This window comes from Longimicrobium sp., from assembly GCA_036389795.1.
In the GTDB taxonomy this organism is placed as follows: Bacteria; Gemmatimonadota; Gemmatimonadetes; order Longimicrobiales; family Longimicrobiaceae; genus Longimicrobium.
Genome location: DASVWD010000096.1, coordinates 55,174 through 104,946, shown reverse-complemented (window position 1 = coordinate 104,946; position 49,773 = coordinate 55,174). Strand labels below are relative to the sequence as shown.

The 49,773-nt window shown below is 71.8% G+C and carries 48 protein-coding genes (1 of these 48 only partly in view); 35 read left to right on the top strand and 13 right to left on the bottom strand.

Going from position 1 to position 49,773, the window contains the following annotated elements; genetic code table 11:
* Positions 1-209: 209 nt before the first annotated feature.
* From VF746_12675 to VF746_12655, 5 genes are all read right to left on the bottom strand, one after another.
* Complete coding sequence (locus VF746_12675; protein ID HEX8693273.1) at positions 210-779, bottom strand: nuclear transport factor 2 family protein; 570 nt, start codon at positions 777-779, stop codon at positions 210-212.
* Positions 780-1,234: 455 nt separating this feature from the next.
* Complete coding sequence (locus VF746_12670) at positions 1,235-1,381, bottom strand: hypothetical protein (GenBank protein ID HEX8693272.1); 147 nt, start codon at positions 1,379-1,381, stop codon at positions 1,235-1,237.
* Between the two features lie 12 nt (positions 1,382-1,393).
* The gene (gene feoB, locus VF746_12665; protein ID HEX8693271.1) at positions 1,394-3,499 is read right to left on the bottom strand and encodes a ferrous iron transport protein B; all 2,106 of its coding nucleotides are present in this window, start codon (positions 3,497-3,499) and stop codon (positions 1,394-1,396) included.
* A gap of 72 nt (positions 3,500-3,571) precedes the next feature.
* A complete protein-coding gene (locus tag VF746_12660; protein ID HEX8693270.1) occupies positions 3,572-3,802 on the bottom strand; it encodes a FeoA family protein in 231 nt (76 codons plus the stop codon).
* Between the two features lie 2 nt (positions 3,803-3,804).
* Positions 3,805-4,089, bottom strand: coding sequence for a FeoA family protein (locus VF746_12655; protein ID HEX8693269.1), 285 nt, complete (start codon positions 4,087-4,089; stop codon positions 3,805-3,807).
* Between the two features lie 370 nt (positions 4,090-4,459).
* Here VF746_12655 and VF746_12650 point away from each other — a divergent pair, with 370 nt between their 5' ends.
* The 19 genes from VF746_12650 (at position 4,460) to VF746_12560 (ending at position 25,919) form a co-directional block, all read left to right on the top strand.
* A complete protein-coding gene (locus tag VF746_12650; protein ID HEX8693268.1) occupies positions 4,460-8,323 on the top strand; it encodes an AAA domain-containing protein in 3,864 nt (1,287 codons plus the stop codon).
* Positions 8,324-8,488: 165 nt separating this feature from the next.
* Complete coding sequence (locus VF746_12645) at positions 8,489-10,309, top strand: CIA30 family protein (protein HEX8693267.1); 1,821 nt, start codon at positions 8,489-8,491, stop codon at positions 10,307-10,309.
* A gap of 336 nt (positions 10,310-10,645) precedes the next feature.
* Positions 10,646-11,116, top strand: coding sequence for a hypothetical protein (locus VF746_12640; GenBank protein ID HEX8693266.1), 471 nt, complete (start codon positions 10,646-10,648; stop codon positions 11,114-11,116).
* Between the two features lie 317 nt (positions 11,117-11,433).
* Complete coding sequence (locus tag VF746_12635; GenBank protein ID HEX8693265.1) at positions 11,434-12,633, top strand: erythromycin esterase family protein; 1,200 nt, start codon at positions 11,434-11,436, stop codon at positions 12,631-12,633.
* Positions 12,634-13,011: 378 nt separating this feature from the next.
* Positions 13,012-13,758, top strand: a complete 747-nt coding sequence (locus tag VF746_12630) for a hypothetical protein (protein HEX8693264.1) — start codon at positions 13,012-13,014, stop codon at positions 13,756-13,758.
* 138 nt (positions 13,759-13,896) lie between these two features.
* Positions 13,897-15,147 carry a serine hydroxymethyltransferase gene (gene glyA / locus VF746_12625; protein ID HEX8693263.1) on the top strand — a complete coding sequence of 417 codons (1,251 nt, stop codon included), beginning with the start codon at positions 13,897-13,899 and terminating at the stop codon, positions 15,145-15,147.
* A gap of 94 nt (positions 15,148-15,241) precedes the next feature.
* Entirely contained in the window at positions 15,242-15,508 is a 267-nt protein-coding gene (locus tag VF746_12620) for a hypothetical protein (protein HEX8693262.1), read from the top strand.
* 104 nt (positions 15,509-15,612) lie between these two features.
* Entirely contained in the window at positions 15,613-15,855 is a 243-nt protein-coding gene (locus VF746_12615; GenBank protein HEX8693261.1) for a DUF6364 family protein, read from the top strand.
* Positions 15,852-16,259: a PIN domain-containing protein gene (locus VF746_12610; protein ID HEX8693260.1), complete on the top strand. Its 408-nt coding sequence runs from the start codon at positions 15,852-15,854 to the stop codon at positions 16,257-16,259. Before VF746_12615 ends, VF746_12610 begins: the two co-directional genes overlap by 4 nt.
* A gap of 90 nt (positions 16,260-16,349) precedes the next feature.
* Complete coding sequence (miaB, locus tag VF746_12605; protein ID HEX8693259.1) at positions 16,350-17,726, top strand: tRNA (N6-isopentenyl adenosine(37)-C2)-methylthiotransferase MiaB; 1,377 nt, start codon at positions 16,350-16,352, stop codon at positions 17,724-17,726.
* Positions 17,723-18,028: a LapA family protein gene (locus tag VF746_12600; GenBank protein HEX8693258.1), complete on the top strand. Its 306-nt coding sequence runs from the start codon at positions 17,723-17,725 to the stop codon at positions 18,026-18,028. The genes miaB and VF746_12600 overlap by 4 nt, the downstream gene beginning before the upstream one ends.
* A 117-nt stretch (positions 18,029-18,145) precedes the next feature.
* The gene (locus tag VF746_12595) at positions 18,146-18,721 is read left to right on the top strand and encodes a CAP domain-containing protein (GenBank protein ID HEX8693257.1); all 576 of its coding nucleotides are present in this window, start codon (positions 18,146-18,148) and stop codon (positions 18,719-18,721) included.
* A 91-nt stretch (positions 18,722-18,812) separates the two neighbouring features.
* Complete coding sequence (locus VF746_12590; GenBank protein ID HEX8693256.1) at positions 18,813-19,373, top strand: CAP domain-containing protein; 561 nt, start codon at positions 18,813-18,815, stop codon at positions 19,371-19,373.
* Positions 19,374-19,911: 538 nt separating this feature from the next.
* A complete protein-coding gene (locus VF746_12585; protein HEX8693255.1) occupies positions 19,912-22,278 on the top strand; it encodes a DNA internalization-related competence protein ComEC/Rec2 in 2,367 nt (788 codons plus the stop codon).
* On the top strand, positions 22,275-22,676 hold the full coding sequence (locus VF746_12580) for a hypothetical protein (protein HEX8693254.1): 402 nt from the start codon (positions 22,275-22,277) through the stop codon (positions 22,674-22,676). Before VF746_12585 ends, VF746_12580 begins: the two co-directional genes overlap by 4 nt.
* Positions 22,673-23,710: a class 1 fructose-bisphosphatase gene (fbp, locus tag VF746_12575; GenBank protein ID HEX8693253.1), complete on the top strand. Its 1,038-nt coding sequence runs from the start codon at positions 22,673-22,675 to the stop codon at positions 23,708-23,710. Before VF746_12580 ends, fbp begins: the two co-directional genes overlap by 4 nt.
* Positions 23,711-23,999: 289 nt before the next feature.
* Positions 24,000-24,227, top strand: coding sequence for a hypothetical protein (locus tag VF746_12570; GenBank protein HEX8693252.1), 228 nt, complete (start codon positions 24,000-24,002; stop codon positions 24,225-24,227).
* A 115-nt stretch (positions 24,228-24,342) separates the two neighbouring features.
* A complete protein-coding gene (locus VF746_12565; GenBank protein HEX8693251.1) occupies positions 24,343-24,891 on the top strand; it encodes a hypothetical protein in 549 nt (182 codons plus the stop codon).
* Positions 24,888-25,919: a hypothetical protein gene (locus tag VF746_12560; GenBank protein HEX8693250.1), complete on the top strand. Its 1,032-nt coding sequence runs from the start codon at positions 24,888-24,890 to the stop codon at positions 25,917-25,919. Before VF746_12565 ends, VF746_12560 begins: the two co-directional genes overlap by 4 nt.
* An 89-nt stretch (positions 25,920-26,008) precedes the next feature.
* On the opposite strand, the gene VF746_12555 is transcribed toward VF746_12560, so the two are convergent.
* Positions 26,009-26,779, bottom strand: coding sequence for a tetratricopeptide repeat protein (locus tag VF746_12555; GenBank protein ID HEX8693249.1), 771 nt, complete (start codon positions 26,777-26,779; stop codon positions 26,009-26,011).
* Positions 26,780-27,014: 235 nt separating this feature from the next.
* Here VF746_12555 and VF746_12550 point away from each other — a divergent pair, with 235 nt between their 5' ends.
* The gene (locus tag VF746_12550) at positions 27,015-27,476 is read left to right on the top strand and encodes a PEGA domain-containing protein (protein HEX8693248.1); all 462 of its coding nucleotides are present in this window, start codon (positions 27,015-27,017) and stop codon (positions 27,474-27,476) included.
* 249 nt (positions 27,477-27,725) lie between these two features.
* Positions 27,726-28,610, top strand: a complete 885-nt coding sequence (locus VF746_12545; protein ID HEX8693247.1) for a DNA-formamidopyrimidine glycosylase family protein — start codon at positions 27,726-27,728, stop codon at positions 28,608-28,610.
* 270 nt (positions 28,611-28,880) lie between these two features.
* Here the strand turns inward: VF746_12545 and ppdK are convergent, their stop codons facing one another.
* A complete protein-coding gene (ppdK, locus tag VF746_12540) occupies positions 28,881-31,592 on the bottom strand; it encodes a pyruvate, phosphate dikinase (GenBank protein ID HEX8693246.1) in 2,712 nt (903 codons plus the stop codon).
* Positions 31,593-31,962: 370 nt separating this feature from the next.
* Between ppdK and VF746_12535 the strand changes: the two genes are divergently transcribed.
* From VF746_12535 to VF746_12515, 5 genes are all read left to right on the top strand, one after another.
* Positions 31,963-32,475 carry a BsuPI-related putative proteinase inhibitor gene (locus VF746_12535; GenBank protein ID HEX8693245.1) on the top strand — a complete coding sequence of 171 codons (513 nt, stop codon included), beginning with the start codon at positions 31,963-31,965 and terminating at the stop codon, positions 32,473-32,475.
* A gap of 29 nt (positions 32,476-32,504) precedes the next feature.
* Positions 32,505-32,852 carry a hypothetical protein gene (locus VF746_12530; protein HEX8693244.1) on the top strand — a complete coding sequence of 116 codons (348 nt, stop codon included), beginning with the start codon at positions 32,505-32,507 and terminating at the stop codon, positions 32,850-32,852.
* A 215-nt stretch (positions 32,853-33,067) separates the two neighbouring features.
* Entirely contained in the window at positions 33,068-33,907 is an 840-nt protein-coding gene (locus VF746_12525; GenBank protein ID HEX8693243.1) for an SDR family NAD(P)-dependent oxidoreductase, read from the top strand.
* A gap of 157 nt (positions 33,908-34,064) precedes the next feature.
* A complete protein-coding gene (locus VF746_12520) occupies positions 34,065-35,207 on the top strand; it encodes a type I restriction endonuclease (protein HEX8693242.1) in 1,143 nt (380 codons plus the stop codon).
* Positions 35,208-35,586: 379 nt separating this feature from the next.
* Positions 35,587-37,158 carry a hypothetical protein gene (locus tag VF746_12515; protein ID HEX8693241.1) on the top strand — a complete coding sequence of 524 codons (1,572 nt, stop codon included), beginning with the start codon at positions 35,587-35,589 and terminating at the stop codon, positions 37,156-37,158.
* Between the two features lie 269 nt (positions 37,159-37,427).
* Here VF746_12515 and VF746_12510 read toward each other — a convergent pair whose 3' ends face one another.
* Together VF746_12510 and pruA are read right to left on the bottom strand one after the other, a co-directional pair.
* The gene (locus tag VF746_12510; protein ID HEX8693240.1) at positions 37,428-37,895 is read right to left on the bottom strand and encodes a hypothetical protein; all 468 of its coding nucleotides are present in this window, start codon (positions 37,893-37,895) and stop codon (positions 37,428-37,430) included.
* Between the two features lie 328 nt (positions 37,896-38,223).
* Positions 38,224-39,852, bottom strand: a complete 1,629-nt coding sequence (gene pruA, locus VF746_12505; GenBank protein HEX8693239.1) for an L-glutamate gamma-semialdehyde dehydrogenase — start codon at positions 39,850-39,852, stop codon at positions 38,224-38,226.
* Between the two features lie 191 nt (positions 39,853-40,043).
* Between pruA and VF746_12500 the strand changes: the two genes are divergently transcribed.
* The 3 genes from VF746_12500 (at position 40,044) to VF746_12490 (ending at position 42,179) form a co-directional block, all read left to right on the top strand.
* Entirely contained in the window at positions 40,044-40,346 is a 303-nt protein-coding gene (locus VF746_12500; GenBank protein HEX8693238.1) for a hypothetical protein, read from the top strand.
* Positions 40,347-40,456: 110 nt separating this feature from the next.
* A complete protein-coding gene (locus VF746_12495; GenBank protein HEX8693237.1) occupies positions 40,457-40,681 on the top strand; it encodes a NifU family protein in 225 nt (74 codons plus the stop codon).
* Positions 40,682-41,063: 382 nt separating this feature from the next.
* Positions 41,064-42,179: an Mrp/NBP35 family ATP-binding protein gene (locus VF746_12490; GenBank protein ID HEX8693236.1), complete on the top strand. Its 1,116-nt coding sequence runs from the start codon at positions 41,064-41,066 to the stop codon at positions 42,177-42,179.
* A gap of 213 nt (positions 42,180-42,392) precedes the next feature.
* Here the strand turns inward: VF746_12490 and VF746_12485 are convergent, their stop codons facing one another.
* The 4 genes from VF746_12485 to VF746_12470 form a co-directional block, all read right to left on the bottom strand.
* Entirely contained in the window at positions 42,393-43,262 is an 870-nt protein-coding gene (locus VF746_12485) for a toast rack family protein (GenBank protein HEX8693235.1), read from the bottom strand.
* Positions 43,255-44,361: a polymer-forming cytoskeletal protein gene (locus VF746_12480; GenBank protein ID HEX8693234.1), complete on the bottom strand. Its 1,107-nt coding sequence runs from the start codon at positions 44,359-44,361 to the stop codon at positions 43,255-43,257. The genes VF746_12485 and VF746_12480 overlap by 8 nt, the downstream gene beginning before the upstream one ends.
* Positions 44,351-44,977 carry a hypothetical protein gene (locus VF746_12475; protein ID HEX8693233.1) on the bottom strand — a complete coding sequence of 209 codons (627 nt, stop codon included), beginning with the start codon at positions 44,975-44,977 and terminating at the stop codon, positions 44,351-44,353. The genes VF746_12480 and VF746_12475 overlap by 11 nt, the downstream gene beginning before the upstream one ends.
* 77 nt (positions 44,978-45,054) lie before the next feature.
* Complete coding sequence (locus VF746_12470) at positions 45,055-45,645, bottom strand: sigma-70 family RNA polymerase sigma factor (protein HEX8693232.1); 591 nt, start codon at positions 45,643-45,645, stop codon at positions 45,055-45,057.
* A gap of 148 nt (positions 45,646-45,793) precedes the next feature.
* Here VF746_12470 and VF746_12465 point away from each other — a divergent pair, with 148 nt between their 5' ends.
* The 6 genes in view from VF746_12465 to VF746_12440 are tightly spaced (at most 52 nt apart) and all read left to right on the top strand, a layout consistent with a single transcriptional unit that may run on beyond the window.
* Positions 45,794-46,531: a class I SAM-dependent methyltransferase gene (locus VF746_12465; GenBank protein ID HEX8693231.1), complete on the top strand. Its 738-nt coding sequence runs from the start codon at positions 45,794-45,796 to the stop codon at positions 46,529-46,531.
* Positions 46,531-46,809 (top strand): hypothetical protein, encoded by a 279-nt coding sequence (locus VF746_12460; protein HEX8693230.1) that lies wholly within the window; start codon positions 46,531-46,533, stop codon positions 46,807-46,809. The genes VF746_12465 and VF746_12460 overlap by 1 nt, the downstream gene beginning before the upstream one ends.
* Before the next feature lie 52 nt (positions 46,810-46,861).
* Positions 46,862-48,349, top strand: coding sequence for a menaquinone biosynthesis decarboxylase (locus tag VF746_12455; protein ID HEX8693229.1), 1,488 nt, complete (start codon positions 46,862-46,864; stop codon positions 48,347-48,349).
* A gap of 2 nt (positions 48,350-48,351) precedes the next feature.
* Positions 48,352-48,651, top strand: coding sequence for a hypothetical protein (locus VF746_12450; protein HEX8693228.1), 300 nt, complete (start codon positions 48,352-48,354; stop codon positions 48,649-48,651).
* Positions 48,652-48,686: 35 nt separating this feature from the next.
* Positions 48,687-49,607, top strand: coding sequence for a UbiA-like polyprenyltransferase (locus tag VF746_12445; protein HEX8693227.1), 921 nt, complete (start codon positions 48,687-48,689; stop codon positions 49,605-49,607).
* A protein-coding gene (locus tag VF746_12440; protein ID HEX8693226.1) for a flavin prenyltransferase UbiX crosses the window boundary here: on the top strand, positions 49,604-49,773 show its beginning. The gene runs 442 nt beyond the window's last position; 170 of the gene's 612 nt are visible here — the first part of the coding sequence; it begins with the start codon at positions 49,604-49,606; its stop codon lies off the right edge, out of view. The genes VF746_12445 and VF746_12440 overlap by 4 nt, the downstream gene beginning before the upstream one ends.

Here is a 49,773-nt window from a genome sequence, read left to right as displayed (position 1 = left end):
TTCTCCTTGAGGTCGGGACGGCTCGCCGGGCGACCTCACCGGGGCGGGTGAACCCGCGGCAACAACGGCGAAAAGCCCGCCTGCGCGGGCTCCTTCGGCGCATTCCGAGGGTTCGGCACGACCGAGCGAATTTACGCCGGAGTGTGGGGAAACGCGAACGCCCGGAAGCGGGGCTCCCGGGCGTCGCAAGGCTGCCGATGTCGCTCGCGCTATTCGTCGGGGGCGGCGCGGGGGGCGCCGCCGGCGGTGTCGGCTGTGGCCGCGGCGGCGGGGGCGGCGAGGCTCTCGGGCTTGGCGTAGTGCGAGACGATGCTCCACGGCGCGGCCCACGCCTTCCGCAGCACGAACACGTCGGTGCCGATGAAGCTGCGCTCGGCGCCGGCCGCATCGCGCACCTTGTAGGCGACCTGCACCGTGGCGAAGGCCAGGTCGCCGCTCACCTTGAACTCCACCACCGAGGTGCGCACCGGCTCCACCTTCGGCAGCAGCCGCGCGAAGTAGTCGCGGATGCTGCCGCGGCCGGTGAGCATGCCCCCCTCGGCCGGGTAGAAGGTGGCGCTCCCGGCGTAGAGCTCGGTGAGCGCGCGGGGGTCGTCGCTCCCCCACGCCGACTCGAAGTCTGCCAGGAGGGCGCCCACCTGCTGCCGGGCCTCCGCCTCGAACTGCCTGCGCCCGTCGTTGGCGGAGCCGCCGAGCCCGTACATCTCGCGCTGCGCGGCGGCGGGGTGCGCGGCCAGCGCGGCGGCGGCGAGCGAGGCGGCGAGGAATGCGGTCTTCACGCGGGGTGTTCGGGACGGTTTGCGAGATGGGGGAGGCCGGGCGCCCGGCCGGGTCCGCTGCTACGGCGCTGCGGGAGCGAATGTTCCCCGGCGGGACGAACTGCGTCGCGAGAACGCCCGCCGCTCCCGGATCGTGACATGGCGGGGTGCCCCCTCCCCCGCGCGGCCCTCGGCTGCTCGTTCCTCGCAGCCAGAGGGCGCGCTCCCCTCCCCCGCTGCGCGGTAGAGGGGAAACACCTCGGCGCTTCGCGCGACGAAACCGCGTGCGGAACGAATGCGGGTGCGCGGTTGAAGCCTCGCGGGGTTTGCGAGGCTTTCCGTGGTTCCAGCCGCGGGTTTACTCGCATTCGAACCCCGGCACTCGCGGATCTGGCGCTCGCGCGACGGAGATTGAACGACGAAGGGCCGGCGCACGCGCCGGCCCTTCGTCATGATCGATTCTCGTCAACCGACGATCAATGCTCGTCGCCGCAGCCGCAGCCCGCGCCGCAGCCGGGCGCGTTCTTCGGCGCGCGGGCGAGGGCGAGCGTCTTCCACCAGCGGCTCGCCAGGTAGGCGGCGGCGCCGAGCACGATCCCCGCGACGATCAGCGTCTGCAGCATCGGGTCACCTCCTCATCCCAGGCCGAGCAGCCGCCCGCCCTGGTACACCAGCAGCGCCGACAGGTACGCCAGCGCCAGCATGTAGCCGAACTGGATCGAAGCCCAGCGCACGCCCGTCCACCCCCCGCCCGTCTCGCGCACCACCACGGCCACCGTGCTCATGCACATCATCGCGAACACGTAGAACACCATCAGCCCCACGGCCACCAGCGGCGTGTACGCCCGCATCCCGGTCTCGGGGTCGCGCTCGGCGCGCAGGCGGTCGCGCAGCGACGTGGACGACTCGTCGGCCGCGCCGATGCCGTAGATGGTGCCCATGGTGGAGACGAACACCTCGCGCGCGGCGAACGAGCTCACGATCCCCACGCCGATCTTCCAGTCGTAGCCCAGGGGGCGCACCGCGGGCTCGATGGCGTGCCCCAGCCGCCCCAGCACGCTCCCCGCGAGCTGCGCCTCCTGCGCCGCCTCCTCGCTCGTCCCCGGCGCGGCCTCCGTCTTCGGGTAGGTCGCCAGCGCCCAGAGCACGATGGAGAGCGAGAGGATGATGGTGCCCGCCTTCCTCAGGAAGAGGCTGGCGCGGTGCGAGACCGACATCGCCAGCGAGCGGACGCTGGGGAGTCGGTACGGCGGCAGCTCCATGATCATCGGGCGGGCGCGGCCCTTCAGCAGCGTCTTCTTGAACACCGCCGCCATCGCCAGCGCCGTCACCGTCCCCAGCAGGTACATCGCCAGCAGCGTCACCCCGCGCAGGTTGAAGACGCCGGCCACCGCCACCGGCGGGATGAAGGCGCCGATCAGGAGCGTGTAGACGGGGATGCGCGCCGAGCAGCTCATCAGCGGCAGCACCATGATCGTCGCCAGCCGGTCCTTGGGGTTCTCGATGGTGCGCGTGGACATCACTCCCGGCACCGCGCAGGCGTAGCCGGAGAGCAGGGGGATGAAGCTCTTCCCGTGCAGCCCCACGCTCCTCATGAAGCGGTCCATGATGAACGCGGCGCGCGCCATGTAGCCGCTGTCCTCCAGGACGCCGATGAAGAGGAAGAGGATGGTGATCTGCGGGAGGAAGACGAGCACCGAGCCCACGCCGGCGATCACCCCGTCCACCACCAGCGAGCTGAGGTCGCCCGGGGGGAGCGCGGAGCCGGCCCAGCCGCCCAGCGCGCCGAAGAGCCCCTCCACCCAGCCGATCAGCGGCTCGGCCCAGGAGAAGATGGCCTGGAAGACGAGCGCCATCAGCCCCACGAAGATGAGCGGCCCGCCCACGCGGTGCAGCACCACGGCGTCCACGCGGTCGGTGAGCGTGCGCTTCCCCGTGGCCGTGCGGGTGACGCAGCGCTCCACCACCCCGGCGATCCAGCCGTAGCGCGCCTCGGCCTCCAGGCTGCGCGGATGGAGCCCCGCCGCCTCGACCTCCGCCCGCGCCCGCGCCACCGCCGCCGGGAGCCCGGGGATGCCGGCCAGGTGCTTCCCCGGCTCGGCCACCGCCAGCAGCCGGAGCGCCTCCATCGCCGCGGCGGACTCGCCCAGGCCCCCGGCGGCGAGCGTCTCCTCCAGCGGCCTGAGCGCGCCGGCGGCCGCCGCGGGGAGCTCGAAGCGCCGCTCCGCGCGCGGGAGCGACGGCGCCTTCGCGACCGCCTGCTTGAGCAGCTCCAGCCCCTCGCCCTTCGTCGCCACGGTGGCCACCACCGGGGCGCCCAGCTCCAGCGTCAGTTCGACCGGATCGATCTTCAGGCCCGCGGCCTGCGCGGCGTCCACCTGGTTCAGCGCGACGACCGTGGGAAGGCCCAGCTCCAGCACCTGGCTGGCCAGGAAGAGGTTGCGCTCCAGGTTCTGCGCGTCGGCCACCACCACCACCACGTCCGGCGTGTCGAGCCCCTCGGCGCGGCCCAGCAGCACGCCCAGGGCGATCTCCTCGTCGGGCGAGCTGGCGGAGAGCGAGTAGGTGCCGGGGAGGTCGAGCACGGTCACAACGCGGCCGTCGGCGCCCTGGTAGCGGCCCTCGACGCGCTCCACCGTGACGCCGGAATAGTTGCCCACGCGCTGCCGCATCCCGGTCAGCGCGTTGAACAGCGTGCTCTTCCCCGTGTTGGGGTTGCCGACCAGCGCCACATGCAGCACACCCCCGCCGCGCGCGGCCGCGGGCGAGGGTGCAGGGGGCGCAGGACGGGTTCCTGCCGTGACTGCTTCCATCTACTCCACCGTGATGTGCTCCGCCTCCGAGCGGCGCAGGGTGAGCATGAAGCCCCGGAGCTTCACTTCCAGCGGGTCGCCCAGCGGGGCCCTGCGCACCACCTCGACGGTGGTGCCGCGGATGAGCCCCAGGTCCATCAGCCGCTGCACCGCGGCGTGGTCTCCGCCGACCTCGATCACCCGGCCGCGCTCGCCGGGCGCGAGCGAGCCGAGCGTCCGCCGCTGTTCCAAGCTCAGCTCTCCAGCGGCAGCACCGTGATGGCGTGGGCGAGCCCCTGCCCCAGCGCCAGCCGGGCGCCCTTGACCTCCAGCAGCATCCCGTTGCGCGAGTCGAGCACGCGCACGCAGGTGCCCTCGAAGAGCCCCAGCCCGCGCAGCCGGTGCGCCTCGCCGTGGTCGCACTCCATGCGCAGCACGGCGGCCTGGCACCCCGAGGCGCACGCGGCCAGCGGGCACTCGGCGCAGCGCGGCGACGGTGCCTTCGGGCCTTCCTTGCGGGCGAAGAGGCGCTTCAGCATCCGGCGGTCTCGGGTGAAGCTGAGAATCAGTTTCAACGAGCGGATTCGGAAGATACCCTCTCCCTCGCGCGCACGCAAGCGTTGGAATCCACACGGCCTGCAAGGACGCGGAGGATCGGGATCTCCGCCCGCCAATGAGCCCCCGCCGCAGCGGGGGACGCCCTTACGCGCGAAACCGATCTCCCGCATGAGAGCCCGCAAAGTACCCTCTCCCGAAGTTGGGAGAGGGTGGCGACGCGGTAGCGGCGCCGGGTGAGGGCCGGCCGGGCCGCCCACCGCGCACACCTTGCCCGTCCATGGTGTATACGGTTAGCGTTCGGTACGCGCGTCCCCCCGCCGTCGTACTCCCGTACTTTCGTACTCTCGTACTTTGAGCAGCAGCACCGCGGACACAAAGTCCCTGCGCCTGACCGGGACGCAGCTCGCGCAGTACTTCCGCTTTCGGTGCGAGCGCCAGCTCCGCTACGAGCTGGTGCCGCGCGCCGCGCGCGGGATCGACGTGCCCGCGGAGAACGCCGATCCCACGCGCGGGCCGCTGGTGGGCGTGCGGCCGGGGATGGGGCTGCTCACCGCGGCCGGGCGGCGCTTCGAGCGGAAGAAGCTGGCCGCGCTCGTCCGCCACTTCGGTCCTGACGCCGTGCTCGTTGCCGGGACGACGCCGCGGGGGGACGCGCGGCCGATCCCGTACGAGCGCGTCGTCGCCGCGCTGCGCGAGCCCGGGCCGCTCCGGTTCCTCGTCCAGCCGCAGCTCGCCCTCCCCGATCCCGCCGCCTTCGCCCGGCGCCACGGCTTCGACCCCGAGCTGGTGGAGCTCGCCCCCGCGCAGCCGGACCTGGTGCGCATCGGCCGGACGCGCGGCGGGCGGCTGCGGCTGGGGGTGATCGACGTCAAGTGGAGCCGCGAGCGCGCAGTGCACCACTTCGCGCAGGTGGCGTTCTACACGCTGGTGCTGGAGGAGGTGGTCCGCGCCAAGGGGCTGGACGCCGCCGTCGACACGCGCTGGGGGTGGGTGTGGTCGCGCGGGGACCGGGCGCCGCGGCGGTTCGCGCTGGCCGCCTACCGCCACCACGTCGAGGCCTTCCTCCGCGACGAGCTGCCGCGCATCGCCGCGCTGGAGCCGGCGCGGGCCGCCTGGCACCTGGGGAGCGGGTGCGGCGCCTGCGCCTTCTTCCACCACTGCCGCGCCGAAGCCGACCGGACGGACGACCTGGCGCGCGTCCCCGGCCTCACCCCGCTCGGGCGCGAGGTGCTGCACGGGCGCGGCATCCGCTCGGTGGCCGCGCTCACCCGCGCGGGGCTCTGGCGCGACACCTACACCGGCTGCCACGCCCTGGAGAGCGCCGAGACGGCGCTCCGCCAGCGGGCCCAGGCGCTCAGCTACCGCAAGCTCTTCGAGGTCGAGAAGCAGACGCACCGCGTGGGCGGCGGCGAGCGCGTCCGCGTCCTGGTCACCGCCGAGGGCGACCCGGCGAGCGGCACCGTCTTCGCCCTCGGCCTCAGGGTCGAGCGGGCGGGCGCGCGCGCGGCAACGGACGTCTTCCTGTCGAGCGGCGGGACGCGGGCCGCGGAAGGGGAGATGCTGCGCGCCTTCCTGGCCCGCGCGGGCGCCGCCGTGGCGGAGATGCTGGGCGCTGACGAAGGGAATGGGAACGGGAGGCCGGCCGAGAAGCCGGTCCACCTCTACCTGTACGACCGCGCGGAGCTGGAGCTGCTGCGCGGGCTCCTGCAGCGCCACGTGGCCGACCCCGCCGCGCAGCCGGGGATCGCCGCGCTCGCCGGGCTCCTCTTCCCCACGCGCGGCGTCGCGGGCCTGCGCTCGGCGCCCGCCGCGCCGGGGACGGTGCTCCTCGACGCGGTGGCCGACCTCTTCGCGCTCCCCGTCCCCTACGCGTGGGACCTGGCCGCCGTCTCGGCCGCGCTCCGGCCCGCGGAGCGCGCGTGGGTGCACCAGCCGCGCGAGGACTACGGCTGGCCGCTCTCCAGCCAGGTGGCGTTCGAGCGCATCCACAACGTCTGGCGCCGCCGCCCGCACCGCGGCCAGGCGCCCGACGAGGTGCGCGGCGAGATCGAGCGCACCGTCCGCTCCAAGCTCTCCGCCCTCGACTCGGTGCTGCGCGCGCTCCGCGAGCAGGCCGCGCGTAGCCGCCTGCCGAAGCTGCGGCTCGACGCGTCGGGCCCCGCTCCGGGCGTCTCCGCCGAGCCGATCGGCGACCCGGTGCTGGAGACGCTCCGGATCTTCACCGAGCTGGAGGCGGCGGCCGAGTCGCTCGCCATCCGCGCCCTGCACGCGCTGCCGTCGAGGGACCGCGCCCGCCGCTTCGAGTGCATCCGCCACCTGGAGCCGGTGGAGCGGCCGTCGGAGAAGGAGTGGGTCTTCGAGTTCGACCCCGACTGCCGCGAGGCCAAGTTCCGCCCCGGCGACTTCGCCCTGGTGCTGACCAACGACGACGGCGAGATGCTGCTGGAGACCGACCGCAAGCCGTGGCTGCGCCGCAAGCTGATGGTGGAGCTGGTGGGCTACGACCTCTCCGGCCTTCGCCCGCGCGTGACCCTGGCCTCGGACTACGGCTTCGCGCGGCTGGAGAAGGAGGGCGTGCTCAAGTTCGGGCGCATGTGCGTGCTGGACCGCGCCGAAGCCGACTTCAACACCCGCCGCGTCGTCTCCACGCTCCGCCACCTGGCCGAGGGCCACGGCGAGGCCGCGTTCGTCCGCGCCCTTCTCGATGGACGGGTGCCGGCGGACTGGCTCCTGGCGCCGCTTGACGCGGAAGGCGCGTGGGCGGACACGCTCGGCGGGGCGGGGAAGGCGGTGCTGAACGCCGAGCAGGCGGCCGCCTGGCGAGCGGCGTTCGAGCGCGCGGTCACCGTCGTCTGGGGCCCGCCGGGGACGGGGAAGACGTACCTGCTGGCGTGGATGCTAATCGGCCTGGCGGCGGCCGCCCGGCGCGCGGGGCGGCCGCTCCGCATGCTGGTGAGCGCGGCCACGCACCGCGCCATCGCCAACGTGCTGGTCCGCTGCGCCCGCGAGCTGGCGGGAAGCGGCGCCCAGGTCCCCCTACGCGTCGTCAAGCTCCAGGGCCGCGGCAGCGAGGCCGACGCCGAGGTCGAGGCCGCCGGCGTGGAGCTGGTGGACGACCGGAAGCTGGAGGCGGTCCTGCGCGAGGCCGACGAGACCGGCGTCCCCGTGGTGGTCGGCTCCACCGTCTGGTCGCTGTGGAAGCGGATGCGCGCGGCCGGGCAGGAGGAGGCCGAGGACGACTCGGAGGTGCCGATCCACCCCCTCTTCGACGTGGTGGTGGTCGACGAGGCGTCGCAGGTGAAGGTGCCCGAGTCGCTGGTGGCCCTCTCCTCCATCCGCCGCGGCGGCCGCGTGATCCTCACCGGCGACGACCGGCAGCTCGCGCCCGTGCTGCGCGGCAGCTACGACCGCGAGAACACGCTCTTCGGCTCCTCGTTCTCGCACTACGCCCGGGCGTTCCGGCCGCTGATGCTGCGCGAGAGCCACCGCATGAACCGGCCGCTCACCGCGTATCCGCGGCGGACCTTCTATCCCGGGCTCGTCTCCACCGTCCCCGGCCGGCGCCTCCTCGTCGCTCCCGGCGGCGTGGACCTCTCCGACCCGCTGGACGCGCTGCTCTGGGAGACGTTCTTCCGCCCCGAAGACTCCGTGGTCTTCTGCACCTACGGCGGCTACCGGGCGACGGCGCGCAACCCCTTCGAGGCGCGCCTCGCCGCGCGCCTGGTCGCCCTCGCCCGCGCGGGGCTGGCCGATCCGGGCACGGGAGAGCGCTACACGGCCGAGGCGTTCCGCGACCGCGCGCTGGCGGTGATCTCGCCGCACCGGGCGCAGAACAGCGCCATCCTGGCCGAGCTGCGCGGCGCCGGGTGGGCGCACGGCGAGCTGCCGGTGGTCGACACGGTGGAGCGGATGCAGGGGAACGAGCGGGAGATGATCGTGGCCTCCTACGCCGTCGCCGACCGCGAGTACGCCGAGCGCGAGGCGGAATTCCTGCTGAGCCCCAACCGCTTCAACGTGAGCATCACCCGCGCGCGCTCCAAGCTGGTGGTGCTGATGAGCGGCGAGGTCCTGCGCACGCTCCCCCGCGACGAGCGGGTGATGACGGCCTCGCTGGCCGTCAAGGGCTACCTCCACCAGCCCTGGCGCGAGGTCCGCGAGGTCGAGCTCCCCGCGCCGGACGGCTCTCGCGTGGCGGTGCGCGTACACGTGCGGTGACTCCACCGGCCTCTTATCATCGTCGTGGATCCTCGTGGCGCGCCCGGGTCCCGTGACCCGCGGCCGCCCGAAACCCCGGACCCGCCACCCGCCGCCTCCGCGATCGCCAGCCGCGGCGCGGGCGGCGCGCCCGTTCCGATCCGGACGTTCACCCGCGGAGGAGCCATGCTCAGGAGACTCGGACCGCTCGTCGCCGTCCCTCTCGTCCTCGCCACGCCGCTCGCCGCGCAGGAGCCCGCCACGGCGTTCCGCGACGTGCGCGTCTTCGACGGCGAGCGCGTGATCGAACGGGCCACCGTGGTGGTCCGCGGCGGGCGCGTCGAGGCGGTGGGGCCGGCGGTCCGCGTCCCCGCCGGCGCGGCGGTGGTGGAGGGCGCCGGGCGCACCCTTCTCCCGGCGCTGATCGATGCGCACACCCACTCCTTCGCTCCGGCCATGCTCCAGGCGGCGCTGGCGTTCGGGGTAGGGACGCAGTTCGAGATGTTCACCGCCGCTCAGCTGGCCGCCGCGTGGCGCCGCGAGCAGCAGGCGACGGGCGCGCCGGAGCGGGCCGACGTGCTCTCGGCCGGCATCCTGGCCACCGCTCCGGGCGGCCACGGCACCCAGTTCGGAATGGCGATCCCCACCGTCGCCTCCCCGGCGCAGGCGGACTCGTTCGTGGCCGCGCGGGTGGCCGAAGGCTCGGACTACCTCAAGATCGTGGTGGACGACGGGGCCGTGTACGGGATCCGCTTCAACACCCTGGACGAAGCCACCGTGCGGGCGCTGGTGGAGGCGGCGCACCGGCGCGGAAAGATGGCGGTGGTGCACGTCGGCACGCTGGCCGATGCGCGGACGGCGGTGCGCGCCGGCGCGGACGGGCTGGTCCACGCCTGGGTGGACAGCGTGCCCGAGCCCGGGCTGGTGCGGGAGATGGCGCGGCGGCGGGTGTTCGTGGTGCCCACCCTCACCGTGCTGGAGAGCGTCACCGGCACGGCGGGCGGCGCCGCGCTGCTGCGGGACGCCCGCTTCGCGGCCGCCCTGGGGCCGGACGAGTCGGAGTCGCTCCGGCGCGCCTTCCCCACCCGGCCCGGAGCCACGGCGAGCTACGACGCCGCGCGGCGGACGGTGGCGGCGCTGCGCGCGGCCGGAGTGCGGATCCTGGCCGGGAGCGACGCCCCCAACCCCGGGACCACGCACGGAGCCAGCATCCACCGCGAGCTGGAGCTGCTGGTGCAGGCGGGGCTCACCCCGGTGGAGGCGCTGCGGGCCGCCACCTCGGTGCCGGCGGGCGCGTTCGGGCTCGGCGACCGCGGCGTCATCGCCCCCGGCATGCGCGCCGACCTGCTGCTGGTGGAGGGGAACCCCGCCGCGGACGTGACCGCCACCCGCGCCATCGCGGGCGTGTGGAAGGCCGGCCGCCGCCTGGACCGCGATGCCTTTCTCGCCGCGGTGGCGGCGCGCCGGCAGGCGGCCGCGGCGGGGCCGCCCGCGCCCGGCGGCGTGCCCGGCAGGGTGAGCGGGTTCGACGACGGCGCGCCGGCCGCCGCGTTCGGCGCGGGGTGGACCACCACGACCGACGCGATGATGGGCGGGCAGTCCACGGCCGCCCTGGAGGTGGCGCCCGGGGGCGCGGGCGGCACCTCGCACGCACTGCGGGTCCGCGGCGAGCTGCGCCAGGGCGGCGCGGCGCCGCAGCTCTGGGCGGGCGCCATCTTCTATCCCGGCGAGCGGCAGATGAGCCCGGCCAACCTCTCGGCGGCCCAGGGCTTCCGCTTCCACGCGCGCGGCGACGGGCGCACCTACCTGGTGATGGTGTTCAGCGCCGAGCGCGGGATGACACCCGTCTTCCGCCCCGTCACCGTGGGGGCGGAGTGGGCGGAGCACGTCTTCCGCTGGAGCGACTTCGAGGGAATCGACGGATCCCGGGTGCTGGCGATCGCCGTGGTCGCGGCGCCGCCGGCCGGCGCGTTCGAGCTGTGGCTGGACGAGGTGGAGCTGCGCTGACCGGTCCGGCGCAGGGTCCACGGAGCTCGGTGGGCGAGAGCCGGGCGCACGGGCTCCCGGTGCTGCGCACCCTCCCCCGCGACGAGCGGGGTGATGACCGCCTCGCTGGCCGTCGAGGGCCACCTCCACCAGTCCTGGCGCGAGGTCCGCGAGGCGGAGCTCCCCGCGCCGGACGGCTCGCGCGTGACGGTGCGCGTCCACGCGCGGTAGCCGCTTTTCCGGCGCGTTGCCGCGCGCGGACGCCGGTCCGGGTCTTCCCCCTTTCGGTCGTGGACCTCGATCCCGAACGAAGCTCCGCCAGCCGGTACGAACCTTTCCCCCCACCTGCGAGAGACGATGAAGAAATACGGGGACCTCAGAGGGAGTGAGCGCTGCATCTACCAGGCGTTCACCCAGGCGGAGTCGGCCACCCCGGAGGCAATGGGCGAGCTCGTGAACGCGGCGGGATACGACGCCGACGACGGGCGGGCGGTGCTCGTGCTGGCGAAGCAGTACGGCTTCGGGAAGGTGGAGGCCTACACGGGCGCTTTCTTCCTGGACGAGGTCCGGCACGAGCGGAACGTGGAGCTCATCGCGGTGATAACGAGGAACCGGCTCCCCAGCTCGCTCTTCCCGGACATCTGGAACGCCGGCGGCGGCAGCGCGGACCGGCTGCTCACCGACAAGCGGCTCGACAACGTCGAGTGGCACGCCATCTACGGCAGGGCGGACGGGGCGGGGAGGGTCACCTGGCACGACGAGCAGAACCTCTGGCGCAACGGCCCCGTGCGCGGCGACTACCTGCTCTGCTGGACGCGAGAGCCGTAAGCCGGCCCCACTTTGTCCCGCCGCGTCGCACCGGGCCCGGTAAACACGTTATTCTCCGGCGTGGTCCGCCGACTCCTCCGCTGGAACCTCCCTCCCCCGCAGACCGATGCCGCCGTTCCCCTTCCTCCGCCGCGCGCTCCCGCTCCTCCTGGTCCCCGCGCTGCTGCTGGGCGCCTGCGACCGGCAGCCGACCGACGCCAACCCCGAGGGGGCCGGACCACCTCCTCACCAACTCGGAGCTGCGCACGGCGGAAGACCCGGCCGCCCCCGCCGAGAACGAGAGCTGGGCCCGGTGGACGCGCGACCACGCCGAGCCGGTGCGCTCGCTCACCTCCACGCGCTACGACGACCTGCGCTTCCTGGGGCCGCTGCTGGAGGGCAGGCGCATCGTGCAGCTGGGCGAGAGCGGCCACGGCGTGCGCGAGTTCGACCAGGCCAAGGTGCGCCTCATCCGCTACCTGCACGAGCAGCTGGGCTACGACGTCATCGCCTTCGAGAGCAGCGTGTTCGAGTGCTGGCGGGCCAACCAGGGCGCGGTGCTCGCCGAGGCGCGGCAGACCATGCGCAGCTGCACCTACGCCGTGTGGTGGACGAACGAGGTGCTGGAGCTCTTCGAGTACATCCGGCAGACGCACCAGACCGATCGGCCGCTCATTTTGGCCGGGATCGACATGAAGCCGTCCACTTCGCTGGGGAACTACGAGGCCCCGCTCCTCCTGCGCGAGGTGGTGGAGAAGGCCGACGCCGAGTACGCGCTCAGGGCGCGCTCGCTCGACGTGCAGTTCCTCGACGAGTACCGGGCGATCGCCCGCAGCGTGCCGCCGTTCGGGCCGGCGTGGGCTTCGCTGGAGCGCCTGCTCCCCGCCTACGACTCGCTGCTGGCTTGGATGGACCAGCACCGAAGCGAGATCGTGGGCGCCTACGGCGGCCGCGCCGAGCGCTTCACGGTGGCGCGGCAGACGGTGTACTCGCGCATCCGCCAGATCCGGCAGCTCAACCTGCCGTCCAGCTCCATCGAGGGCAACCTGCAGCGCGAGGTGGGGATGGCCGACAACCTGGACGCGCTCCTCCAGGGGATGTACCCGGGGAAGAAGGTGATCGTCTGGGCGCACAACTACCACATCCAGCACGACCGCGCCCGCCTCCTCCCGGGCGACGGGAGCACACCGCCCGACGTGGGCGACTTCAACACCATGGGGCACTTCGTGATGCAGCGCCACCGGGCGGAGCTGTACACGGTGGGGCTCTTCATGTACCGCGGCAGCGCGGCCTGGAACGACCGCGAGATCTACACCGTCGCCCCGGCCGTCGCGGGGAGCCTGGAGTCGCTCGGCTACCGCGTGCGCATGCAGCACTTCTTCCTGGACCTCTCCGGCGCGCGGGGCCGCGGCAGCGAGTGGGTGGGGCAGATGATCCGGATGAAGGAGTGGGGAGTCTGGGACATGATCCAGGTGCCGCGGGAGCAGTACGACGGGATCCTGTTCGTCGATACCGTCAGCCCGCCGGAGTACCTCTGAAGTGCGAAGTGCGAAGTGCGTGAGTGCGTGAGTGCGTGAGTGCGTGGGTGCGGCAAGCCTCCCGCATTCACGCACTCGTGTCACTCTCCGCACTCATGTCATTCCGAGGGAGCGCCGCGCGGGCCTCGCCTCCACACCGAACCCTGGCGCGACCGAGGAATCTACTCGCCCTCGCCTGGTGGCCTGCCGCACGCGCCGATCCTCGCCCTGAGCCGCTGTTCCGCCTGGGACGAGGATCCCGGATAATCCGGGATGCCGCCCGCGCTCACGTCGACATTGCTTGCGGCGGGGGCCGCCGGGAAACAGATTATGGCTGCCCGCTGGCGCCCTCCGCCGGCTCCCGCCGACTCCCCGCCTCTTCCTTCCACGCCCTCTCCGATGAGCACACCGTTCCGCCCGCGCAACGTCCCGGAGATCCTGGACGCGTCGTTCCAGGTGCTGCGCGGCCACTACCTCCCGATCCTGACCGCGACGGGGGTGCTCCTGCTCCCCACCGCCCTGCTGGGCATCGCGGCGCCCGAGCTGGCGTGGGCCGGCAACCTGCTGCGGCTGGTCCTGGCGAACTTCGCCTCCGCGGCCACGGTGCTCATCGTCGCCGACCTGTACCTGGGGCGCGACGTCGACGGGCTGCGCGCGGTGCGCGAGGCCTTCTCGCACGGGTGGAGGCTGATCGGCGCCTCGATCCTGGCGGGGCTGATCACGATCGTTGGGTTCGTCCTCTGCATCGTCCCGGGATTCCTGGCGATGCTCCTGCTCTTCGCGGCGTCCATCGCGGTGGTGGTGGAGGGTAAGGGGCCCATCGCCGCGCTCGAGCGCTCGGTGGACCTGGCCAACGACAACATGCTGCGCATCCTGCTCACCTCGGTGATGGCGCAGGTGATCGTCACCGTGGCCGGCGAGGGGCTCAAGGTGCTCGCCCTTTTCGCGGAGCCCGTGCTCGGCCCGCGGGCGGCTGCGCTGGCGGACGTCTTCACCATCCTGCTGTCGCCCTTCCCGGCGGTGGTCTCCACCGTGCTCTACTTCGACATCCGCGTGCGCAAGGAGGGCTTCGGGATGGACGACCTCTCCGACCTGGTGCAGGCCATGTCCGCCGAGCAGCCGCGCGCGGGGGTGCCGGGCGCCTGACGGGCGCGTCGGGCGGGAGCGGGAGGAAGGGGGGTCGAGCGAGCGTACCGGTCCGTTCCGGCTCTCGACAGCGCCCGCCGGCCGGGGTAGGTTTCCGCCTTCCGCGCCAGGCACGGCAACCCCCGAGTCGAGAGATAGATGGAAGCGCTGAAGCAGGCCGATCCCGACATCCACCGGCTGCTGGTGGAGGAAGCCGAGCGGCAGGAGCACCAGCTGGAGATGATCGCCTCCGAGAACTTCGTCTCGCAGGCGGTGCTGCAGGCCATGGGCTCGGTGCTCACCAACAAGTACGCCGAAGGCTACCCCGGCAAGCGCTACTACGGCGGCTGCGAGGTGGTCGACGAGGTCGAGCGGCTGGCCCAGCAGCGGCTCCTGCAGCTCTTCGGCGCCGAGCACGTCAACGTGCAGCCGCACTCCGGCGCGCAGGCCAACATGGCCGCCTACTTCGCGCTGATGGAGCCGGGCGACACCATCCTGGGGATGAACCTCTCCGAGGGCGGCCACCTCACGCACGGCTCCCCCGTCAACTTCAGCGGCCGCCTCTTCCGCGTGGTCGCCTACGGCGTGCGCCAGGACGACCACCGCATCGACTACGGGCGCTTGCGCGACCAGGCGCTCGAGGTGCGGCCGAAGGTGATCGTGGCCGGCGCCAGCGCCTACCCGCGGCAGATCGACTTCGAGACGTTCGCCGAGATCGCGCGCGAGAGCGGGGCCAGGCTGGTGGTCGACATGGCCCACATCGCGGGCCTGGTCGCCACGGGGCACCACCCCAACCCCGTCCCCCACGCCGACATCGTCACCTCCACCACCCACAAGACGCTGCGCGGCCCCCGCGGCGGGCTGATCCTCTGCACCGAAGAGCACGCCAAGGCGGTGGACAAGCAGATCTTCCCCGGCATCCAGGGCGGCCCGCTGATGCACGTGATCGCCTCGAAGGCGGTGGCGTTCGGCGAGGCGCTCAGGCCCGAGTTCGGCGACTACTCGGCGCGGGTGATCGCCAATGCGCAGGCGCTGGCCGAGGGGCTCCTGGAGCGCGGCTTCAAGCTGGTCTCCGGCGGCACCGACAACCACCTGCTCCTGGTGGACCTGCGCAGCAAGGGCGTGACGGGGAAGATCGCCGAGAAGGCGCTGGACCGCGCCGGCATCACCGTCAACAAGAACACGGTCCCCGGCGAGACCGAGTCGCCCTTCGTCACCAGCGGCATCCGCATCGGCACCCCCGCGCTCACCACGCGCGGGCTGGGGACGGACGAGATGCGCGCCATCGCCGTCCTCATCGACCGCGTCGTCTCGAAGCCCGACGACGAGGGCGTGGCGGACCAAGTGCGCGGCGAGGTGCGGGAGATCTGCGCGCGCTTCCCGCTCTACGGCGAGTGGGCGAGAGCTTGAACGGCAGTGCCCAGTGCCAAGTGCCAAGTGCCCAGGAACTGCTTGGCACATCGGCATACTGGGCACTAGGCACTGGGCACTGGGCACTTTTCGTATGACCGAGCCCTGGCACCCCGGCGAGACGCCGGAAGAGCAGGCCGCCCGCCGCGAGGCGTACGAGCGGCTGGCGGGGGCGGCGCGGCGCGTCGGGCTGTCGCTCGACCGGCTGGGCGCGCTGCTGCGCCAGCTCCTGAAGAGCGAGCTGGAGACGCGCCGCTTCCTGGCCGAGGAGGTCTACGGCGTCCCCGACCACGCCCTCGACGACCTCCTGCGCATCCGCCTCGCCGAGCTCGACGAGCCCCCGCCCGACGAGGCGCCGTAGGCATCCGAGCCCCACGGCTACGGATGATGATGGCCCGTCTCCGAGGGTTGACTGATGTGCCTCTGCGCATAAAATTTGAAATAGGATGCGCACAGGAGGATTCCATGGCCAAGAGCACGCTGAACCTTTCTATTGACGACGCGGCGATCGAGCGCGCCCGGCGCTACAGTGAGCGCCACGACACCAGTATTTCCCGGCTCGTCAGCGACTTTCTCGCACGACTGCCGTTGGAAGAGGACGAGCAGGAACTCGCGCTTTCACCCACGGTCCGCAGGTTGTACGGGATCGCCGAAGGCGGTCCTGACGAGGACGACTATCATCGTTACCTCCTGGAGAAGTACGGGTGAAGCTCCTCGTCGACATCAACGTTGTTCTGGACGTGGTGCTGAAGCGCCATCCATGGATGGCAGACGCCGCCAGGGTGCTGACCGAGATCGACACGGGGGCCGCAACCGGCTACGTCGCCGGCCACACGCTTACGACCGCGCATTATGTCATGGCGAAGGCGCAAGGATCACAAGCTGCGACCATCGCCATTGCTGACTTGTTGCGCTTCCTCGAAGTCGTCGCGGTCGAGAAAACGGATTTCCTTCAGGCCATTGCGCTGGGTTTGAGCGATTTTGAGGACGCGGTCCAGGCTGCTTGCGCGCTCAAGGTGGGGGTAGACTACATCGTTACGCGAAACGAGAAGGACTTCGCTGGACTTCCGATTCCCGCCCGCTCCTCCGGCGAGATCCTCGCGCTGCTCTGAGTCGGTCCACTGTCCTGCCTTCCGGCGAACCGCCGCGCCCGTCCGGTGTACTCCTACGGCTTCCCGTGGAATCCAGCGCAGCACCGAGCCATGAAGAAAGCCTACATCGAGACGTACGGGTGCCAGATGAACATCAGCGATTCGGAGCTGATGGCCGGCATCCTGGCGGAGCAGGGGTACGTCGCCACCGACACCCCCGACGACGCCGACGTCATCCTGGTGAACACCTGCGCCATCCGCGACCACGCGGAGCAGCGCGTGATCGGCCGCGTCGGCCAGCTCCAGCAGGTGCGCCGCGAGCGCCCCGACGTGGTGATCGGCGTCACCGGGTGCATGGCGCAGCGCATGGGCGAGACGCTGCTGTCGAAGTCCGGCGGCGTGGACCTGGTGATGGGCCCCGACGCCTACCGCCAGCTCCCCGCGAAGCTCGCCGAGCTGCGCCCCGCCGCCGCCCCGAAGACGCATCGCGCCCTGCCCACCATCGGCGCGGGGCCGAAGGGGCTCACGGTGCTGGGCTTCGACCCGTTCGAGAACTACGAGGGCGTCGCCGCGAAGCGCACCTCCGCCGTCAGCGCCTGGGTGCCGATCCAGCGCGGGTGCAACTACCGCTGCACCTACTGCATCGTCCCCTACGTGCGCGGCGGCGAGAAGAACCGCGACCCGCAGGCGATCCTGGCCGAGGTGCGCGCCCTGGCCGAAGACGGCGTCCCCGAGGTCACCCTGCTGGGGCAGACCGTCAACAGCTACGAGCACGGCGACTGGGACTTCCCCCGCCTGCTGCGCGAGGTGGCGCGCGTGGACGGCATCCGCCGCGTGCGCTTCACCTCGCCGCACCCCAACGACTTCACCCGCGCGCTGGTGGAGGTGATGGCCGGCGAGCCCGCCGTCTGCAAGCAGCTCCACCTCCCGGTGCAGAGCGGGCACGACCGCACGCTCAAGCGGATGCTGCGCCGCTACACCGTCGCCGAGTACCTGGAGAAGCTCGCCTGGGTGCGCGAGGCGATCCCGCAGGTCGCCCTCTCCACCGACGTGATCGTGGCCTTCCCCGGCGAGACCGAGGAAGAGTACCAGGCCACGCTCGAGCTGATGCGCACCGTGCGCTACGACGACGCGTTCATGTACCGCTACAGCGAGCGCGAGGGCACCCCGGCCACCCGCCTGCCGCGCGACCAGTTCGTCCCCGAGCCGGTGGGCCAGGCGCGCCTGGAGCGGCTGATCGAGCTGCAGCGCAAGGTCCAGCTCGAGATCAACCGCGCCGAGGTGGGCCGCGTGGAAGAGGTGCTGGTGGAGAAGGAGGGGCGCCGCGGCGGCGTGCAGGGGCGCACCGGGTCCAACAAGGTGGTCAACTTCGACGGCCCCGCCTCGCTCGTCGGCACCTTCGCCACCGTGCGGCTCACGGCCACCACCGGCGCCACCTTCACGGGCGAGCGCGTGGACGTGGGCGTCCCGGCCGGGATGGCGGCATGACGGGTGCCGGACGCTGGCTCCCGCTCGCGGCGGTCACGCTGCTGGCGGGAGCCTTCGCGTACCTGAACCGGGGCGAGACGGTCTCCCTCCGGCTTGGCCTCGCCACCTTCCACCAGGCGCCGCTCACCGTCGTCTGCTTCCTGGCCTTCCTCTTCGGCATGCTCTCCATGCTGGCGCTGGGGCTCAGGCACGACCTGCGGCACCGCCGCTGGCTGCGCGAGCGCGGCCTCCTCGCCGACTCCCCGGCCGCCCCCGCCGCCGATCGCACCGCCCCCGGCCGCCGGGACCAGACCATTCCCTGACCCAGCCACTCGGCCCGGCTCCCCATCGGCTCGCGGCTCCGGGCTCCCCGCTCCGCCGGAACCACGTTACTATTCAGAAGCGGTCCTCGTTCGAACGACCTTCCGTCCGTGCCCGTGATGGGACGCCTCGCCCGCCTCCGCACCCTGGCCGCCCTGCTGCCGGCCCTGCTCCCGGCCGCCGGCTGCGCCGTGGCGATCGCCGCGCTGACCCCCGCGCCGCCCGCGGCCGCGGGCGAGCTCGGCCCCGTCGTCGGCGCCGTGCAGGAGTGGGCCAACCGCGTGCGCCGCGAGAACGGCGCCCCCGTGCTGCGGCGCGACGAGGCCCTGGAGAAGGTCGCCGCCGAGTACAGCCGCGAGCTGGCCGCGCGCGGCGAGCTCGCGCACGAGTCGCCCACCCCCGGCCGCGCCACTCCCGCCGAGCGCCTGGCCGCCGGGGGCGCCCGCTTCGGCCGCTGGGCCGAGAACCTGGCCTGGGCCACCGAAGGGCGCGACAACGTGGGGTGGCGGGTGGTCAACGGCTGGATGTTCTCCCCCGGCCACCGCGCCCACCTGCTCGACCCCGGCTTCCACTACGTGGGCACCGGCGTGGCGCAGGGCCGCGACGGCAGCTGGTACGTGGTCCAGCTCTACGCCGCCCAGCCGCTGCACCAGCGCCGGCGCGCCTCGCGCGGCGGCCTGGACGCCTCGCGCTGACCCGGCGCGGCCCGTCAGAAACCCTCCGCCGCGGCCGTTCCACCGGTTGCCTCCACCCACCGCCGCCGCCCGCGGGATCATGGGAAGCACGGTGCACGCGCGCCGAACCGGCGCCCTCGTCCTCGCCCTCGCCTGGCACCTGGCCGGGTGCGACACGCCGAAGCCCGGCTCGCAGCCGGAGCCGCGGCCCACCGCCCCGGCCGTCGAGCCCTCGGCGCGGGTGGCGCGCGCGGTGCTGGGGCAGGCGAACCAGGCGCGCCGGCAGCTGGGCCTGGCCGCGCTCAAGCCCGACCGCGTGCTCGACGACGTCGCCCGGGAGTTCAGCCGCGAGCTGGCCCGCCGCGGCGAGGTCACGCACCTCTCCACCGCCCCCTACCGCCGCACCCTGGCCGACCGCCTGCGCGCCGGCGGGGCCGTCTTCGGCGCCTCGGCCGAGAACCTGGCCCGGAGCGTCGAGGCCGAAGAGCTCCTCCCCGCGCAGGTGGTGGTGCTGTGGATGCGCACCCCGGGCGCGCGCCAGCCGCTGGCCACCCCCGAGTTCGCCTTCGCCGGCACCGGCGCCGCGCGGGCCGAAGACGGCGCCTGGTACGTGGTCCAGATCTACGCCGCCCCCCGCGGAGTCGACGGCGTCATCGGCCTCCCCCAGCCGTAGCGCACTCTCGCACTTCGCACTCAACGCACTAACGCACTGCGGTTTGGGCATGTCCCTCCGCTGCGCTCCGGGCCGGGCTGCGCGCGCCGTAGGCCTGCAAACAACGCAGGCCAACGGCGCCGGGCCACCGCCGCGACGATACCCCGTGTCGCGGCGGCGTCCCGGCCCTGTCGGGCGCGCATCCCTCATGCAACTTCGTCGCGCGCGAGGGTCGCGAGCGGCTGAAGCCGCCCGCTGGAACCACGGAAAGCCTCGCGAACCCCCGCGAGGCTTCAACCGCGGAACCCCATTCGCTCCGCGCCTGGTTTCGTCGCGCGAAGCGCCGAGGTGTTTCCCCTCCACCGCGCAGCGGGGGAGGGAGCGCGCCCTCTGGCTGCGAGGAACGAGCAGCCGAGGGTCGCGCGGGGAGGGGGCACCCCCGGCGGCCTTCGCCGCCGGCTTCCCCCTTGCGCCGGACCCGTCCCTCCCCTATCATCCCACCGTTCACTCCGTCCAATTCCCTCCCGTTCGCCCGCGTCCCGCCTCACCTCTCCCGCGGATGACCCACCTCCGGCTCCCCCTCGTCACCGCCTTCCTCGCGTTCCTGGCGGGACTCCTTTGCGGGCTTCGCGTGGAAGGGGTCGCCCCCGGCACCGCGTGGCTCGCCCTCCCGCTCCTCCTGGCACCCCTCGCCCACGCGCGGCTCGTCGGCGAGAAGCTGAAGCCGCGCGCCGTCGAGGCCCTCCTCCTCGCCGCCCTGGCGCTGGCCGGCGCCGGCCACGGCGCGGGCGGGCGGCTGGCGGCGGCCGAGGACTGCCGGGCGACGCTCGCGGACGGCACCCGGCTCGCCGTCCGCGGCGCGCTCGGGGCCAACTTCCTCCCCCCGGCCGACTCCGCGGGGCGCATCCCCCTCCTCCCGCTCCGCCTCGCGAGCGCGGTGACGGAGACAGGCCGCGTCGCCCGGTGCGACGTCGAGGTGCGCGTGCGGCTGCCGCGCGGGACGGCGGCGCTGGCGGCGGGGACCGAGCTGCGCGTCGCCGGCGAGTGGCGCCTGATGCCGTCTCCCGTCGACCCGTCCGCCTGGCCGCGCAGCCCCGCCTACACGGGCTACGTCCTCGCGAAGGAGGCGGAAGCCGCGCGCCCGCCGGACCTCGCGCGCCACCCGCTGCTGGTGATGCGCGGGCACACCGAGGCGCAGCTGCACCGCCTCTTCCCCCGCCACGGCGCGCTGGCCGACGCCCTCCTCCTGGGCCGGCGCGAGACGCTCGACCGCGAGCTGGCCGACCGCTTCGCCAGGTCCGGCCTGGTGCACCTGCTGGCGATCTCGGGCACCCACGTCGCCCTGGTGGGCGCCGTCTTCGTCCTCCTCGGCAGCGTCCTGCGCCTCTCTCGCGTCCGCACCGCGTGGCTCACCATCGCCCTGGTGGCGCTCTACCTGGCAGTGATCGGCGCGCCGCCCTCGGCGCTGCGCTCGGGGGTGATGATGGCGCTCACGCTGCTGACGCTCGTCCTGCAGCGCCCCTCCGCGCCCCTGCCGATCGTCGCCGCCGCCGCGCTCCTCCTCCTGGCGCTCGACCCGCTGGCCGCGCTCGACGTCGGCTTCCAGCTCTCCTTCGCCGGCGTGCTCGGCATCCTCCTCCTGCGCGGGCCGCTGTGGGAGCGCGTCCCCGCCCGGCTGCGGAAGGGGAAGCTCGCGCGCCCGCTCGCCGAGTCGCTGGTGACCAGCCTGGCCGCCTTCGCCGCCACCGCGCCCGTGGTCGCGCACCACTTCGGGACCGTGGCGCCCGTCTCCATCCTGGCCAACCTCCCGGCGATCCCCCTCTCCTCCCTGGCCCTGGTCGGCATCGGCGCGGCGGCGGCCACCGAGCCCGTCCTCCCGCCGCTCGCCCGGCTCTTCGCCGACGGGGCGGGCGTCGCGCTCGACCTCCTGGACCGCGTGGTCGACCTGGCCGTGGCCGTCCCCGGCGGGCACGCGGCGGTGGCGCGGCCGCGCTGGTGGCTGTGGGCCGCCGCCGCGCTCGCCGCGCTCCTGGCGCTGGACCTGGCCGCCCGGCTGCGCCCCCGCGTGCGCCGCGCGCTGGCCGCGGCCGCCGCCTGCGCCGCGCTCCTGGTCTTCCCCCTGGCGGCCGACCCGGGCGGCGGCGCGCTGGAGATCGCCTTCCTCGACGTGGGCCAGGGCGACGCCATCGCGCTGCGCACCCCCGCGGGGCACTGGGTGCTGGTGGACGCCGGCCTCGCCGACGAGCGCTTCGACGCGGGCGAGAAGCGCGTGCTCCCCTACCTGCGCGCCCACGGCGCGAAGCGCGTCGAGGCGCTGGTGCTCACGCATCCGCACTCCGACCACATCGGCGGCGCCGCCGCGGTGATGCGCGGGATCCCCGTCGGGAGGCTGATCGAGCCCGGGCTGCCGTTCGGGACGCCGGTCTACCTCCAGACCCTGGAGACTGCCGAGGCGCGCGGCGTGGAGTGGGCTGCCGCGAGGTGGGACCGGACCTTGCGGGTGGACGGCGTGGAACTTGAGTTTCTCTGGCCGGCACCGGACGCTCTTGACGCCCCCGCCGACGCGAACGACATTTCCGCCGTGATCCTGCTCCGCTACGGCGGCTTCGCCGCGCTGCTCACCGGCGACGCGCCCGCCTGGGTGGAAGAGCGCCTGGCCGCTCTACACGGCGAGCGGCTGCGCGCCCAGGTGCTCAAGGCCGGCCACCACGGCAGCGCCACCTCCAGCTCCGACGCCTTCCTGGCCGCCGTCCGCCCCGCCCTCGCCGTGATCTCGTGCGGCCGGCGCAACGAGTACGGCCACCCCTCGCCCGCGGTCGTCGCGCGGATGCGGCGGCGCGGGGTCGAAGTGGCGCGCACCGACGAGGACGGGACGGTGGTGGTGCGGGTGGAGGCCGGCGGCGCCTGGCGGAGGGTGGACCGGTGAGCGTGCTCGACCCGCTGGTGGACCGGGTGCTGGGCCCCAGGGTGCCCCCGGCGGAGGTGCCCTACCCGCTCCCGCCGGGCGTCACCGTGCGGCGCAACCGGCTGATCCCGGCCGTCGGCGGGCTCTTCATGCGCCGCGAGGGGAGGCCGCACCGGCCCGCGGCCGCGGTCACGCTCGGCAAGACCATCCTGGTCGACGCCGGGGCGCCGCTCACCGACGACCTGATCGTGCACGAGCTGGTGCACGTGGAGCAGTGGAAGAGCCCGCTCTTCCCGCTGAAGTACCTCTGGGAGTCGGTCCGGCACGGCTACTGGAACAACCGCTACGAAGTCGACGCGTACGCGCGGCAGAAGCGCTACGCCGAGGAACGTCCATCCGCACCGCAGAGGACCGAGTGACCAGCAAGGGCGTCATCACCATCGAGCGCCACATCATCGAAGCCGAGCGCGAGTTCCCCGAGGCCACCGGCGCCTTCTCCAACATCCTGTACGACATCGCCTTCGCCGCCAAGCTGATCGCCCGCGAGGTGCGCCGCGCGGGGCTCGGCGACGTGCTGGGGATGACCGGCGAGGTGAACGTGCAGGGCGAGGAGGTGCGCAAGCTCGACGAGTTCGCCAACGAGGTGATCTTCAAGGCGCTCGACCACACCGGGCACCTGTGCGGGATGGCGTCGGAGGAGGTGGAGGACTTCATCCCCATCCCCGACCGCTTTCCCACCGGCAAGTACTGCGTGCTCTACGACCCGCTCGACGGCTCGTCGAACATCGACGCCAACGTGAGCGTGGGCACCATCTTCTCCATCCACCGCAAGGTGAGCGACGACCCGCGCGGGTGCGTGGCCGACTGCCTGCAGCGGGGCTCGCGGCAGGTGGCGGCCGGCTACGTGGTCTACGGCTCGTCGACCATGCTCGTCTACACCACCGGAAACGGGGTGCACGGCTTCACGCTGGAGCCCTCCATCGGCGAGTTCCTGCTGTCGCACCCCAACATCCGCATCCCGGTGCCGGGGCAGCGCATCTACAGCGTGAACGAGGGGAACTACGGCAAGTGGAGCCCGGAGCAGCGCAGGCTGGTGGACCACCTGAAGGGAGTGGACGGGGAGATCGCCAAGCCGTTCACCTCGCGCTACATCGGCTCGCTGGTGGCCGACTTCCACCGCAACCTGCTGTACGGCGGCCTCTTCATGTACCCGGCCGACGCCAAGAGCCCGAACGGGAAGCTGCGCCTCCTCTACGAGGCCGCCCCCCTGGCGATGATCGCCGAGGGCGCGGGCGGCAAGGCCAGCAACGGCCGCAAGCGCATCCTGGACGTGGAGCCCACCGAGCTGCACCAGCGCACGCCGCTCTTCATCGGCAGCGCCGAGTACGTGGACCTGGCCGACCGCTTCCTGGCCCGCGCCCCCGCCGAAGAGCTGGAGCCCGCCGGCGTCTGACCGCCTCGACGGATTAGCGGAGACGATGCAGCCCCGGCCTCCTCGCGAGGGCCGGGGCTTTCACGCATCCGCTTCATGCGCCTCGGTCTCATCGCCACTTCTCTCCCTCGGCGTGCCATTGGGTGTAAAAAGAATTTGTACATAGGCTCGCAACCTTGATGACAATGTTGACAAAAAGATTCGGGAACTACAGTTTCTCTCCACGCCGTCGTGCAGCGAAACGAGGTACACCCGCGCGTCCAGCTTCCATGTCCAGGTGTCACTCCACCCCTCTTACGGAGCGAAGATCATGCAGAAGTGCACTCTTTCCAGCGGGCTGTTCTGTGCGGGTGCCGTCGCCCTGATGCTGGCCGTTGTTGCCGGCGTCCCGGACCTCCGCGCCCAGACCGATCACGAGAAGATCGGAGGGTGCGCGAACGGGGATCGCCAACTCTGCCAGACCACCTCCACCACCACGTGCAACGCGGACAAGACCTCGTGCACGACGACCACCACCTACTACTACTACTTCCTGTAGCCGCGCCGAGCGACCGCTTGCAACCGGCTGATGGTTGTTCGATGGCGCGGGTGTGCCCGGTCTGCAACTTTTTCGTCTCATTCCCAAGCTCGTAGAACCTCTGGAAGGTCAATCCATGTCTTCACGCGTCTTCCTCGCCACGGGGTACGTGGCTCTCGCCGTGACCGTCGCCTGGACGGCGCTCCACGGCCGGCCGGCGGCGGCGCCGGTCCTGGCGCACTCGCTTCCCGCGGTGGCTGCGGGACGCGGCGCCCCGGTCGTCGCGATCGTCCTGCACCCGCAGGATTGCGCGGGTCGGATCGAAGCGCTGGCGGCGTGGAACGAGCTCCACCGGAGCGGACTCGTGAAGGTGGTGGGGCTGGTCTCCGGAGCGGGGGGAGGGCCGGACGCACTGGAGCGGATCCGGCGGGGAGTGGGGATCGAGTTCCCGCTCCGGAGCACCTCCCGGGCGGAGGTGCATGGCGCGCTCCGCGCGCTGAACTACCGGTCCACGCCGATGGCCGTCCTGCTCGATGCCGGGAACCGCGTGCGGAGCGCCGTGCCGCTGTCCGAAGCGGACGCGCGCAGCGCCGTGGAGGTGATCGCGGCGCAGGCGCGGCTGCTGGGGGAGCCGCGCCAGGTCCGGCGCGGGCCCGTCCGCCCCTTGCCGGCACAGCGCGGATGAACCGGCGATTCGTCCGCCCGCTCGTGCTGCTCCTGGCGGCCGCCGCCGCAGGCGCGGGGTGCGACCGGCGCGACGAGCCGCTCCGGGACGGCGGCGCGTCGGAGCGGCGGATCACGGTGACCAGGTGGGACACCCTCTGGTCGGCCGGCGGGGCCCTGCAGGACTCGCTCCTCCTCCGGCCGTACCTGCTGGCGGCCGGGGATTCCGCCGTGTACGTCTTCGACGGCGGCTCCAGCCGGCTACTCGCGTTCGGGCGGTCCGACGGGGCGCTCCGCTGGATGTCGGGCCGCAGGGGCGGCGGCCCGGGAGAGTTCCAGCGGGTGCGGGACCTGAAGCTCGCCGCGAACGCCTCGCCCGTGCTGCTGGATGTCGCGAACCGCCGCATCACCTTCCTGGACGGCCGGGGCGCCCTGCGGGACGAGATCCCCCTACCGGACGTGGGCTATGCCGACCAGATGGTCCCGCTCGCGGACGGCCGCGTGGTCCTGCTCACCGACCGGCCGGACAGCGCGCTCGCGGTGGTGGATAGGGGTGGAAGAGTGGCGGAGCGCGTGCCGTTCCCCTGGCAGGAGTTCTCGAAGCTCCACCCCCTGGTGCGGCAGGGCTCCCTGGCCGCGAGCCGCCACGGGGAGTCGTGGGTGTTCGGCTTCTCGCTGGGTGACGGCTGGCTCGGCTTCCGCGGCACCCGTCCGCTGCGGGACCTGAACCCGTACGTCGAGCCGGCCGAGTTCCCGAAGGTGGAGACACGGTCGGAGGGCGGCACCGTCACCACGCGGCTGGCGTCCTACACGCCGTGTTCCGGGTGCGACATCAGCATGGATGGCGCCGACGTCTACGTTCTCTTCGGAGGGCTCACCGCCAGCCGGCGCGCGCTGCTGGACCGTTACGCCGTCGAGAGCGGGCGGTATCGGGAGACGTTCCTCCTCCCCGTCAGAGCCACGAAAGCGGCCGTCGCGGATGGTGTCGTCTACGTGCTGGTGGACGAGCCGTATCCCGCCGTGCTGGCGCTCCGGCCGCGCCGCAACTGAACGGCAGCGGGAGCGGACGGATCGGTCCGCTCCCGTTTGATGATCACCCGCAGGCCACGCAGGCGGCCCTTTCGCGGCGTCGCCACGGCTTAACCGCCCTCCGCCGACCCCTCCCGCTCCTTCAGCTCCCGCTTGGCGATGTCGATCCACTCCTTCTCCTCGCGCCGGTAGTGCGACGAGGAGACGCGGGCATGGCGGACGATGGCGTCGAACACGGCGCGAGCCTCGTCGTGGCGGCCCAGGCGCTGGAGGAGGAGGCCGTAGCGCGCGCGTCCCTCCTCGCCCGCGCCGCGCCCGGCGAGCCGCTGGTACTCGGCCAGCGCCTCGTCCAGGTCGCCGCGCTCCTCGTGGATGCGCGCCGAGAGGAGGAGCTGCTCGGGGGTGAGCGTGGTCGCCTTCCGCAGCCGGTCCATCGTCTCGCGCGCCTGCGGGAGGTCGCCGTTCTCGAAGTAGGCGATGGTCGTCTCGTAGAGCAGCTTCGGGTCGTCGGCGTAGATCCCCTGCGCGCAGCCCTGGTAGGTGCGGATCGCGTCCTCCTTCCGCCCCGCGCGCAGGTACGCCCGCGCCAGCTCCATGCGGTTGTTCACGGTGGGGCTGAGCGCCACCACGTCTTCCAGGCGGCGGATCTCGGCCGCGGGGTTGATCATCCGCGCCACGTCGCGGGCCACCGAGCGCGCCCGCCCGCCCGCGCGCGCCGAGGGGAGGTACTCCGCGAACAGGTACACCAGGCTGCCCACCAGCGGGAAGAAGAAGATCACGAAGATCCACCACGCGCGCCCGCGCCGGTACGCGTGCACGGCGAAGAACACGTTGACGGCCAGCAGGACGAGGCCGAAGGCGTCGTAGTAGTAGCCGAACATCGCGGAGGCGCGGAGGAGCCCGGTGGGCGGGGGAAGCGTGTGCCGGAGCCGTCAAAATCAGGCGAAAGCCGACCGAAGGCAAGCGTTTCGGCATCCCCGCCCTCGTTCCCGGTTCGCGGTCCGGTCCTGCGTCGAAGCGCGGTGGCGCGATTCGTGGAATCCTGTTAAGATGTTGCGTCTTCTGGACTTCCTCCCTTCGCCAATCCCCATCTGTTTCATCGCAGGAGCAGCTCTCGTGAAGAAGAATCGGTTCGCCGTCGCGGCCCTCGGCCTGGCGCTGGCCGGGTGCGCCACCATCATGCAGGGCGGCAGCCAGTACGTGGGCGTCTCCAGCTCGCCGACCGGCGCCGCGGTGTTCGTCGACGACCAGCCGGCGGGGGTGACTCCCACCACGCTGAACCTGACCCGCAGGGACCACCACGTGGTGCGCCTGGAGCTGCCCGGCTACCAGCCGTACGAGATCCAGCTCGTCCGCGGCGTGAGCGGCTGGGTGTGGGGGAACCTGGTGTTCGGCGGCCTTCCCGGCCTGGCCGTGGACGCGCTCACCGGCGGGATCTACAAACTCACGCCGAACACCGTGAACGCCACGCTGGCCACCGGCGCCACCACGCTGCGCACCGGCGACCAGCTCCACGTGCAGGTCGTCCTCGCCGCCGACCCCGCCTGGCAGAAGATCGGCCAGCTCACGCGCGAGTGACCTCCGCCTGACGAACGAAGCCCCGGCGCACCTCCCGAGCGCCGGGTAGGATGACGAAACCCTCCCTCCGTGCAGCCTGCGCAGGCAGGCTTCCCGTGGTTCCAGCGAGGGGCTTCAGCCCATCGCACCCAGCCCATCGTACGGCCGGCCGCGCGTCGGGCGAATCCCCGCGTTAGAATACCCCGCACGACCCGCGGCCTCGCGCCGTCCACGATCCCGATCCACCCCGCCACCGGACGCATCCCCGCGATGCCCGAGCTCCCCGAAGTCGCCGTCTACCTCGAAGCGCTCGACCGCCTCGTCCGCGGGCAGCCGCTGGTGAAGCTGCGGCTGGGCAACCCGTTCGTCCTGCGCACCGTAGACCCCCCGCCCGCCGAGCTCGCCGGCCGGCGCGTGACCGGGCTGCGGCGTCTCGGCAAGCGGATCGTGATCGCGCTGGAGGGCGAGCTCTTCGTCGTGATTCACCTGATGGTCGCGGGACGCTTCAAGTGGCTGCCGCCGGGCGCGAAGCTGCCGGGGAAGATCGGCCTGGCCGCGCTCGACTTCCCCGAGGGCACCCTCGTGCTCACCGAGACAGGGACCAAGCGCCGCGCGTCGATCCACCTGGTGCGGGGAGAGGAGGCGCTGCGGGCGATGGACCGCGGCGGGCTGGAGGTGATGGGCTCCACGCCCGAGCGGTTCCGCGAGGCGCTCACGCGCGAGCGGCACACCCTCAAGCGCGCGCTGACCGACCCGCGCCTCTTCAGCGGGATCGGCAACGCCTACGCGGACGAGATCCTCCACCGCGCCCGCCTTTCGCCGCTGAAGCTGACGACCAGCCTCGACGACGAGGAGCACGCGCGGCTGCACCGGGCCACCATCGACACGCTGGCCGACTGGACCGACCGCCTCCGCCGCGAAGCCGGCGCGGGCCTGCCGGAGAAGGTGACGGCGTTCCGCGAGGGGATGGCGGTGCACGGCCGCTACGGCCAGCCGTGCCCCGACTGCGGCACGCCCGTGCAGCGGATCGTGTACGCCGAGAACGAGACCAACTACTGCGCCCGCTGCCAGACCGGCGGCCGCCTCCTGGCCGACCGCGCGCTCTCGCGCCTGCTCAAGGGCGACTGGCCCCGCTCCCTGGACGAGCTGGAGTAGGCCGAGGGTCGCGAGTGCCGGGTCGCGATGGGCTCAAGCCCCTCGCTGGGAACGACGGAAAGCCTCGCAAACCCCCGCGAGGCTTCAACCGCGCAAACCCGATCGCTCGTCCGCCTCGCAACGTAAAGTTCACCCTCTCCCAGACCTGGGAGAGGGTTGCCGCTCTAAGGCGGCGGGTGAGGGCCCCGCGCGGAAGCCTGCCGAAGCGCACCGGACCCTGCGTGCCTTCCGTCGCGCGAAGCGCTGGGGTGTTGGCGGGCGTCGCCGCGATCAATCCGCCGCCACCGGCTCCCCGACCTCCGCCGCTTCTTCCGACGTGGGCGCCTCCGCCGCGCTCGCGGCCTCGCGCTCCCGGCGCAACTGCTCGTCGGCCAGCGCGGCGTGGGCGGCGGCCAGGCGCGCGATGGGGACGCGGTACGGCGAGCAGGAGACGTACTGCAGCCCCACGCGGTGGAAGAACTCGATCGAGCGTGGGTCGCCGCCGTGCTCGCCGCAGATCCCCAGCTTCAGGTCGGCGCGCGCCTGCCGCCCCAGCCGGCACGCCATCTCCACCAGCTTTCCCACCCCACCCACGTCCAGCGACTGGAACGGGTCGTCGGGGATGATGCCCTCCTCCACGTACACGGGCAGGAAGCGCCCCGCGTCGTCGCGCGAGAGCCCGAACGTCGTCTGCGTCAGGTCGTTGGTGCCGAAGGAGAAGAACTGCGCCTCCGCCGCGATCTCGTCGGCCGTGAGCGCGGCGCGCGGCAGCTCGATCATCGTCCCCACCAGGTAGGGCACGCTCGTCCCCGCCACCTCGAACACCTCCTCGGCCACGTCGTCGACGATCCGCTTCTGCCGGCGCAGCTCCTCCACGGTGCTCACCAGCGGCACCATGATCTCCGGGAAGACGCGCACCCCCTCGCGCGCCACGTTCACCGCCGCCTCGAAGATCGCCTGCGCCTGCATCCAGGTGATGTCGGGGGAGGTGATCCCCAGCCGGCAGCCGCGGTGGCCCAGCATCGGGTTGGTCTCGTGGTGCTGCTCCACCCGCATGCGCAGCTTCACCGCCGGCTGCCCCGTCTTGCGCGCCAGGTGCTTGATCTCCGAGTCGCCGTGGGGGAGGAACTCGTGCAGCGGCGGGTCCAGCAGGCGGATGGTCACCGGCAGCCCGTCCATCGCCCGGAAGATCCCCTCGAAGTCGCCGCGCTGCATCGGCAGCAGCCGCGCCGCGGCGATGGCGCGCCGGGCGCCGCTGTCGGCCAGGATCATCTCGCGCACGGCGTCGATGCGGTCGCCCTCGAAGAACATGTGCTCGGTGCGGCAGAGCCCGATCCCCTCGGCCCCGAAGCGGCGCGCCACCCCGGCGTCGTGCGGCGTGTCGGCGTTGGTGCGCACTCCCAGCCGGCGGAAGCCGTCGGCCCACTCCATCAGCCGCCGGAAGTGCTCGGTGAGCTCGGGCTCGGCCGTGGGCACCTGCCCCAGGATCACCCGCCCCGTGCTGCCGTCCAGGGTGATCCAGTCGCCCTCGCTGACGGTGACTCCGTGCACGGTGAAGCGGCGCCGCGCCTCGTCGACCTCGATCTCGCCGGCACCCGCGACGCAGCACTTCCCCATCCCGCGGGCGACGACGGCCGCGTGGCTCGTCATCCCCCCGCGGCAGGTGAGGATCCCCTGCGCCGCCACCATCCCGTGGAAGTCGTCGGGGCTGGTCTCGCGCCGCACCAGGATCACGGGGTCGCCGGCTCCGCGCTCGGCCGCCTCGTCGGGGTTGAACACCACGTGCCCCGACGCCGCGCCCGGCGAGGCGGGCAGCCCCGTGGTGAGCACGTGCACCTGGGCGTCGGGGGCAATGGTGGGGTGCAGGAGCTGGTCGAGCTGCTCCGGCTGCACCCGCAGCACCGCCTCCTCGGGGGTGATGAGCCCCTCGTCCACCATCTCCACCGCCATGCGCACCGCCGCGCGGCCCGTGCGCTTGGCCGAGCGCGTCTGCAGCAGCCACAGGGTGCCGCGCTCCACCGTGAACTCCAGGTCCTGCGCGTCGCGGTAGTGCCGCTCCAGCAGCCGCTGCGCCTCCAGCAGCTCCCCGTACGCCTTCGGCATCACCTCGCCCATGCGCGCGATCGGGAGCGGGTCGCGGATGCCGGCCACCACGTCCTCGCCCTGCGCGTTCACCAGGAACTCGCCGTAGAACGCCTTCTCGCCGGTGGACGGGTCGCGGGTGAAGCAGACGCCCGTGGCGCTGTCGTCGCCCATGTTGCCGAACACCATGGTGCAGACGTTCACCGCCGTCCCCAGGTCGTCGGAGATGCCGTTCACGCGCCGGTACGCCTTCGCGCGCGGCGTGTCCCAGCTCCGGAAGACGGCGTGGATGGCGCCCCAGAGCTGGTCCTGCGGGTCGTCGGGGAAGGCCTGACCGGTGGCGGCCTTCACCAGAGCCTTGAACTCGCCGGTGAGACGGCGCAGGTCGGCGGCGGAGAGCTCGGTGTCCTCACGGACGCCCCGTTCCCGCTTCATCTCCTCGATCAGCCGCTCGCAGCGGCCGGCGGGGACGCCCAGCACCACGTCGCCGTACATCTGCACGAAACGCCGGTAGCTGTCGAAGGCGAAGCGCTCGTTCTCCGTGCGCTCCGCCAGCGCCGCGACCGTCTCGTCGTTGAGCCCCAGGTTCAGGATGGTGTCCATCATCCCGGGCATCGAGAACTTCGCCCCCGAGCGCACCGAGACCAGCAGCGGGTCGGGCCCGCGCCCGAAGCTCTTCCCCGTGGCCTCCTCCAGTCGCTTAAGCGCCGCGCCGACCTCCTCCGCCAGCCCCGCGGGGTCGTCGCCGGAGCGCAGGTACAGGCGGCAGACCTCGGTGGTGATGGTGAAGCCGGGGGGGACGGGAACGCCGATGCGCGCCATCTCGGCCAGGCCGGCGCCCTTGCCGCCCAGGAGGTCCTTCATCTCCTGGCTGCCCTCGGTCTGGCCCGCGCCGAAGAAGTAGACGTAGCGGGTGGACATGTGTCGGTCTCGGGGTGGTCGGGAACCAGCGACAGCGTGCCGTTTCGAGGCAAGAATGGTTCCGGCCCCCGCCTCACGACATCGGGGGGATGCGGTGGAAGAAAGGTGGTGCGATGGGCGACGGGCGCGAGAGTGCTCCTGTTGATCAACCGCCACTGGCCGTCATTCTGAGGCCCGGCCACGGGGAACCGGCCCTGGCACGAAACTCCGCAGGGCCGAAGAATCTTCTCACCTTGCCACGTGGGCCGGGCGCGGCAGCGGCACGGATGCCGGTTCGGGCCGTCGTTGATCGGAAGCCGGTGCTTGCGCCGCCGCCGTCGCCCGGTAGCTTCCCCGTCGCTCGGGACCGGTGATGCGGGGGAGATCGGGGATGACCGGACGATGGATCGCGGCCGCGCTGCTCGCCGTGACGCTGGCCGCGTGCGGGGACGACGACCGGCGCGGCGCGGCGCCGGAGCGGGCGGCCGCGCCGGCCGACAGCGCCGTGGCCCCGCCGCCGCCGCTCGCGCTGCAGCTGGACGTCCCCGCGCGGGTGCGCGCGGGCGAGCCGGTCCCCGTGACGGCGACGCTGGTGAACGAGGGGCGCGGCTCCGTGCGGCTGGAGCTGGGCGGCCGCCCCGAGCGCCCGTCGCTCGACGTCGTGGTGACCCGTCCCGACGGCAGCGAGGTCTGGCGCCGCAGCCGCCACGAGGAGCTCCCGTCCGCCGCCGTCCCGTGGACGATCCGGCCCGGCGAGGTGATCGGCACCGGCACCGCCTGGGACCAGCGCGACGACGACGGCGCCCCCGTCCCCCCGGGCACCTACCACGTCCGCGGCATCCTGCCGGCGGCCCCGCGCGACCTGGCGACCGAGGCCAGGCCGCTGGTGGTCGCCCGCCCGTAGCGAACCCGTCTTTTCCAGAGGAGGAGCGCTTGGCCATCACCCCAGTGGAAGCTTCCGAGCACGTCGACTGGCCCGAGTTCGCGGTCGCCGACGACATCGCGCAGACGCTGGACGACATCGAGGAGCGGATCGACCGGGCCGTCGCCCGCGGCACCGCGCAGACGGGAGAAGACGAGGAGGGCCGCACCGTGCTGAGCGTTTCGCTCGCGGTGGACGACGACCTCCGGGAGTGGTACGCCGGCCTCCCGGAGTGGGGGCAGACGCTCCTGCGCGACACCCTCGCCCGCCGCTACGTGGCCGCCGGGTGGGAGAAGGCCGAGATCGACTGGGACGGGGACGTGATCCAGCTCCACTTCCCCCGCCCGGAGCTGGAGTGATTTCGGATCCGGATGATCGGCGAGCGCTTGCTGTCATTCCGAGGCCCGGCCACACGAAACCGGCATTCGCACGGATCGTAGCAGGGCCGAGGAATCTTCTCACCTCGTCACGTGGGCCGGGCGCGGCAGCGGCACGGATGCCCGCCCGCCTCGTTGCTCGTCGTTCATCCGGACCTGGTATGACCCCGGATCGCACGTGCTGACCGGAGGGTGACATGAGCACACTGCGTGGAAAGGTCGCCGTCGTCACCGGCGCCAGCCGGGGGATCGGCCGCGCCATCGCCGCCGTGCTGGGCGAGCGCGGCGCCACCGTCTACGTCACCGGCCGCAGCACCCGCGGCGGCCCCACGACCGAAGGCCTGCCGGGCACCATCGAGGACGCCGCCGAGGAGGTGACCGCGCGCGGCGGCGAGGGCGTCCCGGTCCGCGTCGACCACACGGTGGACGCCGAGGTCGAGGCGCTCTTCGCCCGCGTGGCTCGCGAGCGGGGGCGGCTGGACGTGCTGGTGAACAACGTCTGGGGCGGCTACGAGGAGGCGCCGACCGGCATGCGCCCGGTGCCGTTCTGGGAGTTGCCGCTGGAGAAGCACTGGCGGCTGATGTTCGTGGCCGGGCTGCGCGCGCACTTCATCGCCAGCGCCCACGCCGTGCCGCTGATGCTGCCGCAGCGCGCGGGGCTCATCGTCAACACCGTCGCGTGGTCGTACGGCGACTACATCCTGGCCCTCACCTACGACGTGGTGAAGGCGGCCGTCGTGCGCATGGCGTTCGGGATGGGGCGCGAGCTCCAGCCGCACGGGATCGCGGCCGTCGCGCTCGCCCCCGGCTTCACCCGCACCGAGCGGGTGATGGCCGCGCACGCCATGCACCCTTTCGACCTGGGCGGCACCGAGTCCCCCGAGTACGTCGGCCGCGCCGTCGCCGCGCTGGCGGAAGACGCCAACGTGCTGGCGAAGACCGGCCAGTCCCTCACCGCCGGAGACCTCGCCCGCGAGTACGGCTTCACCGACGCCGACGGCACCCAGCCGCCCGCCTGGCGCATGCCTGTTGCTTGAGCGATCGAGCGAGAAACCTTGCGTTTGCGATTGGGTGTGTTCTATGCTTTGCTCCCCGGATGATTCGATTGCGAAAAGATGTCCGGTCCGAGTACGCCACGTTAGCAGCAGTGGCAGGCGCAATCCTGAGTAGCTCCCCCACACCTTCTTTTGTCCCATGACCGACGATTTCCGACGCCAGCTCTTTGCGCATGCGCAGACTGCCATCGACCGCGCGGGGCGTGCTCTCTCTGAAGCCGCTACGCAGCAGTACCTGGTTTTGCCTTTCATCCAACTTCTAGGCTACGACCCGCTCGATCCTGATGAAGTGATTCCGGAAGCGCATGCGTCGTTTTCCGACAAGTTCAAGAACAGGGTGGATTACGCGATCTGTCAGAACCGGGAGCCGGTGATCGCGATCGAATGCAAGAAGGTCGGGACTCTTGCCGAGGCGAATCGTGGCGAACTGAAGGGTTATTTCAATGCCGTCCCGTCTGTTAAACTGGGCATTTTGACCGATGGCCTCGTTTACCAGCTCTTCACGGATACGGGGCTGGAAAACATGATGGACGACGAGCCGTTCGCAGTGATCGATCTGTCGGAAGTCTCGCGTGAACAGATCAACGACGTCGGCTTCGATGCTTTGCTGCGGCTCCGGAAAGGAACGTTCGACCCGGCGAACGTCGGCGCCGATGCCCGCCGCAAGATGTACCTGGCGAGCTATGTGGAGACTCTAGAGCGTAACTTCGAGCAGCCTGACGAGCGGCTTGTCCGAGTATTGATGGACATCAACGGTGTTGGCGGACGCCGCACAGGCCGACTGGTTGAAGAACACGCCTCCATCATCGCCGATGCGGTACAAGCGCTTTTCGACAAGAAGATCCTTGCCCGCGTCGGCTTTGCGGAGAGGCAGGATCTGGTTCGAATGCGCCCTGAAATCCCCACCGCGCCCCTACCTCCTCAACCGGAAGACGCCCCCGCGCCCGTTGCCGGGGAGGAGGGGGTAGTTACAACGGAAACGGAGCAGTTCGTCTACGATTATGTCAGGACGCGCCTTCCGTTTCTGATCGAGCGGGACGAGGCGCTGTTCGGGAAGATATCGCTGGTGAAGCCGATGGATTACAAGACCGTCTTCTCGGTCTATTACAAACAGGAGCGGAAGGGCAAGCTCTTCAACTTCCGTGAAGGGACGTCGGGACCCCGTTACCGCTTCGAGTTCGTCGCCCTCGGGGCAGGAAACGATATTGCGACGGACACGCTGTCGGATATCGACGAGAAGCTGCTGGCGTCGTTCATCGCACGAGTGAAAGAACTCGGCTGAGAGCGTCCAAAGGCTGCCGAGAATAACGCCGGCTCAAAAACAACGCCCCCGTGCCGTACGCGGCTCGGGGGCGCCGTGTTAACGCTAACCGCTCCGTTCGCCTACTCCTCCGCCATGAACGGGTACTCGAAGCTCCGCGGCGGGCGAAGGTTGCCTTGATGGCGGGGGAGATCTAGCGCATCAGGTTCAGAATGGAGCTTGCCTTGTCTTTGGCGCCGCCGGCCTGGCACATGCCCGCGGGCTGAGCGGCTTCGCTTCGGCACGGGCGAGGTGGCGCAACACGTAAGGGCGTGTTATACAGGAGGTTTGTGGACGATGGAGCGGGCCCGGCCGCTGCCCCGCCTCTGACCGGCCCGCCCTCCGCCTCCGGAGCGCTCGGATGCACACCGACACCCTGCCCAAGACGATTCGCCCGTTCGGCCACGTCAACGCCGAAGAAGACGACCTGCTGGTCGAGGCGTTCCACCACGTTCCCCACGCCGAGCTCGCGACCGACCAGGAGACCACGATCCTGGTGGGGCGCCGGGGCGCCGGGAAGACGGCGCTGGGAGTGTACCTGAAGCGCCTCCGCCCCGACCTGTACAGCGTCACCCTCGACATCGACAAGAAGAAGGCGCTGGCCCAGGTCATCCTGGCCATCGACACGGCGCTCAAGGAGAGCCGCTCCACGTCCAGCGACCTCATGGCCGACCTGTGGACGTTCGTGATCTGGACCAAGACGGCCATGCGCCTGTGCGAGCACCCGGCGTTCGCCGGCTTCGAGGGGCGCGAAGACCTCAAGGTGTGCCTGGAGCTCCTGGGGATCGACGACCGCGCCCAGATCCTGGCCCACCTGAAGGAGTTCTTCGGCCGGCCGGGCCCCGATGGGGCCCGCCCCAGCATCAACCAGGCGCTCCTGGCGGTCTCGGCCACCCTCGACTCCGAAGAGTTCCAGGAGCTGCAGCGCCAGATCCGCCGCTTCCTCGACCAGGGCAACGACATCCTGGCGGTCATCGACACCATCGAAGACTACCGCGTGCGCGAGCCCAGCGTCGACCAGGCGCTTGCGGGCCTGCTGGCGGCGGTCTCGGCGTTCGGGGGATCGACCCCGCACCCCCGCTTCCACGTGAAGTGCTTCTTCCCCGCCGAGATCTACCCCTACATCACCACGGCGCGGGCGGTGAACCTGCGCAAGATCGACCAGCGCCTCCAGCACCTGAAGTGGACGCCGCGGCAGCTGTTCGTGATGCTCTGCCGCCGGCTGGCCGCCTGGCTCGAGGCGCACCTGCCGGAGACGTTCGACGGGATGAGCACGGGGCTGGACTGGAGGGACCTGCACGCCGTTCGGGAGCGGGTCTGGACCCGGGTCTTCCCGCCCTTCGTCAAGAACCGGCGCGGGATGGTGGAGGAGAGCTTCCTCTACATCGCCCGGCACACCCACCTGCACCCGGGCCACCTGATCTGGATGTGCAACCGGATCGCGCAGCTCGCGCGGGAGGCGGGCGCCTTTCCCCCCGTGGTCGCGCCCGAGCACGTGGTGGCGGGAGTCCGCAACATCGAGAGCGAGGTCGCCAACTCGATCATGGCGCCCTACCGGGCCATCTACCCCAACATCCACGAGGTGGTGACCTCGGCCTTCCGGCAGTCGCCCCCCATCCTGCGCATCAGCGACGCGCTCCGGCTCTACCGCAAGGCCGCGCAGGTGTGGCCCCGGGAGTACATCGCCATGGACGACTGGACGCTGATCACCATGGCGGCCGAGGTGGGCGCCATCGGCAAGGTGAGGAAGCAGACGAGCCAGTACCACGTGGCGCAGTTCCGCTACCACATGGACGCGGAGCTGACCTTCGAGAAAGACGACCTCTGTGCCATCCACCCCGCGTTCTACCGGCTGTTCGAGACCACCAGCGACCCGGCGGACTCCCGCACCGTCTGCCCGATCGTGATCACCGACGAGGCCGACGACGACTGATTCCTGCATGCGGGGATTCGGTGTGCAGCCCGAAAGCAAAACGGTGTCATCCTGAGGGAGCGTCCTCACGAGACTTCCCTCCGCACCAGAGGTTGGACGCTCCCGAAGGATCTGCGGGTCGGATTCGAGCGTGAGCCGGGCTGACGCTCAATCCCAACCCGCAGATCCTTCGTCGCCGCCCCGCAATCACTCCATTCCGCCAGTTCAGCGCAGCGGCTCCTCAGGATGACAACACGGGGGTGGACAATGCCCCGGATTCGGTATGAGCCCTACAGGTTCGCGTAGGCCAGCGCGATCAGCGCGGCCACGGCCGTGGCCAGCGGCAGCCCCAGCTCGAAGAGCCCCACCAGCACCAGCATGGAAGGGCGCCGGAACACGCGCTCGATGAGCTCCAGCCGGTGCCGGATGGCGATCGTGTCGCCCGCGCCGGAGCGCAGGTCCGCCTCCAGGCGCTCGATCTCGGCCCGGTAGCGCGCGTGCCAGTCGAGGCCGTCGAGCACCGCGTGCAGCACGAAGGCGAAGGTCAGGTACAGGATCACCAGGGCGACGATGCGCAGCAGGATGATGCGGTCGCCCGACGAGAACTCGATCCCGAGCGTGGTGATCCGGGTGGGAACGATCCCCGAGGCCCCGATGGCGATGGCGATGATGCTGGCGACGAGCAGCGCGCGCCGCTCCTTCCGCACCTCCTCCCCGAGCGGCGAGTAGAGCGCGGAATCCCTCTCTGTCGGATGCACCGGCCCACCTCCGTGCGAGGGCGTGCAGCTGGGCCGGGAGCGGTCGGGGCCCGCGGCCGCGGTGCAGGGAGATAGGAAACGGCCGGCGAATCGGCAACCCCGCTCTCCTCACGGGCGTCCGGAAGCCGTCACTTCGCCGCCGGCACCCGGCTTCCGCCGGGGATTCGCTGGAGAACTGCGCTTCGGCAGCGGGTTCAGGCGCTCCTTCAGCTTCGACGCGGAGCGGCTACGGCCCGGGCGCGATTCCGGCGCGGTTCCGGGCGCGGGGGAAGAGGAAAGGCCGCCCCGGAAGAACCAGGGCGGCCGGAAGAAGCGGGGGAAGCGCTGACTACTCCTCCGCCATGAACGGGTACTCGAAGCTGCGCGGCGGGGCGAAGGTCTCCTTGATGGCGCGGGGGCTGATCCAGCGCATCAGGTTCAGGATGGAGCCCGCCTTGTCGTTGGTGCCGCTGGCCCTGGCGCCGCCGAACGGCTGCTGCCCCACCACCGCGCCCGTCGGCTTGTCGTTGATGTAGTAGTTCCCCGCCGCGTTGCGGAGCGCCCGGTCCGCCTCCACCAGCGCTCGGCGGTCGTTCGCGAACACCGCGCCGGTCAGCGCGTACGGCGTGGTCTCGTCCACCACCTTCAGCGTCTCCGCCCAGCGCGCCTCGGGGTAGACGTGCAGCGAGACCACCGGCCCGAACACCTCCTCGCACATCAGCCGGTACGCCGAGTCGGTCACCTGCACCAGCGTGGGCTCGATGAAGTAGCCCCGCGAGTCGTCGAACCCGCCGCCGGCCACGATCTCCACGTTGTCGGCCCCCTGCGCGTGCTTGATGTAGCCGCTGATCTTGTCGAACGCCTTCCGGTCGATCACCGCGCCCATGAAGTTCCGGAAGTCGGCCGGGTCGCCCACCTTGATGCGCCCGATCATGTCCAGCGCCCGCTCGCGCACCGCCGGCCAGAGCGAGTCGGGGACGTAGATGCGGCTGGCCGCGCTGCACTTCTGCCCCTGGTACTCGTAGCCGCCGCGCACGATGGCCGCCGCCAGCGCCTCGGCGTCGGCGCTGGCGTGCGCCACGATGAAGTCCTTGCCGCCCGTCTCGCCCACCAGCCGCGGGTAGGCGCGGTAGCTCGCGATGTTCTCGCCGACGGTCTTCCAGATCGACTGGAACACCGTGGTGGAGCCCGTGAAGTGCACCCCCGCCAGGTTGCGGTCGTTCAACAGGATGCCGCTGGTGGCCACCGGGTCGCCCGGGACGAAGTTGATCACCCCCGGCGGCAGCCCCGCCTCCAGCAGCAGCCGCATGATGTACCAGCCGCTGTAGACCGCCGTGGCCGCCGGCTTCCAGATCACCACGTTCCCCAGCAGCGCCGGCGCCGTGGGCAGGTTCCCCGCGATCGAGGTGAAGTTGAAGGGCGTCACCGCGTAGACGAAGCCCTCCAGCGGGCGGTGGTCCAGCCGGTTCCACATCCCCGGCCCGCTCGCGGGCTGCTCCGAGTAGAGCTGCTGCGCGAACGCCGCGTTCCAGCGCCAGAAGTCGATCAGCTCGCAGGCTGCGTCGATCTCCGCCTGGTGCGCCGTCTTGCTCTGTCCCAGCATGGTGGCCGCGTTCAGCACCGGCCGCCACGAGGTCGCCAGCAGCTCCGCCGCGCGCAGGAACACCGCCAGCCGGTCCTCCCACGGCCAGGCCGCCCACTCGCGCTGCGCCTCCAGCGCCGCCTTCACCGCCTCGCGCACCTCGGCCTCGCCCGCCAGGTGGTAGCGGGCCAGCACGTGGCCGTGGTCGTGCGGCATCACCTGCGTCTCGGTGCGGCCCGTGCGCACCTCGCGCCCGCCGATCACCAGCGGGATCTCGATCTCCTCGGACTGCATCACCTGGAGCGCCGCCTTGAGCTCCTTGCGCTCGGGGGTGCACGGCGCGTACGAGAGCACCGGCTCGTTGCGGGGCTGGGGCACCTGCGGAATGCTATTCATCACCCGTCTCCTGTTGGTCCTGAGGGAGCCGGTAAGGTACGAAGGCGCACAAGCCCCCGCCACCGGAGGGGAAGTGCGAGAGTGGGTCCGGTCGCGGGCAGGGGGAAGCCGGAAGATTGACATTCGTCGGGTCACGGTGCTTATTGCGATCTGAAACATTTGTACCCCCGCCCACCACTCTGGAGGATCCCATGAAGAAGCTGAAGCTCGACATCGACGCGCTGAAGGTCGATACGTTCGAGGCCAGCGTCACGCTGCCGCAGCTCGGCACGGTCCACGGGCTCGTCGCTCACACCTCACCGGACGGCTGCGGCAGCCTGGATGGATGCCCCATGACGGTGGTCGGTTCCGAGCCCGGCGTTACCTGCCAGCTCGAGTGCACCGGCTCGTGTGGTTACACGTACTGCGCGTTCGACTGTCCGCACGGTCAGTCGAACGGTGACACCTGCGCCTGCGCGAGCGCCGTCACCTGCGCGCCGGACCCCGGCTGTTGACGACGCTGCGGCGCGCAGGGGCAAATAGCCGCCGCCGCTCGGCTTGACCCTCGGCCGGGGGACGGGTAAATTCCGTTCGGATATTCGCTTCCACCCCTGATCGCGAGACCATGAGCGTCGTCGAGAAGATCGAGGAATCGCTCGACGTGATCCGCCCCGCGCTGCGCGAGGACGGCGGCGACGTCGAGCTCGTCGGCTTCGACGACGGCGTGGTGCAGCTGCGCCTGGTGGGGGCGTGCAGCGCCTGCCCGATCTCCACCATGACGGTCAAGCAGGGGATCGAGCGCCGCCTGAAGACCGCCGTCCCCGAGATCCGCGAGGTCCAGGCGGTCTGACCCGTACCTCGCGCAGACGATCGTCCTCCCCCGCGCCCGCGACGGCCTCTGCCGTTCGCGGGCGAATGAATTCGCGGCAACAACTACACGAAGTCCGCCTGCGCGGACTTGCGGGCTGCGCCCGCGCGCTTCGCGCAACCGCGAAGAGGTTTCGCCGATCGAACCGTAGCCCGTCCCGCGCGAAGGGAGCCCGCGCAGGCGGGCTTTCGCAGTTGTTGCCGCGGCTTTCAGCCGCCTCCACTCATGCCGCCCGACGCGCCCCCGCTCGCCCCCGCGCCGCGTTTGTAGTATCCTACCGAAGCCGCATCGTCGCCTCCGGCGCGCAAGCTTCCGAGGCACGAGACCGTACTTTCGTACTTTCGCACTCTCGCACTTTCGCACTATGAACCCAGCAGAGCGTGACCAGGTCCTGCGGCGCGTGGCCGCGGCCCTCACGCAGGTGGTGCACCCCGACTCGGGCGAAGACGTCGTCTCCTCCGGCCGCGTCCGCGAGCTGGACGTGAGCGAGGACGGCGTGGTCCGCTTCCGCTTCGCCCTGCAGCCCAACGACCCCGGCAACCTGGTGCGCCAGTCGCGCTACGCCGCCGAAAAGGTCGAGGGCGTGCAGAAGGTGAAGATCGACATCGCGCTCCCCGCCGCGGGCGCGCAGACGCTCAAGCGCCCCGCGCGCGCACCCGGCTCCGTTCCCGCGCCCACCCCCAACCCGAACCTCCTTCCCGGCGTCCGCCACATCGTCGCGGTCAGCTCCGGCAAGGGCGGGGTGGGGAAGAGCACCGTCGCGGTGAACCTGGCCGTGGCGCTCGCGCAGGCGGGCCACCGCGTGGGCGTGCTCGATGCCGACATCTACGGCCCCAACATCCCCACCATGTTCGGCGAGCGGCGCCGCCCGGGCGTCCTGGGCGAGCGCGGCGCCGAGAAGATCGAGACGCTCGAGTCGCACGGCGTGCGGCTGATGAGCCTGGGCTTCCTGCTGGAGGAAGAGCAGCCGGCCATCATGCGCGGGCCGCTCATCTCCGGCATCCTCAAGCAGTTCCTGGAGCAGGTGGAGTGGGGCGAGCTGGACTGGATGATCGTGGACATGCCCCCCGGCACCGGCGACGCCCAGCTCTCGCTGGTGCAGACCATCCGCCTGGACGGCGTGGTGATGGTCACCACGCCGCAGGACGTCTCCACCGGCGACGTGCTGCGCGCCATCAAGATGTTCGAGCGGGTGAGCACGCGCGTGCTGGGCGTGGTGGAGAACATGAGCGGCTTCGTCTGCCCCTGCTGCGGCGAGCGCTACGAGATCTTCGGCCGCGCCGGCGGGCAGCGCCTGGCCATGCAGACCGGGGTGGAGTTCCTGGGCGAGGTCCCCCTGGAGATCCCCGTCCGCGAGGGCGGCGACGCCGGCGTCCCCATCGTCGTCGGCCAGCCCCACGCCCCCAGCGCCGAGGCCTTCCGGCGCATCGCCCAGCGCGTCGCCCAAGTGGTCGAGGCCCCCGCAGGCGCGGCACGGTAAGGACTGTTTTCCTGCGCCGGACTCCGGATCGCCGCGTAGTCGCCGTTTCGGTTGAAGCCTCGCGCGGTTTGCGAGGCTTTCCGCCGTCGTTGCCGCGGCTTCAGCCGCCCGGCAATCCCCGGCACCCCCCGGGCGAATCCCACCGCAACGAGAAGGGCGGCGGCCCGCATCGGCCGCCGCCCCTCCCGTCGCCGTTCCTCCGCCGTCTGCCCGTCAGTCCACCCAGTCGATCTCGATGGAGCCGATCGCCGCGTCGATGGAGATGTCGAGGCGGTAGCGCGCCTGGTCGTAGCCGCGCGAGTACCAGGCGTCGCCGCGCCGGGTCATCCCCGGCGCGTCGAAGCTGGTGAGGAACGAGTCCTTCTCGATCCGGACTCCCAGGCTCCGCGGCAGGCGCAGCGTCACCTCGCCCACGCCCATCTCGATGCTGGCCCGGGCGCTCCTGCTCCAGGCGCCGGTGAAGTCGAGCGTGGCCTCGCCCAGGCCGCCTTTGAACTCGAAGCGCTCGGCGCGCGCGTTGCCCAGCTTCTCAACCTCGATCTCGGCCGCCCCGGCCGAGATCTTCACCGTGCGGGCCGCCACCCGGTTCGGCTGGCTGAAGGAGATGCGCGACTCGCTGGCGCCGGTGGAGATGTCCACCGCCTCCAGCGCCAGCCCGCCCAGCTCCACCTCGGCCTCGCCCGCCCCGAACTCCAGCTCCAGCGCCATCGGCACCTGGGGCGAGAGCGCGATGGTCGCGCGGTCCTCGCGCCCCGAGCGCATGTCGTCGCGGCCGCGGCGGCGCACGTTCTCCAGCCCCAGCCGCAGGCGCCCGCTCTCGCGGTCGTACTCGGTGAGCGGCCGCCAGCGCTCCTCGTTGTAGCGCATGTCCAGGCGGTACAGCAGGTTGGAGCGCGCGGGCTCCACGGTGAGCCGCCCCGCCGCGTACCTGAGCTCCACGTCCAGCCTGCGCTCGCCCGCCAGCTGCCGCGCCGAGGTCACGCTGCGCATCTTCTGCCCGGCGGCGGGCTGGCACGCCACCACCGCCGCCATGAGCCCCGCCACCGTCGCCAGGCGCAGCGTCGTGCGGCGGCGCTCAGGCATGGACGCCTCCCGGCTCGGGGCCCGCGAACGGGTCGCGGTCGAAGAGGGGGTCGTACGCCGAGCGCGGCTTCCACGGCCACCCCGGGCGGGTGCCGGCGCGGGTCAGGAACACCGCCCCGAAGCCCACCGTGGCCGCCACCCAGAGCAGCAGGTTCCCCAGCAGCTCCAGCAGGTCGCCCAGCCACCCCAGGAACACCGTGAGCTCCAGCAGGTGCGCCACGAAGAGCGGCGCCAGCAGGATGGCGATGCCGGTGAAGGTGTAGGTGTAGGCGTTGCGCCGGCCGACCGCGTACGAGCCGCTGCGCTCGGCCGTGCGCTCGCCCAGGGCGTGCGCCACCGCCACCACCCCGTAGGCGCAGGCGGCCATCAGCGCCACCCAGAAGAGCGGCACGTACAGGATCAGCAGCGGGATGCCGATGATGGTGACCGCCAGCGCCACCATCCCCACGATGAAGGCCGGGATGGAGAGGAAGTTGGCCGCGAGCCCCACGCCCCCGGCGCGGAGCGTGTCGGTGCGCACCACGTGGCTCACCCGCTCGAGCTGCGGGAGCGCGTAGAAGATGAGCGCCGCGCCGAGCCCGGCCAGGATCAGCGCGAAGGTGAGGGTGGAGACGAGCCCCTGCGCCCCCTCGCCGAAGGAGCCCAGCCACCACGGCCCGTGCCGGAGGCCGAGGTTCTGGCCTCCCACGGGCCGGCCGTCCCCGGCCGGCGCCGCCGCGTCGTCTTCGTCGCTGTTGACGCGCATCTCGCCGTGGACGCGGCCGCCCTCGTTGAAGAGCTTGCCGCCGCCGGTGACCACCGCGTCACCGTGGATCACCGCGCCGGGCGCCAGGGTCAGGTTCCCCTTCCCCACGGTCACGTCGCCCAGCACCTCGCCCTCGACCCGCACGTCGCCGAAGGGAGCCACCACGTCGCCCTCCACCACCTGCCCCTTCGGCACCGTCAGGCCGCCGAAGCCGATCCGGCCCTGCGCCGGCTCGGGCTGGACCGCGGCGGGGGCGGCTTCGGGCGCGGCCAGGGTGTCCTGCGCCGCGGCCGGGGCCGCGGCCAGGGCGCCCAGGAGCGCCAGCGCCGAAAGCTTGCCGATGTCAATACGCATGTGTCACACCCCCCATCGGGGTCCGAAGGAGACGAAGCATCGCCCAACCGGAGACCGGTATCGCGATCGCGAACAGGATCAGGGCGAGCGAGAGGCCCTGCGTGCCCCCCACCGCCTCGTTCCCCGTGGTCACCATCCACTCGAACACGGGGCTCTGCACCACGGCCTCGGTGGCGCGCACCACGGCGCCCCACGCGGCCTCGGTGAGCCACTCCTTCCCCACCCCCCACAGCGAGCCGATGCTCACCCCCGGGTAGCCCAGGATCCAGGTGAGCAGGGCGACGACCGGGGCCACCGGGGCCAGGATGCCGCCCAGCAGGAACGTCCACCCCTTGCGCGTCTTCGGCAGCCAGCGGCGCAGCCCCGCGGGGGCCGGCGCCACGGCGGGGTGGACGACCACCTGCGCCATCACGCGGTCGGCGAAGCCGGGCGAGGGGTCGAAGGAGGGGAGCGCGGCCAGCGCCGCCAGCACGGCGCGCGAGGCGTCCAGCTCGGCGGTGCACCGCTCGCAGGCCCGGACGTGCTGCAGGGCGCCCACCGTCTCCGCGGGGGAGAGGGTGCCTTCGGCGAGCTCCTCGAGCGTCCAGGGCGGCAGGTGGTCGGTCAGGTACGTCACGGGCACCTCGGCTGGGTCGTCACGCGTTCATGGTGCAGCATACGTCGGCTCCGGCCGGCTGGTTTCATCGGCTCCCCTCAGACCCGCGTGTGGGCGAGCATCTCCTGCAACTCCTTGCGACCGCGGTGGATGTACGTCTTCACGGTGCCCAGCGGCAGCGACATGATCTGGGCGATCTCCTCGTACGGGCGGTCCTCGATGTGCCTGAGCAGGATCGCCTGCCGGTACTCGGGGCGCAGCCGCCCGATCGCCTGCTCGATCTCGCTGCCCAGCTCGCGCGCCTCCAGGAGCTCCTCCGGGTTCTCGTCCTTCGACTCCACGGTGATGGAGGAGGCCTCGATCTCGTCGGCCGTGGTGGCGTAGCGCGAGCCGTCGATGGAGACGGTGGGCACTTCCTTCCGCCGCATCCAGTCGATGGTCAGGTTGGTGGCGATCTTGAAGATCCAACTCGAGAACTTGTACGCCGGGTCGTAGCGGTCGATGTGGTTGAACACCCGCACGAAGGTCTCCTGCGACAGGTCCTCGGCCTGCTCGCGGTCGCGCACCATCCGGTAAATGAGGGAGAACACCGGCCGCTGGTAGCGGCCGAGCAGCTCGCGATACGCCTTCTCGCTCCCTTTCTGGGCGCGGACGACGAGGTCGTGGTCCGAGACGGCGGTGGCGATCAATTCTAGGCTTCGGGTGAAATTTCCTACCCGGCGGCGGTGTACGGGCGGGCCCGGGCCGAAGTTTCAGCCTGGGCTCCAGCCTTGCCCGTCGGGGTAGGGGCGGGTAGTTTGCTGGCCTCTATTCTACACCGGGGAGCGGATTTACGTAATGCCAACCACGTCCACCCGGCCGGCGGCGCTGCCGGCGCCCGGGGAGAAGGCCGCCGCGGTGCGCCGGATGTTCGGCGCCATCGCGCCGCGCTACGACCTGCTGAACCACCTCCTCTCGGCCAACGTGGACCGGCTCTGGCGCCGGCGCGCGGTGGACGCGCTGGGGTGGGAGCGCTCGCCCGAGGGCCTCTATCTCGACAACTGCGCGGGGACGCTGGACCTGGCGGTGGAGCTGGCGCGGCGCGAGGGGTTCCGCGGCCGGGTGGTGGGGAGCGACTTCACCTTCGCCATGCTGGAGCGGGGGACGGGGAAGGTGGCGCGGCTCCCCGTGGAGCCCGCCTGCGCCGACGCGCTCCTGCTCCCCTTTCCCGACGCCGTCTTCGACGGGGCCACGGTGGGCTTCGGGGTGCGCAACCTGGCGGACCTGGACGCGGGGCTCGCCGAGATGGCGCGCGTGCTCAGGCCCGGGGCGCGGCTGGTGGTGCTGGAGTTCACCACGCCCGCCTGGCAGCCGTTCCGCGCGCTCTACCTCTTCTACTTCCTGAAGGTGCTCCCGGCGGTCGGGCGGCTGGTGTCGAAGCACGACTCGGCGTACACGTACCTCCCCGAGTCTGTGCGGCACTTCCCCGAGCCGCCGGCGCTCGCGGCGAAGCTGGAGCAGGCGGGCTTCGGCGGGGTCGGCTGGCGGACGCTCTCGGGCGGGATCGCGGCGCTGCACTGGGGGGAGCGCCGCTGATGCAACGCTTCTTCGCGCTCTTCGGAACACTGCTCTTCTTCTCGTTCGTCGCCTGCTGCGTGGCGTCGGCGCTGCTGCAGGTGATCGCGTGGACGCGGCACAAGAAGGAGGGGGCGCCGGTCAACCCCGGTGCGCTCTGGAAGCCGGAGGGCCACTTCGACGACGTGGGCCTCTTCCAGATGCGGCTCGCCAAGCGCGCGCTCCTGATCGGCGGCGTGATGTACCTGTCGTACGGGGTGATGATGCTGCTGGCCGGGGTGCTGATGCGGAAGGGGTGAGGCGATCAGGGCCGGGCCGGACGAGTGGCGGGGACTACCTTCTGACGACTTGATGATCTTCGAGAACCTGCGGGAGTTCCTGCGCCACCTGGACCGCACCGGGCAGCTCGTGCGCGTGGCCGAGCCGGTGTCGGTGGACCTGGAGATGGCGGAGATCGCCGACCGGGCGATGAAGCTGCCGGGGGGCGGGCCCGCGCTCTTCTTCGAGCGGCCGGTGCTGATGGACGGCACCGAGAGCGACATCCCCGTCGCCATCAACATCTTCGGCTCGTGGCGCCGCATCGCCGCGGCGCTGGGGGTGGACGACGTGGAGGAGCACGCCCGGCGGATCGCGGAGCTCATCAAGCCCGAGGTGCCCAAGGGGTTCTGGGCGAAGGTGCAGCTCCTGCCGAAGCTCGCCGAGCTGGCGAAGGTGCCGCCGCGGCCGTACAAGGGCCATCCGCCCTGCCAGGAGATCGTGCTGCGAGAGGGGGAGTTCGACCTGACGCGGCTGCCGATCCTGAAGACCTGGCCCCAGGACGGCGGGCCCTTCATCACCCTGCCGATGGTGGTCACCTGCGACCCCGAGACGGGGGGGCAGAACATCGGCATGTACCGCATGCAGGTGTTCGGGCCCGACTCCACGGGGATGCACTGGCAGCGGCACAAGGGCGGAGCGGCGCACTACCGCGCCTGGAAGCGCAAGCGCGGGGGGAGGATGCCCGTGGTCGTGGCCGTCGGCGGCGACCCGACGACGATGTACACGCCCACCGCGCCGCTGCCGCCGGGGATCGACGAGTACCTCTTCGGCGGGTTCCTGCGCCGCGAGCCGGTGCGGACGGCGAAGGCGCTGACGGCGGAGCTCACCATCCCCGCCGAGGCCGAGATCGTCCTGGAGGGCTACGTCGACACCGACGAGGAGCTGGCGGTGGAGGGGCCGTTCGGCGACCACACGGGCTTCTACACGCTGGAGGACTACTACCCGACGTTCCACGTGACCACCGTCACCATGCGGGCGGACCCGATCTACCCCGCGACGCTGGTGGGCCGGCCGCCGGTGGAGGACGTCTACCTGGGGGGCGCCACGGAGCGCATCTTCCTGCCGCTGGCGAAGCTCACCATCCCCGAGATCGTGGACTACCACATGCCGCCGGAGGGGGTGTTCCACAACCTGGTGTTCGTCTCCATCCGCAAGGAGTACCCGGGGCAGGCGTGGAAGGTGATGAACGGCCTGTGGGGGATGGGGCTGATGTCGCTGGCCAAGGTCATCGTGGTGGTCGACGACGTGGTGGACGTGCGCGACACCTTCCAGGCGTGGTGGTACACGCTGGGCAACATCGACCCCGAGCGCGACGTGCGCTTCACCCGCGGCCCCGTGGACGACCTGGACCACGCGGCGCAGCTCCCGGCGTTCGGGAGCAAGATGGGGATCGACGCCACGCGCAAGTGGCCCGAGGAGGGCTTCACGCGCCCGTGGCCCGACCTGATCGAGATGTCGGGCGAGGTGAAGCGAAAGATCGACCGCCTCTGGCCGCGCCTGGGCATCGGACCGGTGGATTGACGATGGAGCACGCGCCGACGGCCGATCCGTACGACTGGCGCACCTGGCCGCGCGACGGCAGGCGCCTCTTCCCGCCGCCGGGGGCGGCCAACGCCCAGATCTTCGCCGGGATGTGTGCCTTCTCCGCCGCGAGATGGGGTTTCGATCCCGACCGGCCGCGGAAGGACCGTCGCAACATCATCCGCGTGCTGAACAAGGTCGATGGCAGGTACGTCCAGGTGAACTTCGGCCGCCTGGTGAACGGGCGGGAGATCGACATTCGCGTTCGTGGCGGGTGCCGAGTTCATCCTGGCCGGGCTTGATGAAGTCCCCTTGCTCTGAACCGAGGTAGAGAACGTTGTCGATTGACGCGAAGCTGGAGCGCCTACACGAAGGGCAGCACATCCACGGGCGGGGGCGCCTGGTGGACTACTCCAACCTGGTGAAGCTGCCGCACACGATCTTCGCCATGCCGTTCGCGCTGGTGGGGGCGACCATCGCCTCGTACCACCACCCGATCTCGCTGCGGCAGATCCTGCTGATCCTCACCGCGTTCACCTCGGCGCGGTTCGCGGCGATGGCGTTCAACCGCATCGCCGACCGCGGGATCGACGCCCGCAACCCGCGCACGCAAATGCGCGAGATCCCCGCCGGGCGGCTGTCGGTGCGGCAGGCGGTCGTCTCGGTCGTCCTCTCCAGCGCGGTGTTCCTGGTGTCGGCGGCGCTGCTCAACCGCATCTGCCTGGTGCTGGCGCCGCTGGCGCTCGGGTGGGTGTTCTTCTACTCGTACACCAAGCGCTTCACCCGCTGGGCGCACCTGGTGCTGGGCTTCTCGCTGGCGATCGCGCCGGTGGGGGCGTACCTGGCCGTGGCCGGGCGCTGGAGCGAGCCGCCGGGGGCGCTGCTGGCGCTGGCCGGGGCGGTGCTCTGCTGGGTGGCCGGGTTCGACATCCTCTACTCGCTGCAGGACATGGAATTCGACCGCGCCGAGGGGCTGCACTCGGTCCCCGCGGCGCTGGGCGGGAGGCGGGCGCTGGCCGTCTCGCGGGTGCTGCACCTGCTCTCGGCGGCGGCGTTCGCGGCGCTCGGCTTCCTGCTGCCGGAGCTGGGGACGCTGTACCTGTTCGGCGTGGCCGTCATCGCGGTGATGCTCTTCTACGAGCAGAGCCTGGTGCGCGCGGACGACTTCTCGCGCGTGGACGCGGCGTTCTTCACCGTGAACGGCATCATCTCCGTGCTCTTCTTCCTGATCGTCCTGGTGGAGAGGCTCTTCGCGTGAGGACGTCGCCCGGCGCGCCGATCACCCTCGGGATCACGGGGGCGTCGGGGGCTCCGTACGCGGTGCGGCTGCTGCGCGCCTTCTGCGAGACCGGCACGCCGCTCCGGCTGATCGTCTCCACGTACGGCTGGCGGCTGCTGGCGGAGGAGAGCGGGATCGACGGGCT

What these genes read in the sequence shown, in the direction of transcription:
- VF746_12670 (HEX8693272.1), bottom strand. Translation starts at nt 1,381, where the DNA reads ATGCTGCAGACGCTGATCGTCGCGGGGATCGTGCTCGGCGCCGCCGCC.
- VF746_12655 (HEX8693269.1), bottom strand. Translation starts at nt 4,089, where the DNA reads ATGCTGAAGCGCCTCTTCGCCCGCAAGGAAGGCCCGAAGGCACCGTCG.
- VF746_12645 (HEX8693267.1), top strand. Translation starts at nt 8,489, where the DNA reads ATGCTCAGGAGACTCGGACCGCTCGTCGCCGTCCCTCTCGTCCTCGCC.
- VF746_12640 (HEX8693266.1), top strand. Translation starts at nt 10,646, where the DNA reads ATGAAGAAATACGGGGACCTCAGAGGGAGTGAGCGCTGCATCTACCAG.
- VF746_12630 (HEX8693264.1), top strand. Translation starts at nt 13,012, where the DNA reads ATGAGCACACCGTTCCGCCCGCGCAACGTCCCGGAGATCCTGGACGCG.
- glyA (HEX8693263.1), top strand. Translation starts at nt 13,897, where the DNA reads ATGGAAGCGCTGAAGCAGGCCGATCCCGACATCCACCGGCTGCTGGTG.
- VF746_12620 (HEX8693262.1), top strand. Translation starts at nt 15,242, where the DNA reads ATGACCGAGCCCTGGCACCCCGGCGAGACGCCGGAAGAGCAGGCCGCC.
- VF746_12615 (HEX8693261.1), top strand. Translation starts at nt 15,613, where the DNA reads ATGGCCAAGAGCACGCTGAACCTTTCTATTGACGACGCGGCGATCGAG.
- miaB (HEX8693259.1), top strand. Translation starts at nt 16,350, where the DNA reads ATGAAGAAAGCCTACATCGAGACGTACGGGTGCCAGATGAACATCAGC.
- VF746_12600 (HEX8693258.1), top strand. Translation starts at nt 17,723, where the DNA reads ATGACGGGTGCCGGACGCTGGCTCCCGCTCGCGGCGGTCACGCTGCTG.
- VF746_12595 (HEX8693257.1), top strand. Translation starts at nt 18,146, where the DNA reads ATGGGACGCCTCGCCCGCCTCCGCACCCTGGCCGCCCTGCTGCCGGCC.
- VF746_12585 (HEX8693255.1), top strand. Translation starts at nt 19,912, where the DNA reads ATGACCCACCTCCGGCTCCCCCTCGTCACCGCCTTCCTCGCGTTCCTG.
- VF746_12570 (HEX8693252.1), top strand. Translation starts at nt 24,000, where the DNA reads ATGCAGAAGTGCACTCTTTCCAGCGGGCTGTTCTGTGCGGGTGCCGTC.
- VF746_12565 (HEX8693251.1), top strand. Translation starts at nt 24,343, where the DNA reads ATGTCTTCACGCGTCTTCCTCGCCACGGGGTACGTGGCTCTCGCCGTG.
- VF746_12560 (HEX8693250.1), top strand. Translation starts at nt 24,888, where the DNA reads ATGAACCGGCGATTCGTCCGCCCGCTCGTGCTGCTCCTGGCGGCCGCC.
- VF746_12555 (HEX8693249.1), bottom strand. Translation starts at nt 26,779, where the DNA reads ATGTTCGGCTACTACTACGACGCCTTCGGCCTCGTCCTGCTGGCCGTC.
- VF746_12545 (HEX8693247.1), top strand. Translation starts at nt 27,726, where the DNA reads ATGCCCGAGCTCCCCGAAGTCGCCGTCTACCTCGAAGCGCTCGACCGC.
- ppdK (HEX8693246.1), bottom strand. Translation starts at nt 31,592, where the DNA reads ATGTCCACCCGCTACGTCTACTTCTTCGGCGCGGGCCAGACCGAGGGC.
- VF746_12535 (HEX8693245.1), top strand. Translation starts at nt 31,963, where the DNA reads ATGACCGGACGATGGATCGCGGCCGCGCTGCTCGCCGTGACGCTGGCC.
- VF746_12525 (HEX8693243.1), top strand. Translation starts at nt 33,068, where the DNA reads ATGAGCACACTGCGTGGAAAGGTCGCCGTCGTCACCGGCGCCAGCCGG.
- VF746_12520 (HEX8693242.1), top strand. Translation starts at nt 34,065, where the DNA reads ATGACCGACGATTTCCGACGCCAGCTCTTTGCGCATGCGCAGACTGCC.
- VF746_12515 (HEX8693241.1), top strand. Translation starts at nt 35,587, where the DNA reads ATGCACACCGACACCCTGCCCAAGACGATTCGCCCGTTCGGCCACGTC.
- pruA (HEX8693239.1), bottom strand. Translation starts at nt 39,852, where the DNA reads ATGAATAGCATTCCGCAGGTGCCCCAGCCCCGCAACGAGCCGGTGCTC.
- VF746_12500 (HEX8693238.1), top strand. Translation starts at nt 40,044, where the DNA reads ATGAAGAAGCTGAAGCTCGACATCGACGCGCTGAAGGTCGATACGTTC.
- VF746_12495 (HEX8693237.1), top strand. Translation starts at nt 40,457, where the DNA reads ATGAGCGTCGTCGAGAAGATCGAGGAATCGCTCGACGTGATCCGCCCC.
- VF746_12490 (HEX8693236.1), top strand. Translation starts at nt 41,064, where the DNA reads ATGAACCCAGCAGAGCGTGACCAGGTCCTGCGGCGCGTGGCCGCGGCC.
- VF746_12485 (HEX8693235.1), bottom strand. Translation starts at nt 43,262, where the DNA reads ATGCCTGAGCGCCGCCGCACGACGCTGCGCCTGGCGACGGTGGCGGGG.
- VF746_12480 (HEX8693234.1), bottom strand. Translation starts at nt 44,361, where the DNA reads ATGCGTATTGACATCGGCAAGCTTTCGGCGCTGGCGCTCCTGGGCGCC.
- VF746_12465 (HEX8693231.1), top strand. Translation starts at nt 45,794, where the DNA reads ATGCCAACCACGTCCACCCGGCCGGCGGCGCTGCCGGCGCCCGGGGAG.
- VF746_12460 (HEX8693230.1), top strand. Translation starts at nt 46,531, where the DNA reads ATGCAACGCTTCTTCGCGCTCTTCGGAACACTGCTCTTCTTCTCGTTC.
- VF746_12455 (HEX8693229.1), top strand. Translation starts at nt 46,862, where the DNA reads ATGATCTTCGAGAACCTGCGGGAGTTCCTGCGCCACCTGGACCGCACC.
- VF746_12450 (HEX8693228.1), top strand. Translation starts at nt 48,352, where the DNA reads ATGGAGCACGCGCCGACGGCCGATCCGTACGACTGGCGCACCTGGCCG.